Genomic DNA, 55,676 nt, shown 5'->3' with positions numbered 1-55,676 from the left:
CTCCGGCCGGCCCGACTCGATGAGGCCGAGCAGCGTGCGATTGCGGTCGACGAACGGCTCGTGGAACGCCCGCGGGTTCTCCATCACGTGGAAGACCAGCCGCAGCTCGGCCAGCAGCTGGCGCATGGCCTCGTCGATCCTGGGACTTCCGTTCAGCGAGACGAGCGCCTGGTGGAAGCGGATGTTGGCGGTGCCGACGCCCTGCCAGTCGTCCTGCGCGGCGGCCCGCTCGGCGTCCAGCACGGCCTCCTTGATCACGGCCAGCGCCTCCGGGGCGGGGCTGAGGCGCACCGCGGCCCCTTCGAGCACGCGGCGCACGCGGTAGAGATCGGCGACGTCCTCGGCGGACGGGAGCCGGACGAACACGCCCCTGTTGAGCTTGTGGTCGAGCAGCCGCTCGTGGCCGAGCAGCCGGAACGCCTCGCGCAGCGTGTTGCGCGACACGTCGAGCCCCTCCGAGATCGACTCCTCCGACAGCCGCTGCCCCGGGCGGAAGAAGCCCTCGCTGATGCGGTCGCGCAGGATGTCGGCCACCCGCTCGGCGGTGCTGCTGCGGCCCAGCCGGGGGCGGTCCTGGGCGAGGCCGGCAACCACGTTATCCACATTGAGCAGCGAATCATGGAGCGAACCTCTTGTCGAATTGTTCAACGATTCTTATGTTGATAAGAACCCCCTAGACGAAATCGAGGAGCGATCGAATGACAGGCTCCGCGCAACAGACCCGGCGGGTGATCCTCGCCAGCCTGATCGGCACGTCGCTGGAGTGGTACGACTTCTTCCTCTACACCACGGCCGCGACCCTGGTCTTCCCCAAGCTCTTCTTCCCCTCGCTCGACCCGTTCAACGCGACGCTGGCGTCGCTGACCACCAACGCCGTGGCGTTCGTCGCCCGGCCGCTCGGCGGCATCGTGTTCGGCCACTTCGGCGACCGGGCGGGCCGCAAGACCGTGCTGGTCGTGACGCTCCTGGTGATGGGCGTCTCGACGTTCCTCATCGGTGTGCTGCCCGGCTACGCGAGCGTGGGCGTGGCGGCGCCGATCCTGCTGGCGCTGCTCAGGTTCGTGCAGGGCCTGGGGCTCGGCGGCGAGTGGGGCGGCGCGGTGATCATGTCGCTCGAGCACGGGGACGGGCGACGGCGCGGCTTCAACGCCAGCTGGCCGCAGGTCGGCGTGCCCGCGGGTTACGTGCTGGCCACCGGGATGCTCACGGTGCTGTCGTTCACGCTGTCCGACGCGGCGTTCCTGTCGTGGGGCTGGCGGGTGCCGTTCCTGCTGTCGGGCGTGCTGGTGTTCGTGGGCCTGTGGGTGCGGCTCAGGATCACCGAGTCGCCGCTGTTCGCCGAGGTCGAGCAGCACGGGGCCAAGGCCAGGATGCCGCTGCTGGAGGTGCTGCGTACGCACCCGCGGGCCCTGCTGTCGGCCTTCACCGCGCGGATCGGGGTGGACGTGGCCTTCTACACGTTCACGGCGTACATCATCGTCTACCTCACGGGTGTGTTGCACCTGCCGCGCTCGTACGCGCTGAACGCGGTGCTGATCGGGTCGGCGCTGCAGCTCGCGCTGATCCCGCTGGCCGGCGCGCTGTCCGACCGGTTCGGGCGGCGGCCGGTCTACCTCGCGGGCGTGGCGGGCGCGGCGGTGTGGGCGTTCGCCTTCTTCCCGCTGCTCGACAGCAGGTCGTTCCCGCTGATCGCGCTGGCCGCCGTCGTGGCGCTGGTCACCCACGCCGCGATGTACGGGCCGCAGGCGGCGTTCATCGCCGAGCTGTTCAGCACGCGCCTGCGCTACAGCGGCGCCTCCATGGGCTACCAGGTGGCCGGCATCGTCGGCGGCGCGCTGGCCCCGATCATCGCGCTCAGCCTGTTCAGCACGTACAAGACCACGGTCGCGGTGTCGATCTACGTGGTCGTCGCCCTGGCGGTCACGGCCCTCGGCCTGGCCATCGCCCCGGAGACCCGCGACCTCGACCTCGCCGCCGCGCCCGATGCCAAGGCCTCGCTGCCCGGCCAGGTAGGACCGTTCGCCTGAACCCCGTTCGCCTGAACCCCCGCTCGCCTGAACCGCCGCGAAAGCCGCGGGCGGCGGCTGCCGACGCCGCCCGCGCGGAAGGGTCCTGATGAGAATCGCCCTGATCGTCGTCGCCGCGCTCATCGCCGTTCCCCTGCTCATCGGGGGCGTGAGAGGACTGGAGAGCACGGGCGGCGGTGAGGTGGCCGTCATCCGCGACGGCGGCCCCCTCGACGACAACAAGGTACGCCAGGTGATCGACCCCGGCTCCGGCCTGACCTGGACCGGCATGTGGTCGTCCACCCATCTCTACCCGGCGCAGCAGCGCTTCTACACGATCACCGCCGACGCCAAGCGCGCCACGACGCTCGGCGTCGACGTGGTGACGGTGCCGAGCAGCGACGGCGTGAACCTCGGCATCGAAGGCACCCTCTACTTCACGCTCAACCTGGACCACGAGACGTTGAAGACGTTCGACGACAAGTACGGCACCCGTACCTTCCGCGCCCAGGACGACCGTTCGCTCTACCCCTGGGACGGCGACGACGGCTGGTCCGCCTTCTTCGGCCAGGCGGTCCGCCCCGTGATCGACAACGCGCTGCGCGGGCAGATCGGCGCCATGCGCTGCGCGGAGCTGGTGCCGTCCTGCTCGCTGCTGGAGAGCTCCGCGCTCAAGGCGCAGGACAGCAACGCCAGCATCGCCAAGGTCCAGAACGCGGTCAACGCCTCGCTGGCCCGTGACCTGCCGGTGACGCTGGGCGGCGAGTTCCTCACGGGGCTGCGCTTCACGCTGGTCAAGGTGACGTTGCCGGGCGAGGTGCAGCAGGCCGTGGACCGCTCGCTGGCCGCCTCGGCGGCCGTCTCCGAGGCTCAGGCGAAGGTCGCCCAGGCCAAGGCGGAGGCGGACGCGAACCGGGCCAGGCAGGACGGCTACGACAAGTGCCCCGCCTGCGCCGAGATCGAGAAGCTCAAGTCGCTGCCGCAGGGCATCACGGTGTATGCCCCGGGGAACCCGCAGTCGGTCGTGGTGCCGTCGCGTTAGACCATCTGCCCCTGAAGGCGGCCATCGAGATCAGGAACACGACCTGGCCGGCGAGCGCCACGATCAGCCACGTCTGCCAGCCGCCGGCCCCCACCACGATCGGGGAGACCACCAGCAGGACCACGATCATGATGCGGACGACCATGCCCCAGATGCCCAGCGCCGAGCCCTGCAGACGGGAATCCACGTCCTCGGCGTCCTCGGAGAAGTTGGCCATCCAGGGCACGTATGCGATGCCCATGAACAGGTAGAGCAGCGCGAACACGACGGTGACGTGCGCCGCCGGCACGTCGTGGCCGGCGATGGCGATGAAGTACCCCAGCGCCGCGACGGTCAGGACCGTGCCGGCGGCGGTGAACGGCTTGCGCAGCTGGATCCGGTCGGAGATCCTGCCGACGACCACCACGGCCAGGGCGTTGAGCACGATGCCCAGCGCCACGACGCGGTTGGCCGCGGCCGCGTCCATGCCGAACGCGCCGGCCAGGATGGTCTGGCCGAAGATGGCGAACGTCCAGTAGAGCACCTGCCAGCCGGTGTTGCCGAGGACGTGCGCCCACAGATGCGGGTGCCCGAACAGCTCTCCCAGCTTGCCGTGCTGGGCCTGCTCCTCGGCCTGCACGGCCTCCTCGGACTGCAGCACCTGCGCCCGCAGCGCCGCCGACGGCTCGGCGATCTGCCAGATGATGATCGCGCACATCACCAGCGACACGAGGCCCATGATGATCGCCTGAGACTGCCACGCGTTGCCGAACAGCGGCAGCGTGAACCCCGCGATGAACGAGGCCAGGAACGACGCCCCGACCGGCCCCCACGTCCAGAACGCGAACGCCTGGGCCCGGCCCATCCGCGGTGAGAAGTCCCGCACCAGCGACGCGGTGATCGTGATGCCCGCGCCCTCGATGAACAGCATCAGGCAGCGGATCCAGAACAGCCCGGCCACGGTGTCCACGGTGGCGAGCAGGAAGTTGCAGGCGGCGGTGACGGTGAGGGTCGGCACCAGGATCGTGACCCGGCCCCACCGGTCGGACAGGATGCCGCCGAACCCGGCCGAAATCCCTCCGATCAGCACCGAGAGCGCCGCGATCTGCCCGTAGACGGTGAGCGACATCCTCAGGTCGTCCATGAGGAGGGGCAGGATGGTGGCGAGGGTGGTCTCGAAGTTGGCCACCAGGCTCGCCAGCACCGCTATGGCCAGCAGGAAGATTCGGCGGCCGCCGACCGGGTAGACACTGAGCTCACGGACATAGAACGGCTTCATCGCCCATCCTCCGGCGGACGGTCCTGGGTCTGTGTCGTCGGGGCGCGGCCCTTCGACGGGCTGCGACCCCGGTCGGTGGGATGTCGCTCTAGAACGCGTTTCTAGTTGCTCCAAGTTTTCCGTTATGTACGGATAAGTCAACGCATTGAGGTATCACGGTGTGATCTCGTTCACACCGCCTGCGTTGTGACGGAATCGCCATCGAATCGCAGAACAACAGCCCCCGAATGGGCATAAACTGCGCGCCTGTGAGCCTGCCTGTACGTGAACGTTCCCCCCGGCCGGGCGGCGGTCGCCACCGCCGTCCCGTGCCCACGTCCCTGCCGCCGGACGCCCCCGTGCTCGTGCTCGCCACCCCAGGCGACACCGCTGGCGTGGCTGAGGAGATCGCGGCCGTCGTACGCGTCGACAACCCGCAGATCGAGCTGCGGCTGACGAGCGTCACCGACCTGGCGGACTCCCTGCCCACCGGCCGCGACGCCGTCGTCGTACCCCTGCTCACCTGGGACGACCCCGTCGTCATGGCCGAGATCGGCAAGGCCGTGGCGGTCGCGGGCACCGGCGCCGTCGTCACCGAGGCGCTCGGCCCGCACCCGCTGCTGGCCGAGGCCCTGCACATCAAGCTCGCCGAGCGCGGCCTGGCCAGGGCCGACCGCGTACGCCTGCTGAATGTCTCCAGCCCCGTTGACGCCGTCATCCTCGGCACGGTGGGCGGCGAGCGCGCGGTGCACGCCGTGCAGGCCACGGCGGTGCTCCTGGCCTCCAGACTCACGCTGCCCGTCGTCGCCGCCTCCCTCGACAGCGAGCCGGGCGTCGGCGTCGCGGCCCAGCGGCTGCGCGCGGCGGGTGCCGAGCGGCTGGCCATCGCGCCCTGCATGATCGGCCACGAGGCCCCCGCCGGCATCGTCGAGCAGGCCGCCACGGCGATCGACGCCGGGCACGCCGAGCCGCTCGGCCCCCACAGTGCCATCGCCGAACTTGTCGCGCGAGCTTACGGTAGTCAACTAGCCACTTGACAGAGGGTTGTAAAGATCACGGGACTCGCGTTACCGTCGGCGAATGCGGCGGGTGGTGTACAACGGCGAGCGGCTCGGCCTGCGTGAGATCACGGAGGCCGACGTGCCGCCCCTGTACGCCGTCTACGGCGATCACGCGGCCACCCAGCACATGCCGTTCGGGCCGCGCACCCAGGCCGAGGTGGCGCGGCTCGTCGACCAGGCCATGAAGGCGGCCACGGCGGAGCCACGCGCGCTCTACGTACTCGCCGTGGTCGACGCGGCCCACTGCGACGTGATCGGGGTGGCCCGCCTGCAGGTCGAGGCCGACCATCCCCACAGCGCGGAGATCGGCTTCGGCCTCCACCCCCACCAGTGGGGCCGCGGGATCGGCACCGACCTCGTGCGGTTGCTCCTGTCGTTCGGGTTCAAGGAGCTCGGTCTGCACCGCGTCTGGGGCGCCCGCTCCCCGGCCAACCTCCCCGCCCAGCTGGCCATGCTGACCGCCGGGATGGTGGAGGAGGGCCGGATCCGGCACCACGTGCACACGCCGCACGGGTGGCGCGACTCGATCGTGCACTCGGCCCTGGAGGACGAGTGGATCGAACGCTAGACCCGCCACCTCTCGATCGCCTCTTCCGCGACCTGCCTCGGGGCTTTCGTGCCGTCCACCGTGAAGTCCTCGACCCGGGCCTCGTCGAGGATGTCCGCTAATTCCCCGGCTCTTCTGAGGTGCCAGTCAAGTCCCTGAGGGTCGTGCACGTGCCTGGTCCTCAGCCGCCGGTGGGTCTCCGCGAGCGGGACGTGGATCCGGCACACGGTGAGGGGGACGCCGAGCACCTCCTCATGTCGTGCGCGCTCGTCGCGGTGCTCGATGACACCGGCCAGCACCAGCCGCTCGGCTCCCGCTTCGAGGAAGTTCGCCGCCACGGCGCGGAGATTGCGAAGGGTCAGCCCGCCGTGGAAGGGGTCGCCCGATGGCGCGGGCCAGGCGCGGCGCAGCCAGTCGAGGTCGATGACCGCGTTGGGGATGCCCTCGCCGGCCAGCACGTCGCCGGCGGCATCGGCCACGGACGTCTTCCCGACGCCCACGGTGCCGGTGATCAGGAGCGCTGCTGCCATTCCCGCGATCTTACCCACCCCACGACTCCCACGACCCGCCGCCACCAGCGCCACGACCGCCGCCCAGCCACTGACCGCCCGTTCGCCGCACGGAAGAGACGAATGCCCAGTCATGGACGGAATGGCGCGGCCGGGTGGTCGGCTCAGGGCGTAACCCGAGCGGGTCGTGGGAGTGGCGCGGGCCGTGATTGTCGGTCGGGCGTCCTACCATGAGGCACCTCACGGAGGGATAGTCCAATGCTCGACGCGCTGATCGTGCCCCTGTTCGTCACCACGGACCTGCCGCCCCAGGCGGAGCTGGCCGAGTTCGGGGAATTGCTCGCCGAGACCGCGCGCGTGCTGGGCCGCGAGGGCGCCGGCTATGAGGCGTTCCTGGCGGGCAAGGTGTTCTGGCTGGACCGCCCCGTGCTGCCGGAGCAGCGCCCGGCGGCCGAGGTGGAGTCGCGCTTCGCGGGGATGCTGGGCTACCTCGCCGCCTCCGGCCCCGGCCACACCTCGCACGACGTGGTCTGCGACGTGAGGCAGGCGATCGGCGAGGCCGTGGCGGGCCGCTACGGCGACGTGGGGGTCGCGCCGGCCGTGTTCGCGATCCGCGACCAGGACGTACGCGAGCGCACCCCCGAGTCCGCCCTCTACATCGACACCCGCGACGCCGCACCCGAGCTGGTGACCGCGACCAGGTCGTACCTCTAGCCAGGCGGGCCGGCCGCGTGCGTTCCATGCCGCCGGCCGGCACCAGCTCGGGCGTCAGCCCGCCCCGCGCGATGGGCTCAAGCGACACGCTGCCCAGCACGACGACCTGCCCTGACGATCCCCCCGCCTGCGCGCAGTCGCCAAGGAGGGTGAGCGCCTCGCGGTCCGGCAGGTCGTTCAGGACCTTGCGCACGAAGTAGACGTCCTTGCCGGCGGGCAGCGAGTCGTAGAAGCTCCCGGGGATCACGGTGGCCCGCTCGGCCGCCGCGAAGGACGAACGTGGCCGATCTGTGACCAACCGAGCACATCAGGTGGGTGTCTAACGGGTTGAGCGAAAGGATCACAACCATGAGGCACCCCTCAGCGATCGCGGCGCTGCTGGCGTCGGCGGTCATCGGCGGGCTGGGGCTCACACCCGGCACCGCCCACGCCCAGGCGGGCCCTCCGGCGGCCCGCGCGGCGTGGATCACGTCCTGCCACGACAAGAAGGACGACATCGACTACCCCTGCGGCCACTGGAAGCTGATCACGCAAGACGGAGGACAGGTCGTGGTGCGCGACGCGGCCGGCACCAAGAGCGGCAGCAAGGACGAGACGGCCCCGTTCGCGATCAGCGCCGACGGGCGCGTGATGGCCTACCAGCGCGCCCGCGACCACCGCCTGGTCGTCCAGCGGGTCGCCGGCGGCCCGGCCAAGCCGCTGCCGAAGTCGGCGGTGGTCAAGGGCGCCGGTAGCCTCTTCGTCACGCTGTCTCCCACGGGCGACAAGGTCATGATCGACTATGGGGACGAGCCCCTGCGATCGCCCATCAAGGTGATCACCGTCGCGACCGGCAAGACCACGACGCTGCCGCTCGGGGACTCGGCGCTCGGGTTCAGCGGCGACGGCGACGAGGTGCTGACCAGCCGCAACCTGAGCGACAACACCACGCGGCTGGCCGCGTACCGGCTCGGCGGCGGCTCGATCAAGCGGACGCCGCCCCAGGTCATCTGGGGCGCCTACGCCTACGCCCTGGCCCCCGACGGCCGGACGCTGGCCGCGTTCATCTCGGGCGACACCGACAAGAACAAGCCGCCCAGGGTGCGGACCTACAACCTGGAGACCGGCGAGCTGTCCGCGGGCGCCGACCTGCCGCTCGAGCCGGACGCGGAGACGGAGGCCGCGTGGTGGAGCCCCGACGGCCGGCTCCACGTGACCGTGCGGCGCGGCGACGACGGGAAGGCGGCGGTGGTACGGGTGCTCACCGTCGATCCGGAGTCCGGCAAGGCCACGCAGACCGATAAATACACGATCAGCAAGACCAGGTACGAGAGCGTCGAGGCGGGGGAGTGAAAGACATGAGAGCGAAGATCCTCACGGTCCTCGTGGCCGCCGCCCTGGCCGCGGCGCCCGGCGTCGCGCACGCGGAGCCGCACGCGCATCAGGGGCACGACAGCATCAGGTACGCCTCCATCAAGAGTTGCCACGCCAAGGGTGGGGAGGACAAGCCGTGCGGCGACTGGCGGCTCGTCATGCACGACGGCGAGCAGAGCGTCCTGCATGACGCACAGGGGGTCGCGCTCGACGCCAAGGGCAAGTCGGTCCGCTACTCCCCGGCGCCCATCGCGGTCAGCGGGAACGGCCAGCGGGTCGCGTACTTCACCAAGACCGGCAGGCTGGCCGTGCGGACCCTCGGGGGTGGCGTCAAGGTGTTCGCCAAGGACGCGCTGCCCCGCGTGGCCCAGAACGACGTGACCCTGCTCCTGTCCGACGACGGCGGCCGGCTGGCCGCGATCATCAGCGGCGAGAAGGCCGCGAGCACGCGCGTGTTCGACTCGGCCACCGGCGCCCGGCTCGGCACCGTGCCGGGCGACCGGTCGGTGCTGGGCTTCAGCTTCGACGGGGACGAGGTCCTCACCAGCGTCGGAGGCGACGAGTCCGTCACCGACCTGGCGGTCTACAGCGACACGGGCGAGCAGGTCGTACGCGTCACACCACCGCAGGTCGTGGTCTCGAACGGGCCGCAGGCGCTGTCCGCCGACGGCCGCACGATCGCGAGCATCGTGCAGGGAGCCAAGACCCAGCTCGTCCTGTACGACCTGCGGACCGACGAGGTCACCGCCCGCAAGAAGATCAAGCTCCCGGCCGGGGACCTCCACATGGTCGACTGGACGGGGGACACCCAGGTGACCCTCCACCTGGTCCAGGACCTGTCCGGCGGCGACAAGATGACGATCGTCCAGATCGACACCGAGACGGGCGCGGTCAAGGTCAGGGACAAGTACACGATGCTGAAGGACACGTTCGTCTTCGCCGCGTGCGGCGGCTGACGTCCCTCTCGCCGGTACGGCGGGGCCGGGGGAGCCCCGCCGTACCGGCGAGACCGGAGACCTGGACGTCGGCGAGGCGGACGTCGCGCCCGCCACGCCGAGCCGGTGGCGCACTCGATCCCGAGCCGGCGACATGTCCCGTTCAGGCGGGTGGCTTGCTCAGGTCGAGCTGGTGAGGATCGCGAAGCGGGCGCCGTGAGGGTCGGCCAGGAAGGCCATCCTCCCCACCCCCTCCACGGTCATCGCCGGGGCCTGCAGCGTGCCACCGAGTTGCTGCGCCATGGACGCCGTGGCGTCGCAGTCGGGCACCTCGAAGTACGGCAGCCAGTGCGGGCTGTCGCCAGGCTGGAGCTCGACGATCCCGCCCACCTCCGGTGTCTCGCCGCCTTCGGCCGTGGAGATCACCGGGTAGGACATGTCGCCCATCGGCAGGTCCTCGATGCGCCAGCCGAAGACCGACTGGTAGAAGGCCTGGATGGCGTCGGGGTCGGGGGTGTGGAGCTCGACCCAGCCGAGCGAGCCCGGGTCGGTGACCATGCCGAGCCCCTTGGTCTGGCCCGGCTGCCACACGGCGAACGCGGCCCCCGCCGGGTCGGCGAAGACCGCCATCCTGCCCTGCCCCTCGATGTCGCGCGGCGGGGACAGCACCGTGCCGCCCGCCTGCTCGATCGTCTTGGCGATGGTGTCGGCGTCGGCGGTGTGGAAGTACGTCAGCCACGCCGCGGTCGCGTTGTCCTCCGTGGCCTGGCTGATCCCGGCCACCGTCTTCCCGCCGACCTGGCAGAACCGGTAGTCCATGTGCTCGGGGCCCAGCGAGATGGACTGCCAGCCGAACAGCCGGGTGTAGAAGGCGTTCGCCGCCTCCGCGTCGGGGCTGTTGACGTCGATCCAGCTGGGAGCGCCCGGTACGTGGTCTGTGGTGAGCATGGCCTGCTCCTTCGTGTGACGAAGCGATGGGTGGCCTCTTCGCCTCACGGTGCGGTCTGAGGGCGATGCCACTCGTATCCGGCGAGTGCCAGCCTGGCACGACCCACCGGCAAAAGCGACCACTCCCGCAGTCGAATATGTGTTTGAACTATGGCATAGACTCGACACCATGACAGCCTCGTTCCAAGCATCTCTGCTGAGCCTCGACGAGGAGCTCGGGGCCGGGCCGCTCGGTGCCACGGTCCGCAGGACGCACCTCGGCCACGGCGCCTGGATCGACCTGCGGCCGGGCTGGCTCTCGGGCGCGGACACGCTGTTCGAGCGGCTGGCCGAGACGGTGCCGTGGCGGGCGGAGCGGCGGCGCATGTACGACCGGGTGGTGGACGTGCCGCGGCTGCTGAAGTTCTACGACGAGGACGAGACCCTGCCCGACCCGGTGCTCGACGACTGCAGGCGCGCGCTCGACGAGCATTACGAGGAGGAGCTGGGGGAGCCGTTCCGCACGGCCGGGCTCTGCTTCTACCGCGACGGTCGCGACAGCGTGGCCTGGCACGGCGACACCATCGGGAGGGGCAGCACCGAGGACACCATGGTGGCCATCGTCTCGGTCGGCGACCCCCGCCCGCTTCTGCTCCGCCCGCGCGGCGGGGGCCCGTCCATCCGGCGCGATCTGGGGCATGGGGATCTGATCGTGATGGGCGGGAGCTGCCAGCGTACGTGGGAGCACGCGATCCCGAAGACGGCCCGCCCGGCGGGGCCGCGCATCAGCATCCAGTTCCGGCCCCGCGGCGTCCGCTGACGGGGGTCCGCCCTCCGGCTACTTCAGCGTCAGGCGTGCGACGCGGCCCCCTTCGCCCGAGGCCCAGCACGCCAGATCACGGGTGCACGAGACCGTGTCGAACGAGCCGCTGTCGAACGTCTCCCAGCTGCGCCCGCCCGACCACGTGACATCGCTCCCCGAAGGCCCGACCGCGATGGCAGCGGACGGCAGGTGCGGAAGCCAGGCGACCCCCGACCGGTACGCGGGAGGCGGCGTGGTGGCGGGCAGCCAGGTGGCGCCGCCGTCCCCGGTCACCGCGCCCGCGCTGGGGGACGCCTGGTCGGGCCGGTAGTCGCCGCCGACCGCGAGGCCGTGGTGGCGGTCGCGGAAGGCTAGGCCGAAGACGCCGCGCGCCGGGTCGCCCGCGGGGATGGGGGTGCCGGCCACCGTCCAGGTACGCCCGCGGTCGCCCGAGCGGAACACCCGCGACCGCTCCGCCCCGCCGGTGGCCAGCCAGGCGTCCCGGCCGCCCGCCGTGACCAGGCACTGCCCGCTCGCCGCGAAGCCCGCCTCACCCGGCAGCGCCTCCGGCATCCCGCCGGCGGGCAGCACCTGCCAGCTCCGCCCGCCGTCCTCCGTCGCCAGGATCCGGAACCTGCCGTCCACGGGGTCGCTCATGGCCAGCCCGTGATGCCGGTCGAAGAAGGCCAGGCAGTCGTAGAACGCCTTCGGCTCGTCGTTCCTGAACGCCTCCGCCCACGTGCGCCCGCCGTCCTCCGTCCGGTAGACGCGCGAGTCCGTACCCTCGCCGATGGACAGCACGACGGCCCGGCGGGCGTCGAAAGCCTCGATGTCGCGGAACTGGAGCGCGGCGGTATCGGGCGGCGAGACGTTCTGCCAGCTGCGCCCGCCGTCCACGGTCCTCAGCACGGTGCCGCCCGAGCCCGAGGCCCACGCCACGTCCCGGCTGACGGGTGACAGGCCGCGCAGGCGCGCCGTCACCCCGGTCTCCTTGAGCTCCCAGGCGAGCCTGGGCGTCCCGGCGTGGGCGGGGAGCGCGGCGGCGAGTACGACGGCCGCCGCTGACAGCGCACCTAACGCGAATCGAAGCTTCATGTCGGGCAAACTAGCCCAAAGGATCAACACCGTCCATGGATCATCGCCCGAAGCTCACGCACCCCTGGGGTTGTCTGGTGCCGGAAGCCCTCACCCCCAGGTCAGGCGGCCTCGCGGGCCGCGCCCCACGACAGCAGGGCATCAGCCGTGTCGAAGCGGCGGCTGGAGTCGGACTCGCCGAGCAGCACGCCGACCAGCGTGTGGCCGTCGCGCTCGCCCGCGAACGCCAGCGTGTACCCCGCCGCCCGCGTGAACCCGGTCTTCAGCCCGATGACCCCCGGCGACCCGAGCAGCCGGTTGGTGTTGCGCCAGCTGTACGAGCCGTGCTGGCCGGTGGCGTCCAGCGAGTGGTAGCGGGTGCCGGCCACCTGCTTGATCAGCGGCACCTGCAGCGCCTTGGCCGCCAGCAAGCTCTGGTCGTGGGCCGTGGAGTAGCCGTCGCCGTCGGGCGTGGGCAGGCCGTCGGCGTTGACGTACTTGGTGTCCTTCATGCCCAGCTCGCGGGCCGTCGCGTTCATCTTGGCGACGAAGCCCCCGACGCCGGGTCCGTACGTGCGGGCCAGCGCGTGGGCGGCGTCCGCGCCCGAGGGGAGCATCAGGCCGTACAGCAGCTCGCCGACGGTGATGCGGTCGCCGGGCCGCAGGTCGGCGGTGGTGCCGCCGCCGTCCTCCGCGTACTGGACGTCCTCCTGCTTGATCCGCACCACGTCGGTGGGCTTGGCGGACTTCGTCACGACGTACGCGGTCATCGTCTTGGTGACGCTGGCGATCGGCAGGCGATCGTCGGCGTTCTTGCTGAACAGCTCCTTGCCGGACGAGGCGTCCATCAGGTAGGCGGCGCTGCCGTACACGGTGGGGGTGTCCTGCCGGACAGTGGCGCCAGCAGTGGCGCCGACAGTGGCGCCGGCAGGGGCGGAGGCCTGGGCATACGCGGGCGCGGCGAACCCGGCGGCCAGGGCGAGGGCGCCTGCCACAGCGGTCAGGCGAGCTTTCCGAATACGCATCTGCCCAGGTTGCCGCGCCCTTTGGCATGCTTTTGACGAAATGACCGACATTCCGTTACAAGACATGCGGAAGCGCCGATATGGCCGAGGGAATCGAAAGGTAAATCTTTCGCCGGATACGTCAGTGAGCGCTCCAGAAGTTGTCGGCCACGCGTTCACCCGCCAGCAACTCCGAGAACAAATCCTCCCACAATGGCATCACCAATTCGGGCGCGTACGCACGCGACGCTTTGGCCGCCGCCTTCCCCATCCGTACCCGCAGCTCCCGATCGCCGATGACCCGGCTCAGCGCGGCGGCCAGCGCGTCCACGTCCCGTGGCGGCACGAGCACGCCGTCCACCCCGTCCGTCAGCACGTCGCGCGGCCCGGTCGGGCAGTCGTACGCGACCACCGGCAGAGCGTGCGTCATGGCCTCGATCATCACCATCGGCAGGCCCTCGAAACGTGAGCTCAGCGCGTATACCGAGGCGGCCGCCAGCTCCTTGTCCAGCCGATCGGTACGACCGGGCAGCTCCACGTGCCCGCCCAGCCCGTACTGCTCGACGAGCCCCTCCAGCTGGCTCCGGCGCGGCCCGGTGCCGAAGATGCGCAGCCGCCAGCCCGGGTGTTCCCGCACCACCTGGGCGAAGGCCGCGATGAGCAGGTCGAACCCCTTCTGCGGCACCAGCCGGCCGGCTGCGATCACGACGGGACTGGCCTGCTGGGAACGTTCCTGATCGACCCGGTGGACCGCGTTCGGGATCTGCACGATGGCGGTCTGGGGCAGCAGGCGCTGGTACTCGAGCCGGTTGGTGCGCGTCAGCACGGTGATCGCGTCGAACCGCCCGTAGTAGCGGGCGATCTCCCTGCGGATGCTGTCGGGGTAGGCCGACAGGTTCATGTGCTCCTGGGCGACCTTGATGACGTTCTTGGGCGCGCGGCGGGCGGCGATCAGGTTCAGTGCGGGCCTGGTGGTCACCAGGATGCCGTCGCGCTGGCGGGAGACGTACTCCATGGCGGCCCACTCGACCCGCTCGGTGAAGTAGTCGGCCGCGAACTCGCCGCGCGGCACGATCTTGCCGCGCATCCGGCGCCAGGCCCTGCGCCCGACCGAGTCGGGCCGCGCGCCGCCGCGCTGGTCGACCAGCGCGGTGATCCGGATCCGCGGGTCGAGCGTGAACCGGGGGTTGTCGCGCCGCCGTACCAGGCTGACCAGCTCGACGTCGTGGCCGGCGGCGGCCATCGCGTTGGCCTGGTTGACGACGGTGCGGATGGTGCCGCCCATGCCGTAGGCGTGCAGCATGACATAGCGGATCTTCACGCGAGGTACCCCCAGGTCCGGCAGATGGGCTTCAGCACGTCCGGGATCTGGTCCTCGGAAGGCAGCTCGCGCGCGGGCTGGACGGTGCCGGATCGGATCTTGTCGCGCCAGTCCCCTAGACCCTTCTCCAGGATCGGCTGCTCGCCGTACGAGAGCATCCGCGGCTCCCATTCCAGCCCCAGGAACTCGCAGATGTCGCGTGTCACCCGTTCGGGATCGGCGCTCAGCTCCTCGTACCTGACGGTCAGGCCGGGCAGCGCCGATCTGGCCCGCTCGACGGCCTTCATGTAGCGGAGCGCGTCCAGCGCGGCCTCCTCCGGCGTGCGCTTGCTGGGGCTGGCCTCGTGCCACGACGTGGCGATCGACGCGGGGTGGCGCAGCAGGAAGAGGAAGCGCGCGTCGGGCCAGCAGGCGGCGATGCGCTGGTAGGCGAACGCGTTCGCGGGCGTCTTGTCCACGATGAACCGTTTGCCGCTGCGTACCAGCTCCCTGTGCAGGACGCGGTCCCACAGCAGGTGCTCGAGGTCGGCCTGGTTGTGCCCGAGCGCCTCCATCGCCTTCGAGGCCAGCTTCGTGTCGAACTGCACGCGGAGGCGGCGGATGTGGAGCTCGTGAGGGGCGTGCAGGGCGGAGTGGGCGTTCAGTATCGCGCGAAGGAGCGTCGAACCGGACCGCACGGGTGACAGGAGGAATACGGGGGCTTCGAGCAGCCGGTCAGTTAGCGGATCCGCGGGCGTTCTGATCTCGGGAACGGGCGGGGAAAGTGGGGCTTTCCCTACCCGTTCGATCTGGAATCCGGTGAACCTGACCAGCGCTTTGTTCATTTTGCGCTGCCAGTTCATGCCGAGGCAGACTACCGACTGTTCCTGGCAATTCCCTGGCAATGGTAAAGAGTGCGCATTCCGGGAATAGCGCGATAAATCTTGCTACTGGCCGGCGAGGCCCGTGTGCGCGACGCCGCGGATGATCTGCCGCTGGAAGAGCACGAAGATCACCAGCAGTGGCAGCCCGGCCAGCACCACCGAGGCCATGATCTGCGCGTACCGCAGTCCGAACGTCCCCTGCACCACGTTGGCCAGCCCCACCGGCAGCGTCATGGTGTTCGGATCGGTGGAGACCAGGAACGGCCAGAGGAAGTTGTTCCAGGTCGTGATGAACGTGTAGATCGACACCGCGGCCAGCACGGGACGCGACAGCGGCAGCACGATCGTGAAGAACACCCGCCAGCGCCCGGCCCCGTCCACGAAGGCCGCCTGCTCCAGCTCAGGTGGCACGTCCTGGAAGAACTTGTAGAGGATGTACACGATCAGCGGCGCGGCCACCTGCGGCAGGATGATCGACCACCAGGTGTCGACCAGCCCGAGCGCCACCATCTCCGCGAACAGCGGCGCCATGAGCACCTGCGGCGGCACCATGATCCCGGCCAGGATCAGCGCCAGCAGTGCCCGCTGCCCCCTGAACTGCGTGCGCGCGAACCCGTAGGCCGCCATCGCCGAGAACAGCACGGTCATGAACGTGACGACCACCGAGGTCACGGTCGAGTTGATCGCCCACTTGACGATGCCGCCCGTGCCCAGGACCAGCCGGTACGAGTCCAGGGTGATCTCGCTGCCGAACCACTGCAGCGGGATCTTCGTGGTCTCGGACTCGGGCTTGAGCGAGGTGGCCACGGCCCACAGGATCGGGGCGAGCCAGACGACCGCCAGCGCCAGGGCGATCACCAGCAGGACGAGCTGACCGGGGCTGAAGCGCTTGGTCATGGCGAGACCTCCGCCCGCTTGCGGAACAGCCGGAGCTGCGCCAGGGAGACGATGACGATCAGGGCGAACAGGATGTAGGAGACGGCCGAGGCGTAACCGATGCGGTAGCCGGTGAAGCCCATGTCGTAGGCGTACTCGATGATCGGTCTGGTGGAGTCCTCGGGGCCGCCGCCGGTCATCAGGTAGATCTGGTCGAAGACCTTGAGTGAGGCCAGCAGTTGCAGCACCACGATCAGCGCGGTGGTGCGGCCGAGCAGCGGCAGGGTGATGGAGCGCAGCTTGTGCCAGGCCGAGGCTCCGTCGATGGCGGCGGCCTCGTACAGATGCTCAGGGATCGACTGGAGGGCGGCCAGGTAGAGCAGGAAGTTGAAGCCGACCGTCCACCAGACCGTGGTCAGCACCATCGACCACATGGCGGTCGACGGGTCGGTGAGCCAGGTGAAGTCGGTGCCCAGCGTGCCGTTGATCAGTCCGTACTCGGGCGGGTAGATCATCTGCAGCCAGAGGATCGACACCACGGCCGACGGCAGCAGGAACGGCCCGAAGAACGACAGCCGCCACAGCCACTGCACGAACCGCAGGTTGTGCACCAGCAGCGCGAACGCCAGGCCCAGAATCACCAGCGGGATCGTGCTCAGCACGGTGAAGACCACCGTGTTCCACAGCGAGTGCCACATGCGCGGGTCGGCGAACGCCTCGGCGTAGTTGTCGAACCCGACGAGGTGGTTGTTGGTGCCCGCGATGTTGACGCTCGACAGGCTCATCCGCAGCCCCAGCAGCACCGGCCAGACCAGGAAGACCACGTAGATCAGCAGGAAGGGCGCGACGAACAACAATCCGTGCTGCGTCCAGCCGCGATGAACCTTGGCCTCGGTGACGGGGGCGGCGGCCGCGGGGGCGGCGATGCTGGTACTCATCATCGCTCCTGGTCGGGGAAGGGGTTCGGGGCGGTCAGCAGCCGGCTCAGCGCGGCCTTGGCGGTGGCCAGGCCCTCCTCCGGCGTGCGCTGGCCGCCGATGACCGGGGAGAACGCCTGGCCGAACTCGATCCACAGCCGCGATGCGGAGCCGGCGAACCACGCCTGGGGGTCGAGCGCGACCTCCGTGATGACCGAGCGGTACTCCGACTGGGGCTCCAACGCGAGGTACCTGGGCTGTTGCAGGGCGGGCAGGTACGCGGGCACGTGGCCGGCGACCGCCCAGTCGGCGCTGTTCTTGACGAGGTAGGCGATGAACCGGTACGTGGCCCGCTCGACCTCGGGATCCCGGTTGCGCTGGTGCGGCAGCACGAACGAGTGGCAGTCGGCCTGCGCCGCCCCGCTGCCGAAGACGTCGGGGAAGCGGGTCATGTTGAACGGCGTCTTGCGTTCCTTCAGTCCTGTGGTCTCCCAGTCGCCGTTCCACAGGAAGGCGGCCTGGCCGTTCGTGAAGTTGGCCACGGAGGCGCCGTAGTCGGTACGGGTGTCCAGCAGCCCGTCCTTCCCGAGTTGCTGCATGAATCGCAGCGTTTCGAGGGCCTTGGCGTCGTCGATGGCGATCTGCGTGTTGTCGGGGGTCAGCAGGGCGCCGCCGCTCTGCGAGTAGAGCGTCCACCACACCCGCCACGGGCCGACCGTGCCGAGGCCGAGCGCGTCGAAGTTGAGCGGCGGCTTGCCGCCCATGGCGTCCTTGGCCTTGCGCAGCTGGGCCAGCAGCTCGTCGTTGCCCTTGGTGGGCTTCAGCTTGCCGTCGGGACCGAGCAGCCCCGCCTTGCCGCAGATGTCGGTGTTGTAGTACTGCACCATCGGGTGGGCGTCGAACGGGATCGCGTACAGCACCCCGTCGAGGTGGGCGCGTTCCCAGATCGGCGGGCTGAAGTCGGCGGCGCTCAGCCCGCTCTCCTCCAGCAGCTTCACGTTGATCGGGTCGAGGATCTGCCCGGCGCCGATCCCGGCCAGCCGGGCCAGGTGGAAGGTGGCCAGGTCGGGGGAGCGACCGCCGGAGCCGGCCATCGCGATCTTCGTGTAGTACGGCTCGCCCCAGGCGAGCACGTTCTCCTCGACAAAGATTTCGGGATTGTCCTTGGCGAACGCCCGGACCATCTTGTTCATGATGATCCCGTCGCTCGCGCCGAGGAAGTGCCAGTACTTGACGCGGGTCTGGGAGGAGCCCACCCCCATCGGGATGGCACACCCGGCGGCGGAGGCGCCGGCGAGCGCGAGGGTGCCGCCGAGGAGGAGCCGGCGGGAGATGTCTGGAGGATCTTGCACGGTGGCCTCTTCCTACGAGCCATCGCTGGGCCAGGTTCTTGGGGCCGGGAGCTTGCGCGGAGCTCTCGCTGGAGGTCGGGGCGCAATTTGTTGCGTCGGGGTTACCCGAGTGTTAGCGGTAACAACCTCTGTGTCAAGACCCTCATCTGCTGGCCGGACCTGGGTGTTCACCCTTGACCGGCCCGCTTGTTATCGCTAACAATCTGGATCACGTAACGCCCGCGAAACCCAGGAGACCCCTCCGTGCACCAGGCAGAACTCACGCTCGATCCCGCGTTCAAGGTCGCCCCGGTAAGCCGGCGCACCTTCGGCACGTTCGTCGAACATCTGGGGCGCTGTGTCTACACCGGCATCTACGAGCCGGACCACCCGTCGGCCGACGACGACGGTTTCCGCGGCGACGTGCTCGACCTGACGAGGGAACTGGGGGTGTCCACGGTCCGCTACCCGGGCGGCAATTTCGTCTCCGGCTACCGGTGGGAGGACGGCGTCGGCCCTCGCGAGCGCCGCCCCCGCCGCCTGGATCTGGCCTGGCACAGCACCGAGACCAACGAGGTCGGTGTGGACGAGTTCGTACGCTGGTGCCGCAAGGCCGGCGTCGAGCCCATGATGGCCGTCAACCTCGGCACCCGCGGCATCGAGGCGGCGCTCGACTTGCTGGAATATTGCAACCACCCGTCCGGCACCGCGCTGTCGGACCTGCGCGTCGCCAACGGCGCCAAGGAGCCGCACGGGATCAGGATGTGGTGCCTGGGCAACGAGATGGACGGTCCCTGGCAGACCGGGCACAAGACCGCCCGCGAGTACGGCAGGCTCGCCGCCGAGACCGCCCGCGCCATGCGCATGATGGATCCCACGTTGGAGCTGGTCGCCTGCGGCAGCTCGAGCTCGTCGATGCCGACCTTCGGCGCGTGGGAGGCCGAGGTGCTGGAAGAGGCCTACGACGTGGTGGACTACATCTCCTGCCACGCCTACTACGAGGAGAAGAACGGCGATCTGGGCAGCTTCCTGGCCTGCTCGACCGACATGGAGTACTTCATCTCCTCGGTCGTGGCCACCGCCGACCACGTCGGGGCGCGGCTGAAGTCCCGCAAGAAGATCGACATCTCCTTCGACGAGTGGAACATCTGGTACCTGTCGCGCTTCCAGAACGCCGAGCCGCCCGCGGACTGGCCGGTCGCGCCGCGGCTGCTGGAGGACCACTACCACCTGGCCGACGCCGTCGCCTTCGGCGGGCTGCTGATCACGCTGCTGCGCAACAGCGACCGGGTGACCGCCGCGTCCCTGGCCCAGCTGGTGAACGTGATCGCGCCCATCATGACCGAGCCCGGCGGCCGGACCTGGAGGCAGAGCACCTTCCACCCGTTCGCGCAGGCGTCCCGGCTCGCGGCCGGCGACGTGCTGCGGGTGGAGCCGGTGAGCCCCACGTACGAGACGGCGGACTACGGGGATGTGCCGCTGCTGCACGCGGTGGCCACGCACTCGGACGAGGGCACGACGCCGTTCGCCGTCAACCGCTCCACCGACGCGCCCCTCTCCCTGGAGATCGACGCCCGCGCGCTCGGCGGCGCGCGCATCCTCGAGGCCACCACCCTGACGCACACGGACGTGTACGCCCGCAACACCGCCGCCGACCCCGACCGGGTCGCACCCCGACCCAACGCGAACGTCGAGCACGACCCAACGCGGGTCCTGCTGCCCCCGGTCTCGTGGAACGTGATCAGACTGGGCTGACCCGTGGCTCTCGGCTGGCTCGGGCGGTGCTCAACGCCGGCTCGCGGGGGAGAGGGTTAGCCAGGGGCCGGGGCGGTGCTCTCCCTCACCACGAGCTCGGGCTCGACCAGCCGCCGCCGGTCGGGCTCGGTGCCCGCCATCCGGTCGAGCAGCATGTGGAAGGCGTGCCTGCCGACCTCGCCGAAGTCCTGCCGCACGGTCGTCAGCGGCGGCCAGTAGTAGGCGGACTCGGGGATGTCGTCGAACCCCACCACGCTCACGTCCTCGGGCACGCGCCGCCCGGCCTCGCGCAGGGCGCGCAGCACGCCGAGCGCCATCTGGTCGTTGGCCACGAACACGGCGGTGACCTCGGTGTCCTCGGCCAGCTGCAGCCCGAGCCGGTAGCCGGAGCGCGAGCTCCAGTCGCCGCGCAGCACCTCGGGCACCGGCCGGTCCGCGGACTCCAGCACCTCGCGCCATCCGTCGATGCGGCCGTTGGCGTCGAGCCAGTCGGCCGGCCCCGCCACGTGCCACACGGTCCGATGGCCGAGGCTGAGCAGGTGCCTGGTCGCCCGTACGGCCCCGGTGCGCTGGTCTACCTTGGCCACGGGCACGGGGATGTCGTCACCGGCGTCGACCGCGACCACGGGCATCTCGGGCGGCAGGTGCCGCAGCCCGTCGGCGGCCGACTCGTGCGGTGCCACGATGATCACCCCGTCGACGGCCTGGGCGCGCAGCCGCTCCACGCCCTCCTCCATCGACCTGCGGTTGAGCGAGGGCAGGCTGGCGATGCTCACGTTGAACCCGGCGTTCCTGGCGGCCTGCTCGATGCAGTAGAGCGTGGAGGCGGGGCCGTACAGGGTGGTGTCGATGCTGACGACGCCCAGCACCCCGGACCGCCCGGTGACGAGCTGCCGCGCGGCGTGGTTGGGCCTGTAGTCGAGCTCTCGTACGGCGGCCAGCACCCGGGCCCTGGTCTCGGCCCGCACCCGGTCGGGCGCGTTGAGCACGCGCGAGACGGTCATGGCGGAAACGCCGGCGAGTACGGCGACGTCCATGAGCACCGCGGGCCTGCCGTCCCTGGATCTCACCGAGGCTCACCCCCTCACCGATAACGCTAACAGCCAAAGCCCCCGAACGCGCGGACCATTATCGGTCCCCTCACGTTCCCCGGGACCTCCGCGAGACGATCCTCTCAACGGCGCCCCCTCGTGTCATCGGAAGTGTCCGTGGCCGCTGACATAATCCCCGCATGACCATGGAAAGCGTAGTTCTCACCGGTGCGGCCGGTCGCGTGGGGTCTGTGCTGCGCGAGCCGCTGCGGCGTCGGCTGCGCCGGCTGATCTCCGTCGATCGTGTGCCGCTGGCCGCCGGAGGACCGAATGAGGAAGTCCGCCAAACCGAGCTGGCCGGCATAGAGGACGTCGTATCGGTCATCGAAGGCGCCGACGCGGTCGTGCACCTGGCCGGGGTGCCGGATGAGGCGCCGCTCGCCGATCTCCTGGACGCCAACGTCCTGGGCGCCCACCACGTGCTGGAGGCCGCACGGCGCACCGGCGTCAGGCGCGTGGTGCTGGCGAGCAGCAATCGGCTGACCGGCTGCTACCCGTCCGCGCAGACGGTCTCGGCTGAGATGCCGCCCCGCCCCGACGGGCTTTACGGCGTCAGCAAGGTCGCCTTGGAGGCCCTGGGCCGGCTGTATGCCGACAAGTTCGGGCTGCAGGTGGTGTGCCTGCGCATCGGCAGCCTGGAGCCGGTGCCGAGCGAGCCGCGGCACCTGGCCACCTGGTTGAGCCCGTACGACTGCGCCGGGTTCGTCTGGGCCGCGCTGACCCGGCCCGGCCTCACCTTCACCGCCGCATACGCGGTCTCGGCCAATGCCCGCCGGTTCTGGGAGCTGGACGACCGGCTCGGCTACCGCCCCCGCGATGACGCCGAGGCCTACGTGCGGCAGATCCCCGGAGCGGACGGCTACTTCGCCGGTGACCAGCTCCAGGGCGGCGACTACGCCACCGCCGACTACACCCTCCGTCACGCATTCGACCAGACTTCGACCAGCCGGCCATGATCGGCCCGAAACGCCAAGAAGCCCCAGGGTTCCTGGGGCTTCTTGGCGTGGTGGACGATACTGGGATTGAACCAGTGACCTCTTCCGTGTCAGGGAAGCGCTCTCCCGCTGAGCTAATCGTCCTTGGAGGTGGAGACGGGATTTGAACCCGTGTGGACGGCTTTGCAGGCCGCTGCCTCGCCTCTCGGCCACTCCACCGAGTCGAACCTCTCCGAGCGGAAGACGGGATTCGAACCCGCGACCCTCACCTTGGCAAGGTGATGCTCTACCACTGAGCCACTTCCGCGTGCATCGACAACTCTAGCGCGTTTGCCGACCAGATGCTCACCGTGGGCCGCGTTCAGCGGTCCACGGCAGGTTGCGGAGTGTGCCCTACTTGCGCAGTTGCCGGGCCACGCTGCGCTCCGTGGCGGGCAGGCTGAGGAAGATCTCCAGGATGCGGGTGAGGCGGTGGACCTCGATCCGGTGGAAGGCGGGACCCTCTGAGCGGGCCAGGAGGAGCGAGAGGGCCAGGGGCGGCAGCGGGGCGTGGATGAGGTGGAGACCGTCCTCGAGGGTGACGGCGGTCGGGCGGGAGGGCGTCTCCCAGGGGACGACCAGGTCTTTGGGGGCGCGCCAGCTCGCGTAGATGACGCGCTCGCCGGAGGCCGTGGCGGCCCAGTCGGCGCTGAAGAGGACAGGGAGCGAGTCGATGAGCGTGGTGAGAGCCCGGTCGCCCGCCGTGGTGATGTATTTGAGGATCTCCAGCTCAGGGTATGTGCCAGGGGCCTCCCTGGTGGTCCAGATGCCCTCGACCGCGACGCCGTCGACGGTCTCCAGGCTCTTGACCAGCGCCTGCCTGGGCGTGCTCTCCGGACAGAAGATCGTGATGTCGTCGACGGCCGTGCCCGCGCCCCGGTCGAGCACGGTCACCTGCGTGATGTCGGCCCCCGCCGCGCCCAGGACCTTGGTCACCTGTGCCAGGGAACCCGGTCTGTCGGGCAGCGCCACGCGTACGCGAAGAAGCATCCGTCCCCTCCATCGAAGATGCATTAATAGCCTATCCGCGAATACCCGTTACGGCCTGACCTGCGCTACAACTGTTCGAATGAAGATTGGGCCGATTGGGGTGTGGCCGCCGGTGGTGCTCGCGCCGATGGCGGGCATCACGAACGCGCCGTTCCGCGTGTTGTGCAGGGAGCAGGGCGCGGGGCTGTTCGTGTGCGAGATGATCACGACGCGCGCGCTGGTCGAGCGCAATCCCAAGACGCTGCGGATGATCAGGTTCGCGGAGTCCGAGCGGCCCAGGAGCATCCAGCTGTACGGGGTGGATCCCGGCATCGTGGGGCGGGCGGTCAAGATGATCGCCGAGGAGGACCTGGCCGACCACATCGATCTGAACTTCGGCTGTCCCGTGCCCAAGGTGACCAGGCGCGGCGGCGGGTCCGCGCTGCCGTACAAGCGGAATCTGCTGCGGCGGATCCTGCGGGAGGCGGTCGCCAACGCGGGGTCGCTGCCCGTGACGATGAAGATGCGCAAGGGGATCGATGACGATCACCTGACATATCTCGACGCCGGGCGGATCGCGGCCGAGGAGGGGGTCGCGGCGATCGCGCTGCATGCGCGGACGGCCAAGCAGCATTACGGGGGTGTGGCCGACTGGGAGGCCATCGCCCGGCTGAAGGAGGCCGTGCCGGACGTCCCCGTGCTGGGGAACGGTGACATCTGGTGCGCCGACGACGCCTTGCGGATGGTGGCGCGTACGGGGTGCGACGGCGTGGTCGTCGGGCGGGGGTGCCTGGGGCGGCCGTGGCTGTTCAAGGACCTGGAGAACGCGTTCAACGGCAGCCCCGAGCGGGCCCGGCCGGCGCTCGGCGAGGTCGCCGAGGTGATGGCCAGGCACGCCGAGGGGCTGACCGAGTGCTTCGACATCGAGCGGTACGCCATAGCCGACTTCCGCAAGCATGTCGGGTGGTATCTGAAGGGGTTCACGGTCGGCAGCGAGCTGCGGCGGGAGCTGGCCACGGCCGAGTCGCTCGACGGGCTGCGCGAAGGGCTGGCGAAGCTGGAGCACGATCAGCCATGGCCGCCGAACACGGACACGCCCCGGGGCAAGTCGGGGGAGCGGACCAAGGTGCTCCTGCCGGACGGATGGCTGGACGACCCCTGGGACTACGCGATCCCCGACGGTGACGCCGAGTCCGACATCTCAGGCGGTTAGTGAGGGCCGGTGGCCTCGGTGCCGCAGGGGCCGCCGCCCACGGCCGGCTCCAGTCGGACGCGCTCGCCCGACATCGTGAGCGTCGGGTAGTACTCGGCGATCCGCTCGGCCGAGCGCCCGACGTAATGGCAGATGAAGCTGCGCCGGAAGCGGTCGGCCGTGCTGTTCGGCTCCGAGCCGTGCACCAGGCTGCCGTTGAAGAACAGAACGTCGCCCGGGTTCATGTCCACGGGCACCCGCGCCAGGCCGGGCGGCGGCGGGACGTACTCCCTGGTGAACGAGACGTCCTGGTCGGCCTCCTCCGGGCAGAACAGGTCCATCAGATGCGTCCCCGGCACGACCTCGAGGCCGCCGTTCGCCCGGTCCACCCGGTCGAGCGCCACCCACGCGGCCACGCACGTGCCCGGCTCGACCCGGAGGTAGAAGTTGTCCTGGTGCAGCGCCTGGCCCCTGGCGCCCGGCGGCTTGAAGTAGAACATGCTCTGGGCTGCTATCGGCTCCTCGCCGATGATGTCGCGGAGTATCGCGGCGATGCGCGTGTCGAGCAGGTAGCGCAGGGCGACGTCGTTCACCTCGTGGGGATGCATGATCCGCGGGTAGTCACGGAGGATGTCGTACGGCTGGCCGGGTTCCTGCGGCTGCGGGGAGAAATGCCCAGGGATCGGCCCCTTGGCGTGCAGCGCCATGAACTCTTCGCGCAGCTCGGCCACCTCTTCTGGAGCGAGGAGACCGGGCACCAGCAAGAACCCCTGATCGTGGAAGTCGTTGAGCCTCATGTGTCTCACGCTAAAGAGCGGGATCGTGTAACGGTATGCCTGTGACCGCTGAGGACCTGTCTGTTCCTGCTGCCGAGCTGACCATCGTGGGGCACTACGACAAGGCCCCCGGGTATGCCACGCGCCGCCCCACCGGGTCGCCGAGCTGGCTGCTGCTGTGGACCGAGGCGGGGGCGGGGCTCGTGGAGCAGGGCGGGGCGTCGTTCGCGGCCCGGGCGGGGGATCTGGTGGTGCTCGGGTCCGGGGTGTCCCAGCACTACCGGGTGCTGCCGGGGGCGGAGCGGTGGCGCTTCTGGTGGGTGCACTTCCGGCCCCGCCCCTCGTGGGGGGCCTGGCTGGGGCCTTATGCGCGGGGCGACGGGTGCCATCTGGTCGGGGGCGTGCCCGCGGGCGTGCACGAGCGCGTCGGCCTGGCGTTCGAGCGGGCACTCCAGGACGCGCGGTGGGTGCCCGGCGCACGCCTTCCCGCCGCACCCAGGCCGGTCACGTTCCTTCCCGACGTGCCGGGGCAGGTCGCGCCGCTGCCCGACGTACCCGGGCAGGTCACGTCCCTGCCCGCCGTGCCCCCTGCCGACGTGCGGGTGTCCGCCGTCGTCACGGCGGGAGCGGCGCGAGAGCTGGTGCTGGGCGCGGTCGAGGAGGTGCTCGTGCTCGCCACCGCCTCCGCGCGGCCCGAAGTGGCGCGCCGGCCCGACGAGGGCGACGAGCGGGTACGCCGGGTCCTCGCGCTCATCGCCGCCGAGCCGGGTGCCCCGCACTCGGTCGCCTCGCTCGCCCGCGCCGTCGCCCTCTCCCCGTCCCGCCTGGCCCACCTGTTCGCCGCCGAGACCGGGCGCACTCCGATGCAGGCCGTGCGCGAGGCACGTGTACGGCGCGCCGCCAGCCTGCTGGAGGTGACGGACCTGGACGTGGGGCAGGTGGCGGCCGCGTCCGGCTTCGTCAGCCCGTTCCACTTCAGCCGGGCGTTCAAGCGCGAGTACGGCCTGCCGCCCCGCGACTACCGCGCCCGCCTCCGCGGCGGTTAGCGCGTGACGGGGAGGGGACCCTTGTCGGGGGTGAAGAGCTGGTCGTCCAGATGGTCGACCGCATAGTCGATGGCCCCCACCACCACGCACTCGTCACCTAGCGTGGACGCGCGTACCTCCGGCATGCGCATGCAGGTGCGCTCCAGCCGTTCCCGCAGCGGCTCGAGCAGCACGTCCGCCGAGCGCGAGAACCCGCCCCCCAGCACCACCATCTGCGGATCCAGGATGAGCACCATCGCGGCGGTCCCCACCGCGAGGTCGTCCACGTACCGCTCGACGGCGGCGACCGCAGCCGGATCCCCGTTCCGCGCGGCGGCCAGCGTGAACCCGGCCGCGTCCTCGGGCGCGGTGCCCTCGGGGATGGACGGGCAGGTGTTGAGGTGCTCGGGAGCGTCGAACCAGCGGGCCTCGGGCAGCATGGAGATCTCCCCGGCCGCCGCCCCGAAACCTCTGTGCACCTTCCCGCCGATGATCAGGCCGGCTCCCATGCGCCGGCCCACGTGCAGGAACACCACGTCCCGGGCGCCCTTGGCCACCCCGCGCCTGGATTCGGCCATGGCGGCAAGGCGGCTGTCGTTCTCGATGAGCACCTGGCAGGGGAACATCTCCCGCATCTTGCCCGCGAGGTCGAGGTCCCGCCAGGCGGGCACGGCGGCCGAGTAGATGACGCGACCCTCGACGTCGATCACGCCGACGGTGCCCACCGAGATCGTCCACAGGTCGGAGACCGACGTACGGCTGAGCGCCAGGCACCCGGAGACCGCCCGCTCGATCGCCGACAGGCGCTCCTCGATCGGGGCGTCGGGAAGCACCGGCTGCCGGGTCTCCGCGAGGATCTCGCCGTCCAGGTCGGACAGGGCGGCGCGGATGTTGTGACCCCCTATGTCGACCCCGACCAGATAGCCGCTGTCGGCGCGGAAGCGGTAGCGGCGGGCCGGCCGGCCCATCGTGCCGGGGCTCGGCGGCACCTCCTCCACCCAGCCCAGCTCCATGAGCTCGTCGGTGACCTCCTTCATGGACGGCCGGGACAGACCGGTCCGCTCGGCGAGCGCCGAAAGGGTGAGCGGGCCCGCCCTGCGCAGCTCCCGGATGGCCGTCAGCGAGTTGAGCTGCCGCAGCCGGGACAGGTCGCCGCCGCGAACGTCCGCCATCGCCGTCCTTAAGTAGGTCTCCTCTGTAACCACAGATTATGCCAGCGAGTCGGCCCTTGTATGCCCCCACACATCTGCCGTTGTTTTCGGGCAGAACACTGTCATTGACCCCGGAGGAGCGCCGGTGCTACTAATGAAGGGCTCCTTTGAAAGTCGAGAGGAATCAGGATGTCCTTCGCTGACATCGGCGAGATCAGGTGTGACCCTGGCGAGGCGCGGGTGTTCGAGCACGGCTGGCAGTCGTGGAGCCCCACGGGCGCATACCGCCTGACGGACACTCCGCCCAGGCCCGCCGACGAGACCATCCAGATCCTCGCCTACCGCCCGGAGACCCCGATCCCCGGCGGGGTGTTCCAGGGCGAAGGGCTGCTGGCCGTCGAGCCGGGCGACGGGTCCGTCGAGCTCTGGTCGGCGCCGAGCCCCCTCCAGGTGCCGTCGATCAGGGCACGCCAGGAGGGCGGCCGCCTGGTGGTCTCCGCCGACGGCCCGGTACGACACCACCGCTCAGAAGGCGGCCTGGACCAGGCCCTGCGCGACTGGGCGGGCACCATGACCGAACCCCGGACGTTCCCCGCCGTCCCGCCTATGTGGTGCACCTGGTACGGCTACTGGGGCAAGGTCACCGACGCCGACGTCATCGAGAACCTGGAGCTCTCCGAGCGCCTCGGACTGGGCGCCGACATGTTCCTCATCGACGACGGCTACGAGGCCGAGATCGGCGACTGGCTGGAGGGACGGCCCGAGTTCGGCTCGCTGGCGCGGGCCGTGGACGCCGTCACGGGCGCGGGCCGGCGGGCCGGGATCTGGACCGCGCCGTTCCTGGTCGGCCACCGGAGCCGGATCTTCCGCGAGCACCCCGGCTGGCTGGTCCAGGGCGCGTACGCGGGACGTATGTGGGACCAGGACCTGGCGGTGCTCGACGTCACCCACCCCGAGGCGGCCGAGCACCTGGTGAACGTCTTCCGGACGTTCAGCGCGATGGGCATCAGCCACTTCAAGCTCGACTTCGTCTACGCGGGAGCGCTCGCGGGCGGGCGGCACGAGGACCTGGACCCCATCGCCGCGTACCGGCGCGGCCTGGAGCTGATCCGCCAAGGAGCCGGCGCCGACGCGACCCTGCACGGGTGCGGGGCGCCGATGTTACCCAGCATCGGCCTGGTGGACATCATGCGGGTCAGCCCCGACATCGCGCCGGCCGTGCAGCCCAAGTCCGGCGACATCAGCCAGCCGTCCCAGCTGGGCGCCCGCCTCACGGGGGCGGCCCGCGAGTTCCTGCACGCCCGGTGGTGGGTCAACGACCCGGACTGCATCATCCTGCGGCCCGAGGTGGAGGCGCGGGAGGAGTGGGCGGCGCACATCGCCGGCACGGGCGGCCTGCGCGGGGCGAGCGACCCGATCGCGGCCCTGGACGACTGGGGCCTGGAGACGACCAGGCGCCTCATGGTCCCGACGTCGACAGAGCCGTCGTGACCAGCCACACCGCCGAGAGCGGCCTGGTGGCGGACGTCCAGGCGGCCAAAGGACGGCGGAGGCGGGGGAGCGGCTGGCACGCGTACCTGTTCGTGGCGCCCAGCCTCTTCGGCGTGCTGGCCTTCCTGCTGCTTCCCATGGTCATCGTCCTCGTCCTCAGCCTCTTCGACTGGGAACTGCTCTCGGACCCCCGGTTCGTCGGCCTCGACAACTACCGCCGCCTGATCGGCGACGGCCAGACGTGGCACTCGCTCGGCGTGACGATCGGGTACGTCCTGCTCTGCATCCCCCTGCAGACCGTCCTCGCCCTGGGCCTGGCCATGCTGCTCAACCAGCGCATCAAGGGCGTCAGGTTCTACCGGTCCCTGTTCGTGGTCCCGTGGATGGCCACCCCCATCGTCCTGGCCCTGGTCTGGGGCTGGATCTTCGACCCCCGCAACGGCGCCATCAACAGCGCCCTGGCGCTGGCCGGGATCACCGGCCCGGACTGGCTGTCCGACCCCGCGTGGGCGCTGCCCGCCGTCGCCCTCGTCAGCGTCTGGCAGTACACCGGCTACAACATGCTGTTCTTCCTGGCCGGGCTCCAGGGCATCCCGAAGGAGCTGCACGACGCGGCCGAGACCGACGGAGCCACGCCGGCGCAGCGGTTCTGGCGGGTGACGCTGCCGCTGCTCAACCCCACGATGTTCTTCGTCAGCGTGACGAACCTGATCGGCTCCTTCCAGGTGTTCGACACGGTGTTCGCGATGACGGACGGCGGCCCCAGTCACACCACCGAAGTGATCAACTTCAGGATCTTCCAGACCGCGTTCAAGGAGTTCGACTTCGGCTACGCGGCCACGCTGTCGACGCTGCTCTTCCTGATCATCTTCCTGGTGACCATGGCCCAGGTCAGGTTCTTCAGCAAGCGCACCACCTACGACTTGAGCTGAGAGGAGACCCATGGCCAAGCGAATCCTCCTGTACGCCGTGCTCGTGGCCGGTGCGTTCATCTCCGTCTTCCCGTACCTGCTCGTCGTGCTGACGGCGTTCAAGACCCAGGCGCAGCTGAGCACGACGGCACCCTGGCTGCCCGGGCTGCCGCCGACCGCGGACAACCTGGCGAAGATGCTGGAAGGGGACTTCCCGCGCTATCTGCTCAACACGGCCGTGATGACGGTGCTGCTGACGGCGGGCCAGCTCGTGTTCACCACGTTCGCCGCGTACGCGTTCGCCCGTCTCCGGTTCAGGGGCAGGGACGTGCTGTTCTGGCTGTTCGTGGCGACGATGATGGTGCCGAGCGCCGTCACGATGATCCCGCTGTTCCTGATCATGCGGGAGCTGGAGCTGGTCAACACCTGGTACGGCCTGCTCGCCCCCTACGTGCTCGGCACGCCGTACGGGATCTTCCTGATGCGGCAGTTCTTCAAGACCCTGCCCTCCGGGCTCGAGGAGGCGGCGCGGATCGACGGGGCGGGGCCGCTGACGATCCTCCTCCGCGTCCTGCTCCCGCTCTGCCGCCCCGCCCTCGGCACGCTGGCGATCATCACGGTGATCTCCTCGTGGAACAGCTTCCTCTGGCCGCTGATCATCACCAGCGGCGACGACACCAAGGTCATCACGGTGGCCATCGCCACGCTCAAGCAGGGCATCGGCGTCGACTACAACCTCATGATGGCCGGCAGCCTGATCGCGCTGGTGCCCATGGTGGCCATCTTCATCTTCTTCCAGAAGCACATCGTCAGATCCGTCGTCCTCACGGGTCTCAAGTAAGAAGAGGTCAGCGAATGTCGCACAACCCCCCGATTCGCTGGGCGCTGCTCGGTGCCGCCCTGCTCGCCCTCACCTCGTGCGGCTCAGGCTCGGGCGGCGGCGAGGCCGGCAAGGTCACGTTGACGTACCGGCTCTGGGACGACCAGCAGAAGACCGGCTACGAGAAGGTCATGGCCGCCTTCGAGAAGGCCAACCCCGGCATCGACGTCAACATCGAGCTGCTGCCGTACGACCAGTACTGGACGAAGCTCACCGCGGACGTCGTCGCGGGCACGGCGCCCGACGTGTTCTGGATGACCCCCACCCAGTTCCCCGAGTACGTGACCAAGGGCGTCCTCAGCCCGGTCCAGGTCGACACGTCGAAGTACCACCAGACCGTCGTCGGTTCGTTCACCTACCAGGGCAAGCTGTACGGCGTCCCCAAGGACTGGGGAATCGTCGGCCTGCTCTACAACAAGGACCTGTTCAAGAAGGCCGGCGTGGAGATGCCGGAGAAGCTGACCTGGGCGGCCGACGGCACGGGCACCCTGCTCGACACGGCACGCAAGCTCACCGTGGACGAGGCGGGCAAGCACCCCGGCGACGCCGGCTTCGACCCCGCCAAGGTCAAGACGTACGGCTTCGCCTCCTGGAACCACTACCAGACGCAGTGGATGAACTGGGTCGTCTCGAACGGCGGCAAGCTCGTCGACAAGCCCTTCGGCAAGTACGCCTTCAACGACCCGGCCTCGGTGCAGGCCCTGCAGTTCGGCGTGGACCTGGTGAACAAGCACCACGTCTCCCCGCCCGCCACCCAGACCAACCCGCCCACCGGCAAGGTCACCGACATGTTCAAGGCGGGCCAGGTCGCGATGTTCCCCGCCAACAACGCGCTGCTGCCGTTCGTGGCGCCCGAGGCCACGTTCGAGATGGGCGTCGCGCCCATGCCTGAGGGGCCGCAGGGCCGCTCGGTCAACCTGAACGGCCTGTCCGAGGCCGTCTACGCCAAGAGCAAGCACCCCAAGGAGGCCATGAAGCTGGCCGAATTCCTCGGCACGCAGGAGCCGCAGAAGATGATGGCCGACGGCGGCTACGTCTTCCCCGCGCTCAACGGCATCAGCCAGGGCTACGTCGACTACTGGAAGTCGAAGAAGGTCGACGTCACGCCGTTCGTGAAGGAGGCCGAGGGCTCGACCTTCCCGCTGCCGATCACCACCGGATTCACCGGCTTCGAGACCAAGCTCAACCAGATCTTCAACGAGATGTACCTCGGCAAGCTCACCCCGCAGGCCGCCGCCGACCAGGCCGTCACCGAAGGCAACGCCACCGTCAAGTAGCGGGACACCCCCCTCACGTAAGGACCCCCATGATCACCCGGCGTTCACTCTTCGCCGGGGGCGCGAGCCTGGGCATCTCCGCCGCACTGGGCGCTGCCCCCGTGCGGGCGGCGGCCCGTCGCGCCCCTGTATCCGACCCCTTCCAGCTCGGCGTCGCCTCGGGCGAGCCCACGCCTGACGGCGTGGTCCTGTGGACCCGGCTCGCCATGAACCCGATCGCGCTCGACGGCCTCGGCGGCATGCCGGATCGCCCGGTGCCGGTCCAGTGGCAGCTCGCCAAAGACGAAAATTTCCGGCATGTCGTACGGAACGGCACCGAGGTCGCCCGCCCCGACGCGGCCCACAGCGTCCACGTCGAGCTCGAAGGCCTCGACCCGGGCGCCGAGTACTTCTACCGCTTCAGGGCCGAGGGCGAGCTCAGCCCTGTCGGCCGCACCCTCACCGCCCCGGCCCGCGGCTCCCGCAGCCGGGCGCTGAACCTGTCGTTCACCTCCTGCGCGGACTACCAGGTGGGCTGGTTCACGCCGTACCGCAGGATGGCCGAGGACCAGCCCGACCTGATCGCCTTCCTCGGCGACTACATCTACGAGTACGGCGACTACAAGTACCCGGTCCGCGACCAGGCCGGCGGCGAGTGCTTCGACCTGGCCGGCTACCGGCTGCGCCACGCCCAGCACAAGGCCGACCCCGAGTCGCAGCTGGCCCACGCCATCGCCCCCTGGGTCGTGGTGTGGGACGACCACGACATCGAGAACGCCTGGGCCGGCGACGTGCCCGAGCAGCCCGACCCGCCGTTCCTCCCGCGCAGGGCCGCGGCCTTCCAGGCGTATTACGAGAACATGCCGTTGCGCCGCGCCCAGAAGCCGAACGGCCCGGCGCTCAAGCTCTACCGCAGCATCCGCTGGGGCGCGGTCGCCAACCTCCACCTGCTCGACACCCGCCAGTACCGCGACCTGTACGCGTGCACCGGCAAGAGCGGCACCGTCGGCCCGGACTGCCTCGACCGCCTCGAGCCCAACCGGACGATCCTGGGCCGCGACCAGGAGGCCTGGCTGGACGGCGAGCTGAAGGGCTCGCGCGCCACCTGGGACCTGCTCGGGCAGCAGGTCTTCCTCATGGAGATGGACTGGACCAACGGCGAGGGCAAGGGCTACTCGAACGAGGGCTGGGACGGATACGTCGCCTCCCGCAATCGCCTGACGGCCGCCATCGACACCTACAAGCGCAACGCCGTCGTGCTCACCGGCGACGTGCACTCCCACTGGGCCGGCGAGGTCAAGCGCGACCACCAGGACCCCGAGTCGAAGTCCGTCGCCGTGGAGCTGGTCACCACCTCGGTGACGAGCGCGGGCAACGGCCTGGACGAGTACCCCAACACGCAGGTCCTGCTCAAGGAGAACCCGCACGTGAAGTTCTTCAACGGCCGCCGCGGCTACGTGCGCGCCCGGCTGACCCAGCAGGAGATGAAGGTCGACTTCCGCTCGCTGTCACGCGTCACCGAGCCGTACGCACCCGCCTACACCTCCGGCTCCTTCGTCATCGAGCCCGGCGTCCCCAGACTCAACCCCGCCTGACAGGACTCCCATGCGCATCTTCACGGCCGCCGCCGCGGCGGCCCTCCTCGCCATGCCCTTCGTGCCGTTATCGAGCGCAGCCGAAGCCGCATCCGGCCCGCCCATGGGCTGGAGCAGCCGCTCCCTCGGCTGCTCGGTCTCGGAGTCGTCGGTACGCAAGGCCGCCGACGCCCTCGTGCCCCTCGTCCCGCTCGGCTACCGGTACGTCATCATCGACGACTGCTGGCTGGCCGCGCAGCGCACGAACGGCGCCCTGGCCCCGGACGCCGCCCGCTTCCCGGGCGGCGTGAAAGCCCTCGCCGACTACGTGCACGGCAAGGGCATCAAGCTGGGCCTCAGCCTGTCGGCCGGCACCAAGGCCTGCTCGGGCGGCGGCCCCGGCTCGTACAAGAGCGAGGCCGCCGACGCCGAGCAGGTCAAGGGCTGGGGCGTCGACTACGTCAAGTACGACTGGTGCAACATCCCCACGGCCGACTTCCCCGGCCAGAACGTGCAGCAGATCGGCGAGGCCCTCTACCCACGCATGCGCCAGGCCCTCGGCGCTGACGTCGCGTTCGCCATGAACAACGAGGACGGCAGCACCGTGCCGTGGCTCTGGGGCAAGAGCGCGGGCGCCACCACCTGGCGCACGAACGTCTACAACCGCCCCATCGCCGATTCGTACGTCACGATGGTGGACATCTGGGAGTTCAACCAGCTCAGGGCCGAGTACGCGGGCCCGGGCAGCTGGGCCGACCCCGACCTGATCCAGGCGGGGCGCGGCGGGATGACCGAGACCGAGTACCGCGCGCAGTTCACGCTCTGGGCGATCGGCGCGTCGCCGCTGGTCCTGCAGGCCGACCCGGCCGCGGCGCCGCCCGCGATCGTCGCCAACCCGAAGGTCGTCGCGGTCGACCAGGACCCGCTGGGCGCGCAGGGCACGTTCGTGAAGACCGACGGCTGGTACCACGTGCTGTCCAAGCCGCTGGCCGACGGCGACCGGGCCGTCGCGCTGTTCAACGAGAGCGACCGCTCGGCCACCATCTCCACCGAGCTCGGCGGCTCGCGCTACCGGGTCGAGGAGCTGTGGAGCGGCGCGGTCACCTCGTCCAAGGGTGACCTGGCGGCCCACGTTCCCGCGCACGCGGCCCTGCTCTACCGGGTCGGCGAAAGCCGTGAGCAGGCGCCGCCGCTGGTGACGTTCGAGGCCGACCCGCCGAAGTTCCTCGGCGACGACCGGCCCTCGGTGCTGGAACCGGGCAAGACGGGCGAGATCCTGACCAAGGTCACCAACACGGGGGCCACCGCACGCCTGCGCGACGTCGAGGTCACGGCCCGCGTACCGGACGGGTGGCAGGCCGCCGCGCGGACGCCCGCCAAGACCGGCAAGCTGGACGGCGGCGAGACGCTCACCGTGAAATGGGCCGTCACCCCGCCCGCCGGCGCCACGCCGGGGAACTACGAGCTCACCTTCACGCAGGGCACGCAGAGCGCCGTGGCCGTCGTGACCGTCGCCACGGCGCCCGGCTCGGGGCGTACGTACCTCAGCGACGTGGCCTGGACCAGCGCCAAGAACTACTTCGGCCCGGTCGAGAAGGACACCAGCAACGGTGACAAGGCGGCCGGCGACGGGAAGCCGATCACCATCGAGGGCGTCACGTACGCCAAGGGCCTCGGCGCCCACGCGCCCGCCGAGATCGAGTTCTACACCGCCGGGCGCTGCTCGACCGTGGAGTTCCAGGCCGGGATCGACGACGAGGTCGGTTCGGCGGGCTCGGCCGACTTCGAGGTCTGGGCCGACGGGGGCCGGGTCGCCCATTCGGGCGTGCTCACCGGCGCCATGCCCGCCCGCAAGGTCACCGCGTCCGTCGAGGGCGCCAGATATGTCCGGCTGGTCGCCACCAACGGAGGCGACAACGCGACCTCCGACCACGCCGACTTCGCCGACGCTGCCATCACCTGTAAGTAAGGAGTTTGCCGTTGTTGATCGTTCCCAAGCCCGTCAAGCACGAGTCCCGGCCAGGGGCGTTCGTCCTCGACCGCGATACCTCGCTGGCCGCCGACCCGGTGCTGAGCGAGGTGGCCGCCTGGCTGCGCGGTGAGCTCGCCCCCGTCACCGGAGGCGAGCTGCTGCCAGGGGGCCCGGGAACGATCACCTTGGCGCTCGGCGATCTGCCGCCGGGGGCGTACCGGCTGACCGTCGGCTCCACGGTGGAGATCGTCGCTGGCGGGCCGGCCGGGGCGTTCTACGGGGCGCAGACGTTCAGGCAGCTCATGCCGCCCGCCGCTTTCAGGAAGGCCGCGCGCGGGCCCTTCGAGGTGCCCGGCGCGTACGTCGAGGACGCGCCGAGGTTCGGGTGGCGCGGCTGCATCCTCGACGTCGCCCGGCATTTCATGACCAAGCGCGACGTGCTCCGCTTCATCGACCTGATCGCCCTGCACAAGCTGAACGTCCTGCACCTGCACCTCACCGACGACCAGGGCTGGCGGATCGAGATCCGCCGCTACCCGAGGCTCACCGAGGTCGGCTCGTGGCGCAAGGAGAGCCAGATCGGCTGGAACGGCGCCATGGACGGCCGCCCGCACGGCGGCTACTACACCCAGGACGACATCAAGGAGATCGTCGCGTACGCCGCGGCCCGGCACGTCACGGTCGTCCCCGAGATCGACCTGCCGGGGCACACCCAGGCCGCCATCGCCGCGTACCCGGAGCTCGGCAACCTGGACACGCCGCTGGAGGTGCGCACGGGCTGGGGCGTCGGCCAGAACGTGCTCAACGTGGAGGACAGCACGATCAAGTTCTTCCAGGACGTGCTGGACGAGGTGCTCGAGCTGTTCCCCAGCCCGTACATCGTGCTGGGCGGCGACGAGTGCCGCAAGGACCAGTGGAAGGCGAGCCCCGCGGCGCAGCGGCGCATCGCCGAGCTGGGGCTGCGGGACGAGGAGGAGCTGCAGAGCTGGTTCATCCACCAGTTCGACGCCTACCTGACGACGCGCGGGCGCCGGCTCGTCGGCTGGGACGAGATCCTGGAGGGCGGCCTGGCGCCCGGCGCGGTGGTCGCGTCGTGGCGGGGCGAGCTGGGCGCGGTGGCCGCCGCCAGGAGCGGCCACGACGTGATCAACTGCTCCAACACGAGCCTCTACCTGGACTACCGGCAGGGGCCGGGGGAGGAGGAGCCGGTGCCGTTCGGGACGGTGCTCACGCTGGAGGACGTCTACGCCTTCGAGCCCGTGCCCGCCGGCCTGCGCGGCGAACCGGCCGCCGCCCACGTGCTGGGCGCGCAGTGCGGCCTCTGGACGGAGCTGATCGACTCCAGCCGGCACGCCGACTACATGGCCTTCCCCCGGCTGGCGGCATTCTCCGAGACGGTGTGGAGCTCACCCGAACGGGACCTGGACGATTTCCGGGCGCGGCTGGCGGCGCACCTGCCCCGGCTGGACGCACTCGGCGTGGAGTACCGGCACGCGGAGGGACCCCTGCCCTGGCAGACCCGGCCGGGCGTGCCGGGTCGGCCGGAGGACCCGGAGCGCTGGCAGGCCAAGCTCGACGCCTGGACCAGCAACCTCCGCCACCCGCGCTAGATCTGGACGGGCCCGCCGCTGCGCCAGTAGACGTTGCCCTCCCTGGACAGCAGCCCCTCGTCCACCAGGTAGCGGCGCAGCGCCGCGTAGTCGTCGTGGAACGCCCGCAGGGCCACGTTCACGTCCTTCTCCGGGTAGCGCACGCCGGGCTCGAACACCATGGCGATGTAGCGCAGCACCACCAGCCGCTTGTCGCGCCGCATCCCCATGGTCGTCAGCCGCCCGTCCACCAGGAACGTGCGCAGCACCCGCTCCTCGGCGCTCAGCTCCTCGGCCGGCTCGGCCCGCGCCCGCAGCAGCTCACGGAAGCGCTCGGGCGTGGCCTTCCACTTGCCGCTCTCGTCGCACGCCGCCAGGCCGCCGGCGGCCAGCTTCCGCAGCGCCTTGGGCGACTGGCCGTCATCGTCACCGAGCACGAGGGCGGCGAAGGTCCGTAACGTGTCTTCCTGGTAGAGCAGCCCGAGGACGCGCCTGATCTCATCGTCGTTCACCCATACCATTTTGTCCCATGATCTCAGCGCTGTTACTCGCCGTCGCCGTCGCCATCCCGAACAACTTCCTGCTGTACGAGGAGGCCGCCGCCACCAAGGACAAGAACCCCGAGACGAACTGGACAGCCAGCGGCAAGAAGACGGCCACCCTCGTCGTGAACCCGTGCCAGAAGGCCAAGCTCGGCCAGAGCGGCCGCACGCAGGCCAGGACGCTCATCTACACCGCGGTGCCCGACTACTCCAAGTCGGAGCAGGTGATCCTCTACTCTTCGGCCGCGGCCGCGGGCAAGGCCATGCGCGACGTGGAGGCCGCCGCGCGCTCCTGCTCCAGGTCCGGCTACCGTTATGCCGCCCGCGCGGTGAGCCTCGGTGACAAGGCACTGAACGTCACCGGCCAGGCATACCAGGGCAGGAAGCCGGGCGTCGGCGGCGAGCGGGCCGTCGTGACCCGTCGCGGAAACGCCCTGATCCTCTACACCGTGGCCGGCGAGTGGGGTAAGCCCCGAAAGGACGACTTCGGGCAGCAGACGCGGGACACCAAGCGCATGCTCGCAAAGATCTGCACCATCGCCGATTGCTGATTGCGGGAAATGTCTCGATCTTGGGACACGATCATGACACGACCCCGACGTATTCCGGACGACACTGAATCGACAGGCGTGTGCCGGGGCGCCCTTGCCAGTCCGTTCCGGCACACGGCTTGTCGTTTTCTGGGGTTGCATTGGGCTTCGGGGGCAGCCCCAGCGCCCCCGGCGCGGTGCCTCAGAGCCGGTTGAGCCCGATCACGTGGAGCACGGCGCGGCCCTCCTCATCGGACCCGGCCAGGTCGACCTGGGCGTCGATGCCCCAGTCGCCGTCGCCGGCCGGATCCTTGACCGTCTGGCGGACCTTCCAGAGCCCGCTCTCCTCCTCGATCCGCAGCAGCGCGGGCCCGCGCGCGTCGGCGTCGGTGAAGATCTCCTCGTGCTCGGCGTAGTACGCATCCAGCGCCGCGCCCCAGTCGACGTCGGGGGCGAGCTCCTCCAGCTCGTCCTCCTTCTCGATGGCGCAGAGCTCGACCAGCCGGAACATCGCGTTGCGCACCAGCACGCGGAAGGCCCGCGGGTTGGCCGTGACCGGGCGCACCTTGGTCTCGAGCTGGTTCTGCTGCTCCAGCGCCTCGGCCGGGTTGGTCAGCTTCTCCCACTCGTCGATGAGCGAGGAGTCGACCTGGCGGACCAGCTCGCCGAGCCACTCGATCAGATCGACCAGGTCTTCGGTCTTGAGGTGCTCGGGCACCGTACGCGACAGCGTGCGGTAGGCGTCGGCCAGGTAACGCAGCACCGTGCCCTCGGACCTGGCCAGCTCGTAGAACTGGATGTACTCGCCGAACGTCATGGCCCGCTCGTACATGTCACGGATCACGGACTTGGGGCTGACCGTGTAGTCGCCCACCCACGGATGCCCGTGCCGGTAGGTCTCGTAGGCCCCGAGCAGCAGGTCTTCCAGCGGCATGGGGTACATGACCTCGGCCAGCTGCTCCATGCGCTCTTCGTACTCGATGCCGTCGGCCTTCATCTGCGCGACCGCCTCGCCGCGCGCCTTCTTCAGCTGCGCCGACAGAATCTGGCGCGGGTCGTCGAGGATCGACTCCACGATCGAGACGATGTCCAGCGCGTATGACGGCGACTCGCGGTCGAGCAGGTCGAACGCGGCCAGCGCGAACGTGGACAGCGCCTGGTTGAGCGCGAAGTCCTCCTGCAGCTCGATCGTCAGCCTGGCCCGCCTGCCCTGCTCGTCGGGTTCGGCGAACTGCTCGACGATGCCGCCCGCCAGCAGCGACCGGTAGATCGCGATGGCCTGGCTGATGTGGCGCCGCTGCCACTTGCGGTCCTCGTGGTTGTCGGTCAGCAGGTGCTTCATCGCCTGGAAGCAGTCGCCGGGCCGGTTGATCACCGCGAGCAGCATGGCGTTGCTGACCTTGAAGCGGGAGTTGAGCGGCTCCGGCTCCGCTTCCTGGAGCTTCTGGAACGTGTCCTCGCTCCAGCCCACGAACCCCTCCGGCGGCTTCTTGCGCGCGTAGCCGCGCCGCCGCTTGGGGTCGTCGCCGATCTTGGCGAGGGCCTTGGCGTTCTCGATGTCGTGCTCGGGGGCCTGGCAGGCGACGTAGCCGATGGTGTCGAACCCGGCCCGGCCGGCCCGGCCCGCGATCTGGTGGAACTCGCGGGCGCGCAGCCGCCGAACCTTGTTGCCGTCGTACTTCGACAGCGCGGTGAACAGCACCGTCCTGATCGGCACGTTGACGCCGACGCCGAGGGTGTCGGTGCCGCAGATGACCTTCAGCAGGCCCGCCTGGGCCAGCCGCTCCACCAGGCGCCGGTATTTCGGCAGCATGCCGGCGTGGTGGACGCCGATGCCGTGGCGCACGAGCCGGGACAGCGCCCGCCCGAACCGGGTGGTGAAGCGGAACCCCCCGATCATCGTGGCGATGGCCTCCTTCTCGGCCTTCGTCGCCATGTTGATGGACATCAGGGCCTGGGCCCGCTCCATCGCCGCCGCCTGCGTGAAGTGCACGACGTAGACCGGCGCCTGCCCGGTCTTGAGCATCTCCTCCAGCGTCTCGTGCAGCGGCGTCATCCTGTACGAGTAGACCAGCGGCACCGGCCGCTCGGCGTGCTTGACCACGGACGTCGGCCGCCCGGTGCGCCTGGTCAGGTCGCGCTCGAACATCGACACGTCGCCGAGCGTGGCCGACATCAGGATGAACTGCACGTTGGGCAGCTCCAGGATCGGCACCTGCCACGCCCATCCGCGGTCGGGCTCGGCGTAGAAGTGGAACTCGTCCATGACGACCTGGCCGATGTCGGCCGCCGCGCCGTCGCGCAGGGCCACGTTGGCCAGGATCTCGGCCGTGCAGCAGATGATGGGCGCGCCAGGGTTGACGCTGGCGTCGCCGGTCATCATGCCGACGTTCTCGGTGCCGAAGATGGCGCACAGGTCGAAGAACTTCTCCGACACCAGCGCCTTGATCGGTGCGGTGTAGAAGGTGCGCTGGTCGCGCGTCAGCGCGGTGAAGTGGGCGCCCGCGGCCACCAGCGACTTGCCCGAGCCCGTCGGCGTGGCCAGGATCAGGTTGCTGCCGGAGACGACCTCGATGAGGGCCTCCTCCTGGGCGGGATAGAGGGTGAGCCCCCGCTCGGAGTTCCACTGCACGAACGCGTCGAAGATGGCGTCCGGTTCGGCGTCGATGTCTTCGGGCAGGCGGTCAAGGAGAAGGCTCACGCTCTCTATCCTGCCGAAGTTTGCCGTGTGGTCGAACCGCTCTAGCCAAGAGGGAGCTGGAACAGCACCGTGTCGATCCAGCGTTCGTGCTTGAATCCCACCGCCCGAAGCCGCCCGGCCTCCTCGAACCCGAACGCCTTGTGCAGCCGCGCCGAGGCCGGATCGCCCGAGTCCGCGATCACCGCGATCATCTGACGGGCGGGGGTCTCGCCGGTCTTCTTGATCAGCTCGCCGAGCAGCAGCTTGCCGAGCCCCCGCCCCGTGAAGCCGGGAGCCAGGTAGATCGTGTCCTCGACCGTGTGCCGGTAGGCGGGCTTGGGGCGGTACTGGGAGACGTAGGCGTATCCGGCGACCGCGCCGTCCACCTCGGCCACCAGGAACGGCAGCCCCGCGCCCGTGATGCCGTCCGCCTTCGCCCGCCACGCGTCCAGCCCGAGCGGCGTCTCGTCGAACGTGGCCACGCTGCCGGTCACGTAGTGGGCGTAGATGTCGGTGACGGCAGGCAGGTCGGCCTCGACAAGGCCCCGAATGTTCGTCATGGCCGACATTCTGCTAAACGCAATGTGACAGGGGTGTTTCCGGATCCTCACGTCCGTGATCGAGGTGCCGTCATCAGCAGGCCGCCCAGCAGGGCGAGCACCGCGAGGAACGGCCCGCCGCCGGGCGCGAACCCGCCGACCGTGAGCGTCAGCACCCCGCCGCCGGCCAGCGCGACCGCCGCGAGCGTGCCGCCCCACCCGGCCTGCCCGTACGGCAGCGCGGGCGGCGCCTCGAACCTGGCGAAGCCCTTCAGCAGCGGCCACATGACCAGGCACAGCAGCCCGAGCCAGACCGGCCACCCCGCGAGCCAGAACGCGCTGCCCGGCCTCGGCGTGTCGATGCCCAGCAGGACCACCACCACGCCGGTGACCGCGAACAGGGCCGGCATGTGCCACAGGTACACGGTCATGATCCGCGGGCTCGCCCAGGCCAGCAGGCGCTCCGTGGGCAGCCGCACCAGCCACGGCCGCAGCAGCGCGGCCAGCCCGACCTGCCCGATCCCGACGGCCAGCATGGCCAGGGTGGGCGGCGCCATGTTCGACACCTCGGCGCCCGGCAGGCCGATCATGCTGCCCGGGTACGGGCCGTACGCCACCAGCAGCGCCGCAACGCCGAACCCGCCGAGAGCGAGTGCCCACGGGCGACGCAGGCGCCCTTCGGCGTAGAAGAAGCCGAGCTGGTGGACCGCCAGCCAGACGAACACGACGTTCAGGTAGCCGATGGCGTCGAACCCGGTCGAGAAGCGCATCACGTCCGTCAGCACCGCCCCGGCCGCCAGCGACGCGGGGACCAGCAGGCCGTACCTCTCGTGCAGGCGCAGCGCGAGCGGGGTGGCCGTGACGGCGATCAGGTAGACGGCCAGGAACCACAGGAGCTGGCCGGTCAGCCGCGCGCCCACCTCCAGCGGCTGTTCGGGCACGCCCAGCGTGAGCAGCACGTGGGGAAGCGGGATCCACACCGCCGCCAGGGGCAGCAGCGGCCAGGCCAGCCGGCGCAGCCGGGCCGCCAGCCACCGTTGCGGGTTCCCGCCCGAGCGGCCGAAGCTGATCGCGTTCGCCGCGCCGCCCGCGAAGAACACCAGCGGCATGACCTGGCTGAGCCACGTCACGACCCACACGCCGGGCGTCGACAGCGCGTTGCCCGTGGCCAGCCGGCCCCCCTGGTAGGTCAGCACGGGGATCGTCCAGTGCTGGAACACGATCAGCGCCATGCCGAAGACACGAAGCAGGTCGATGAACGGGTCCCGCACCGCCGCACGCGTGCCTGCCGTCCGGCCCGGCTGTGTGCTCGGCTGTCTCACTGGGGCGATGGGGCGGTCCAGCAGGACGGTCATGGGGGAGCCTCGATTCGGCGGGGAAGCGGATGGTTCAAGGCTCCCGTCGCGGGCCTTCACGCACAGTGCCGCTCGCCGCCCTCTTGCGGTCGAGATCACATCACCCTGCGTGGTAGGGCTGGCCCTACCTCCGCACACCTGTGCACCCGCTCGTCTCGGACGATCAGAGGCCATACCGTGAATGCCATGCGCTCCCGGATGAGGCGTGTCCTACTCGACACCCGTTACACGCTGCTCGGCTTCCCCACAGCCGTCATCGGCTTCGTGATCATGATCGCCGGCTTCGCGGCCGGCGTGGGCACCGCGGTCGTATGGGTGGGCGTGCCGCTGCTGGCCGGCACGCTGATGACGGCGCGGGGCTTCGCCGACGCGGAGCGCGGCTGGCTGTCCGACGTGCTCGAGCGGCCGCCCGTACGGCCCCGCTACAGGCCCGCCCCGCCCGGCGCGGGCCGCTTCCGCCGGATCGTCAACCCGCTGACCAGCGGGCAGTCCTGGCTCGACATGCTGCACGGCATCCTGAACCTGCCGTTCGCCATCGCGTCGTTCGTGGTCACGGTGGTGTTCTGGGCGATCCCGCTGGCCGGCCTGACCTACCCGCTGTACGGCATCGTCACCTCGCGCATCCAGGGCAACGAGGAGCTGCCCGAGCTGCTCGGCCTGGGCGACGGCTACACCGTCAACTCGATCTTCTACGTCTCCCTCGGCCTGGTCTTCGCGCTGATCCTGCCGTTCGCGGTGCGCGGCGCCGCGCTGCTGCGGGCCGGGCTGGGCCGGGCGCTGCTGACCGGCGTGGCCGAGCTGCAGGAGCGCATCGACGACCTGGCCGAGGGCCGGGCCGCCGCCGTCTCCGCCGAGGCCAACGCGCTGCGCAAGCTGGAGCGTGACATCCACGACGGGCCGCAGCAGCGGCTGGTCTCGCTGGCCATGGAGCTGTCCAGGGCCCAGCGGCAGATGGCCAAGGATCCGGAGGCGGCGCAGGCCACGATCAAGTCGGCCATCACCGCCACCCGCGAGACGCTCGACGAGCTCCGTGCGCTCTCGCGCGGCATCGCGCCGCCCATCCTGTCCGACCGCGGCCTCGCGCCCGCGCTGGCCGCCCTGGCAGGGCGCTGCACGATCCCCGTCGATCTGGACGTGCAGACCGTCGAGCGCTATCAGGCCGCGGTGGAGAACGCCGTCTACTTCGTCTGCGCCGAGACCCTCACCAACGTGGCCAAGCACAGCCGCGCCACGATCTGCACGGTCCAGCTGACCCGCATCGGCGACGTGCTCATGCTCACGATCGGGGATGATGGGGTCGGCGGCGCACACGTCGCCAAGGGACACGGTCTCGCCGGCCTGGCCGACCGGCTCCGCGCCGTTGACGGGGAGCTGAGCGTGCAGTCGCCGGACGGCGGGCCGACGTTGATCGTGGCGGAGGTGCCGTGCGGGTAGTCGTGGCCGATGACGCGGTCCTGATCAGGGAGGGCCTGGTCAGGCTGCTGGAGGAGTTCGGCTGCGAGGTGGTCGCGACCGTCGGTGACGGCGACGCCCTCGTGGCGGCGATCGCCGAGCACAAGCCGGACGTGTCGGTGGTCGACGTGCGCATGCCGCCGTCGTTCACCGACGAGGGGCTCAAGGCGGCCGTGGAGGCGCGGCGCAGGGTCCCCGGGGCGCCCGTGCTGATCCTGTCGCAGTACGTCGAGGTCTCCTACGCCGACGACCTGCTCGCCGACGCCCGGGGCGCGGTGGGCTACCTGCTGAAGGACCGGGTCGTCGATGTGGACGAGTTCCTGGAGGGCCTACGGCGGGTGGCCGCCGGCGGCACGGTGTTCGATCCGCAGGTGGTGTCCCAGTTGATGGTGCGCAGGCGCAAGGACGACCCGTTGGCGCAGCTGACGCCGCGGGAGCGGGAGGTGCTCGGGCTGATGGCCGAGGGGAAGTCCAATCCGGCCATCGGGCGGCAGCTCGTGATCAGTGACGGCGCCGTGGAGAAGCACATCAGGAGCATCTTCAACAAGCTCGGCCTCTACGCGGAGGACAGCGACCAGCATCGGCGGGTGCTCGCCGTACTGACGTACTTGCGTTCCTGATCCTTTCGCGGCCGTCGGTCCCCCCTCCGGCCGCGACGGTTGGCTGGCCGGTCCGCGCGGCGCCGCGCGCGGACCTGGCCGCTCGGGGGATTTAGCCGAGCGCGTCGACCAGCTTCTTGCGCTGCTGGGCGCCCAGGCCGCCAAGGCGGCGCTTCTCGTCGACGCCCGCCTCCTCCATCAGCGCGGTGGCCTTGGCCGGACCGACGCCCTTGACGGCGCGGAGCGCCTGGGAGACCTTGATCTTCTTCGCGATGTCGTCGTCGCGCTCCAGCAGCTGAGCGAACGTCAGCTCGCCGGCCTTGACCTTGGCGAGCAGAGCGGTGCGGGCGGCACGCGCCTCGGCCGCCTTGGCCAGAGCCGCCTGACGCTGCTCGGGGGTGAGAGTGGGAAGTGCCATCTCAGTTCTCTCCTCGGGGAGTTTACGTTCGGGATTCTGTTACCCGTGGTGCAGTGGCTAATCATGGCGGATACCAGCGGTTCGTGTTGCGGAAAGCGACCGCTCAACGTGTCCGCCACACCTCGGCGGCCGCTTCCGCGCACGCCACGTCCTGCGTGACCGTGCCTCCGCTGACCCCTATGCCGCCGACCACGCGCCATCCCTCACCGTAGTCCGCCCAGAGCGGGATGCCGCCTCCGATGCACACGAACCCCTCCCGCGGCAGGCCGTGCAGGTCCCCTCCGGGAGCCGTTCGCGCGGCCAGCTCCGTGGTGGACCCCCGCAGGGCCACCGAGGTGTACGCCTTGCCCTGCGCGAGCATCGGTCCCGCGATCTCCGCACCCTCCATACGCTGGAAGGACACCAGATGGCCGCCCTCGTCCACGACCGCCGCGGAGATCGCCACGCCTTCGCGCAGCGCCTGCCTGACGGCCGCCTCGGTCATGCGGAGCGCGAGTTCCAGATTCACGCGTGCTTCCCTCGGATCGCTGAGGTCGTGATGGTTTTCCCCTCCATGCGTACAGCCCCTTGGCCCTGCACGGCAAGATCGCTAGCATGGGGCGGAACGGGCACCGCCTATAGCGGCTTCGCCCCCTTCAGGGTGGAATGCGTCACATTGCTCCGCTCGGGCGTGTCGCGACCCTGGTCAGGGTGGTTTTCGCGCCACCTTTCGAGGCCTTCCGGAGTGAGGAAGGCGTCGAACACCGACTCCATCGCGCCCAGCAGCGCGCCCCGCCAGCCCAGTGCCGAGCCCTCGATCCTGGGCGGGTGGTCGCGGCGGATCGCCATGAGGCCGGGCACGCAGCTCTCCATCAGGGCCTGCCCGGCCCGCCCGTACAGCTCGACGCCGTGGCCCGAGAGGGTCACCGCTTCGGGGTCGTGGGCGTTCACGAGGGCCGCGATGCCGCGTCCGAGCGCTCTCGCGTTGGCCGCGACCGCCTCCTCGCTGCCGGCCAGCACCTCCTCCGCCTGGGCCCGCCCCCTGCCGCCGCCGTAGGCGAGTCCGACGTGGCGGAGCAGGGCGTTCGCGCCGACGTCCATGCTCCAGCAGCCGGTCGCGCCGCACGGGCAGGGCCGGTCGCCGCCGGTGAGCGGCATGTGGCCGAACTCGGCTCCCGTGCCGCTCGCCCCGCCCAGCGGCCGTCCCTCCACCACGAGGACGCCGCCGAGGTCGAAGTCCACGTGCAGGTGCAGCCCCACTCGCACCCCCTGCAGCCGCCCACGCCGCGCCTCGGCCAGCGCCGCGAACGCCGTGTCGTTCCCGACGATCGGCGCCTTCGTCCCGAGCAGCCGTGGCACGTCGACCGAGCGCCATCCCAGGTGGGCGATGTCCACCAGGCCGCCGTGCCGTACCGGGCCCGCCAGGGCCACCCCGACGCCGACGACTCGGTGGCCGAGGCGGCGCCTGTGGGCCGCGATGGCGTCGCCCAGGGGCCCCAGAGTGCCCTCGGGGGTGCCGTCGTGCGGCTGGAGACCGAGCACCGTCGTCCGCCCGCCCAGCTCGCAGGCCGCCAGCTCCCAGGCGTCCTCCCGTACGTCCACGGCGAGCGCGAGCGGTCCGCGCGGATGCGGCCCCGGCACCTGCGTCGGACGCCCTCGCCCATGCTCCCGCGCGGGCTCCTCGTGCAGCAGTTCGTGCTCGGCCAGGCCGGCGACCAGCACTGACGCCGTCCCCCTCGCCAGGTGCAGGTCGCGGGTCAGCTGCGACCTGGTGCGGGTGGCCCCGCAGTCATGCACGGCGCGCAGCAGCCGTACCCGGTTGTGCGCGCGAAGCTCGCCACTCGTCGTAGCACCAATCACGGTCCACAGTTTATGCTCTAGCCGTGAACAAAAGCCTCATTGATGCCAGACGTGCTCGTGCCGGAGTGTTCGGGTTCTTCTTCCTCGCCGGGTTCGTGATGGGTTTGTGGGCCGCCGGGCTCCCGTCCCTGAACGACCGGCTCGATCTCGGCCCCGCCCGGCTGGGCAGTGTCCTGTTGCTGATCTCGGGCGGCGCGCTGGTGTCGATGCTGCTGGCCGGGCCGCTGGTGGACAGGTGGTCGAGCCGCCGGGTGTGCTGGTTTGCCGGTCCCTTCTCGGGGGTGGTCCTGCTCGGCCCCGCCCTCGCGCCCTCGTACTGGGCTCTGGTGGTGCTCGCGGTGCTGTTCGGGATCGGGCTGGGGGTGACCGAGGTCGCCATGAACACCCACTCCGTCGAGGTCGAGCGCCGCTACGGCCGCCCGATCATCTCCGCCTTCCACGGCACGTGGAGTCTGGGCGGGGCGGCCGGGGGCGGGCTCACCTCGCTGATGCTCAATGCCGGGGTGGACCCGCAGTGGCTGCTGATCGCGGCGGCGCTGGTGGTGCCCTTCCTGTACGTCCCCGCGGCACGCCTGCTGCTGCCCGACCCGCCCGCGCACGCCTCCTCGTCGGAGCCGGGCGCTTCGGGGGGCTCGTCGCTGGGCTGGGGCCTGATCGCGCTCCTCGGCCTGGCCGCGTTCGCCGGCCACCTGAGTGAGGGCGCGGCCATCGACTGGGCCGCGCTGCACGCCCGCTGGATCCTGCGGACGGATCCGGCGATGGCGCCGCTCGCGTACACGATCTTCTCGGTGGCCATGACCACCATCCGCCTGCTCGGAGACCCGATCAGGGCCCGCCTCGGCTCGGTGCGCACCATCCAGCTCGCCGGCCTCTTCGCGACGGCCGGCTACGTCCTGGTCCTGGCGTCGCCGGTGGCGACCGGCCCCCTGCGGGTCGTCTGCGCCTGGGCCGGCTGGGCCCTCGCGGGCGTGGGCCTGGCCACCGTGGTCCCGGTCCTGTTCAGCGCGGTCGGCGCCGCCGGCGGCCGGGTGGGGCGCGCACTGGCGATGGTGACCGCCTTCGGCTACAGCGGCCTCCTCCTGGGGCCGGCGGTGCTGGGTTACGTGGCGGAGGCGTCCTCGCTCCCGATCGCCTTGATCATCCCCGCGGTCCTGGCCGCCGTGGTGGCCCTCGCCGGCACCCCGGCCATCCGCTCCCTGAACCGCCTCTCACCTGCTCCCGCCGGCGCACAGCCCGTCATCAACGCGCCCGCCCCCGCCCGCGACTGACTCGCGCGGCCACCCGAGGCGCGTGGAGGCAGGATCGTGAGGACTGTCCCATTGGGTAACAGCACTCGGCCCTTTCGCTTCCTCCGCCACCGGTCAGGCCGCGGTGTCCGAGGCGACCAGCCAGTCGACGAACCGCACGCCATGCAGGGCGACGGATCCACCGTGGCCCTGGACGGAACTTGGGAAATCGGCTTTGACCTGGTGTTACGCGATCGTGACTTGACCTGGGATGTTACCTCCATGTTTCATGTGCCAAGCACGGTAAACGTTTACAGAGTCTTTGTCGTAAACGTTTACAACACCATGGAAGGACAACCTTGGCCGACGGACCCACGATCAACACGATCGCCGAGCGCGCCGGTGTCTCGATCGCCTCCGTCTCGCGGGTGTTGAACGGCCTGCCGACCAGGCAGGAGACCGTGCGCAAGGTGATGGCCGCCGCCGACGAGCTCGGCTACGTGCGCAACGCCGTGGCCAGGTCGCTCAAGTCGCGCCGCACCCACCAGGTCGCCTTCGCCATGGCCGACGTCGGCAACCCCGCCTACCTGGCCATGCTCCGCGAGATCCAGCCCGTGCTGAAGGCCGCCGGATACCGGCTCGTGCTGCACTCCACCGACGCCGTCGTGGCCGACGAGATCGACGTGCTGCACAGCCTGGGCGAGCGGTACGTGGACGGGCTGATCATGAGCCCGCTGCGGGTCACCGAGGCGCACCTCGAGATGCTGGCCGCCGCCAGGGCGCCCGTCGTGATCATCGGGTCCGTGCCCGACGGCACCCGCGTGGACAACGTACGGGCCGACTCGCGGACCGGCGTCCGGTTGGCGGTCGATCACCTGTACTCGCTCGGCCGCCGCAGGATCGCCATGGTCAACGGCCCGCTGGACACCGTGCCCGGCGCCGCTCGCGGGGACGCCTACCGGGAGGCGCTGCGGGACCTGGGCGTGCCCTACGACGAGGACCTCGTGCAGATCGGCGACTTCTACCGCGCGGAGGGGGGCCGCGCGGTGGCGGAGCTGCTCGCCAGGGTCCCGGACGTGGACGCGCTGCTGTGCGCGAACGACCTGATCGCGCTGGGCGCGCTCGACGTGCTGCGGGCCGCGGGGCGCCGGGTGCCGGACGACGTGGCGGTGGTCGGCATGGACGACACCGACCTGGCCGCCGCCTCCTGGCCCTCGCTGACCAGCGTCTCGCTGGGGTCGGCCGAGCGCGGCAAGGCCGCCGCCGAGCTGCTGCTCGAGCGGCTGCAGGGCGGCGACCGCGGGCCCAGGCTGGTCACCGTGCCGCCCCGCCTCGTGGTCCGCGCCTCCACGATGGGCGCCGAATACGAGAACGCGCACCGTCCGGCCGGGGACGAGAGCGCGAGCCGTACCCGTACAGACCTGACCAAGGAGGACGCGTGACGGCGACCGTGACGAGGGCGGCGCCGCCGCGCGGGCCGCGCGTGCGACGCGGCGGGATCTCGCGCAGGACGCGCGAGATGTGGCTGCTCATGCTGCCCGCCCTGGTGCCGGTGCTGCTGTTCAGCGTCGGCCCGCTGCTGTACGGCATCGGCCTGGCCTTCACCGACGCCCGCAACGTACGCAACCACGACACGAGCTTCGTCGGCCTGGAGAACCTCACCGACCTGCTCGCGGACGGCGACTTCTGGTCCTCGTTCAAGATCGGGGCGATCTGGTCGGTCTCCGTGACCGTGCTGCAGTTCCTGGCCGCGCTCGGCCTGGCGCTGCTGCTCAACCAGAACCTGAGGTTCAGGAGCGTGGCCCGGGTGCTGGCGGTGGTGCCGTGGGCGATGCCGCCCGTGGTCATCGGACTGATGTGGAAGCTGGTCTACCACCCCGACGCCGGCATCCTGAACGGCCTGCTGGGCACGGACATCGACTGGCTGGCCGACTTCTCGCTCGCGCTGCCCGCGATCATCGTGGTCGGCGTCTGGACCGGCATGCCGCAGACCACTGTGGTGCTGCTGGCGGGCCTGCAGGGCATCCCGAAGGAGCTGTACGAGGCGGTCGAGGTGGACGGCGCGGGCGCCTGGCGGCGCTTCTGGAACATCACGCTGCCGCAGCTCAGGCCCGTCATCGTGGCGATCACCTCGCTCGACTTCGTGTGGAACATCAACCAGTTCGGCCTGGTGTACGTGCTTACGCAAGGCGGTCCCGGCGGCCATACGCGGCTGCCGATGCTCTTCGCCTACGAGGAGGCGTTCAGGTACCGGTTCGCCGGATACGCCTCGATGCTCGGCGTCGCCATGGCGATCGTCGTGCTCGCGGTGCTCGGCGTGTACCTGTGGCGGCAGATGAGGGAGGCCAAATGAGGATCGCCGGACGCGTCCTGCAGTACGCCGCGCTGGCCGCGTTCATCGTGTTCCTGGCGTTCCCGCTGGTGTGGCTGCTGTCCACGTCGCTGAAGACGCCGCGGGAGATGGCGCTGGCCGACCCCACGTGGATCCCGCGAGACCCGACGCTGGCCAACTTCGCCGACGCGTTCGGGGAGCAGGACCTGGTCGGGGCGGCGGTGCGCAGCCTGATCGTGGCGCTGTTCAGCAGCGCGATCACGGTGCTGATCTCGTTGCCCGCCGCCTACGCCATGGCCCGCTACCGCGGTCTGATCAACCGGATCGCGACCGGGTGGGTGCTGGTCAGCCAGGTGTTCCCGTTCATCCTGATCATCATCCCGCTCTTCATGATCCTGCGGGACCTGTCGCTGGTGAACACGCTGCCCGGGCTCGTGGTGGTGCACGTGACGTTCACGCTGCCGTTCGCGCTGTGGATGCTTCAGGGGTACGTGCGCGCCGTGCCGCCCGAGCTGGAGGAGGCCGCGGCGGTGGACGGCGCGTCCCGGCTGCGCTCGATCGCCAGCGTGGTCGCGCCGCTGCTGGCGCCGGGCGTGGTGGCCACGTTGCTGTTCTCGTTCATCTCGTCGTGGAACGAGTTCCTGTTCGCGCTCGTGATCCTGCAGGACCCCGACGTCATGACGCTCCCGCTCACGCTGGTGAGGTTCACCGGCCCGGAGGGGGTGGCCAGGCTCGGCCCGCTGGCCGCGGCGTCGCTCATGGCGACGATCCCGAGCCTGATCTTCTTCGCAATCATTCAGCGGCGACTGAAGTCCGGCCTGATGGCCGGCGCCGTCAAGGGCTAGGAGGCTCATATGCGAATCAAATCCGCTCTGGCGGCGGCTGCGATCGTCGCGCTCGCCGCCGCGTGCGGCAGTGGCGGAGGCGGCGGCGAATCCTCGTCCTCCTCCAAGAACGAGCCGGTGAAGCTCGACTTCCTCAGCCTGGCCTGGCAGAAGGAGTCCATCGCCGCGAACAAGCAGATCGTGGACGAGTGGAACAAGGCCAACCCGAACATCCAGGTCAACTACGTCCAGGGCAGCTGGGACAACGTCAACGACCAGCTCGTCACCCAGTTCGCCGGCGGCACTGCGCCCGACGTGATCCACAACGACTCGCCCGCGCTGTCCGGATTCGCCTCCGACGGCTACCTGCTCGACATCAAGGACAAGCTGCCGGCCGAGCTCAAGAGCGACATCCCGCAGGCCGCCTGGGACACCGTCACCTTCGACGGCGGCAAGGGCGAGCAGGGCGTGTACGGCGTGCCGTTCCTGCAGGAGTCGCAGGTCATCATCGCCAACAAGAAGCTGCTCGACGCGTCCGGCGTACGCGTCCCGACGTCCGACAACCCCTGGACGTGGGACGAGTTCTCCGCCGCGGCCAAGAAGATGACCAAGGGCGGCGCGTACGGCGTGGCCTGGGCGATGAAGTCGCCGGTCAACAAGACGCTCAACCTGGCGCTCAACTTCGGCGGCACGTTCTTCCAGACGGCCGACGGCAAGACCACGGTCAAGGTCGGGCCCGAGGAGCGTGAGGTGCTCCAGCGCATCCACGACCAGCTCTACAAGGACAAGTCCGCCGACCCGACCGCTCTCGGCCAAGGTACCGCGGACCCGCTGCCCGCCTTCTTTCAGGGCAAGTTCGCGCTGCTGCCCGCGGGCGTGTACCTGCGCCAGCAGGTCGCCGAGCAGGCTCCGGAGAAGTTCGAGTGGGTCACGCTCCCCGCGCCGAAGGGCACGAGCGCCCAGCAGGGAGCGGTCTCGCAGACGCTGTCGATCTCCCAGGACAGCAAGCACGCGGACGAGGCCATGAAGTTCATCGCGTTCTTCCTGAACGGCGCGAACCAGGCCAAGCTCGCCAAGGGCGACTGGCTCCTGCCGACCTCCCAGACGGCCGCCGCCGACCCGGCGATGACCACCGAGGAGAACGGCTGGGACGTGGCCACCGCCTCCGCCAAGAACCTCGTCGTGGCGCCGTTCCTCAAGGTGAACGGGTTCGACGAGTGGAAGAGCAAGGTGGCGACGCCCGCGCTGCAGGAGTACTTCGGCAACAAGATCACCATTGACCAGGCGGCCTCGAAGCTGGTCGAGGACGGCAACAAGGTGTTGGAGCGGTACCAGCGGTGAATTTTCGGGATAAAGCCCGCGGGTGTCTGCTCGGCCTCGCCGCCGGGGACGCCCTCGGAGCCCCGGCCGAGAACCTGCCGCCGTCGGAGATCCGGCGGCGGTGGGGCCGGCTCACCGAGATCGAGGGCGGGGGGACCGATGACACGGAGTACGCCATCTTCGCCGCGTCCCTGCTGGTCCGGCACGGGCACACGCTGACTTACGCCGACGTGGCCGCCGCGTACCGGCAGGAGGTCATCCCGCGGGTCTCCGGGCCCATGCGGGGGGCCGGGTTCTCCGAGCTGGGCACCGTCGAAGCGCTTCGCCGCGGCCTGGAGCCGCCTTTGACCGGGCTGGTGCACTCGCACGGGTGGTCGGACGGGCTCGCCATGCGCGCGGCGCCGTACGGGATCTTCTGCCCGGGGGACCCCTGGGAAGCGGCCCGGCTGGTGGAGCAGGACGGGCTGGTCAGCGGGTCCGGCGAGGGCATCCTGGGCGGCCGCGCGGTCGCCGGGGCGGTCGCGGCCGCGATGGGCGGTGCCTCCCCGGAGGATGCGGTGACGGCCGCCCTGTCGGTGATCCCCGCCGACTCCTGGACGGCCCGCAACATCGCGCGTGCCCGTGCGGTGGGCAGGCCGGGCGCGGACGATGAGGCCGGGCTCGTCGAGGCGTTGCACGAGGCCGTGGTCGTCGAGCACTACCCCTGGACCGACGTGGCGCCCGAGGCCGTGGCGCTGGCGCTGGCGGCGGTGCTGGCGGGCGGTGGCGACGTCGAGGCGTCCGTGACGTTCGGGGTGAGCCTGGGCAGGGACGCCGACACGATCGGCGCCATCGCCGGGGCCATCACAGGAGCCATGCGGGGAGAGCACGGCGTGCCCGGGCGCTGGGCGGCCAGGATCGGACCCGTGACAGGCAAGTGCCTGCCCGTCGTGGCCGGAAAGCACGTGCTGGACGTCGCAGACGAACTGGCGGGAGGACTGTAGATCACGATGTCGGGGGAGAGAATCAGGGGGGCCTTCGCCGGGCTCGCCGTCGGTGACGCCGTGGGCTGGCCCGCGGCCAGGCACAGGGCGGCCTTGCACGCCCCCTGGAGCAGGCGCCTGCACAGAGAGCTGGACGCGTTCGCCGAGGAGCACAGGGTCACCACGCTGCCGGTCCCGTTCGCGCTCAACCAGCCGACGGCCCCGCTGGCCATCGGACCGTCCGACGACGCCGAGTGGCTCGCCTGGACGGCGCTCACGATCGACCGCCCGAGGGCCGAGGCGTTCAGAGAGCTCCTTACCGGCGAGACATCTGGTGTGCCGGGGATCCGGGAAGGGGTCAGGGCGCGCATTTCGGTGGCCACCGCGCTCGGCAACCTCGCCAAGGGGGTCGAGCCGCCCGCGTCCGGGCACGACAACCCGCACCACTTCGACGACGCCGCCGCCGTCAGGGCCGTGGCGTTCGGAGCCCTGGGGAGGGACCCCACACAGGACGCCCAGGTGACGAACGCCTACGACGGCGTCCTGGGCGCCCAGGCCATGGCCGCCGCCGTGGCCGAGGCGGTGGCGTCGGGATCGGCGGCCGCGGCGGTCGAGGCGGCGCTGGCCGTACTGCCGGAAGACACCGCCATCGGACACAACGCCCGCCTGGCGCTGGCCGTCACGCGCAAGGCGGGTGACCCGTTCGCGGCCGTGCCCGCGCTCGACGCCGCGCTCCTCGACCACGTCTACAGCTACGGCGTGGGCGCCGCGCAGACCGTCCCGGTGGCGCTGGCGCTGGCCGAGGCGGCGGGCGGCGAACTCGCCCGCGCCGTGCCCGCGGCGGCCTGCCTGGCCGCGCTGGCCGACTCGGTGCCCGCGCTGACCGGGGCGCTGGCGGGGGCCTGCGGCGGGTATGAGGCGATCCCGGAGGGGTGGATCGCGTCGGCCCGCACGCTGGCCGGTTGTTGCCTGCCTGACCTGGCGGGCCGGGATCTGATCGAACTAGCGAGCAATTTCACGGAGGGAATCGCATGACGCCGCTTGAAGACAGGGCCACTGGCTGCGTGGCGGGGGCGGCGGTCGGTGACGCGCTGGGCGGCGCCACCGAGGGCTGGACCCCCGAGCAGATCGTCAAGAGGTACGGGGGCCGCGTCGAGGGCGTCGTGCCGCCGTTCAACGAGGACTGGCGCAACGCCCGCCCCATCGCCCCGTACCACAAGGGCGACGGGCACATCACCGACGACACGTTGATGACGCACGCCCTGATCCGCGTGTACGAGAAGGCCGGCGGGCACCTGGACGCGTACGCGATGGCCGATCACCTGGTGCCGGAGCTCATGGGCGAGCGGCGGTGGATCCCCGAGCTGGAGGCGGAGGCACTGCCGCTGCAGCGGATCTTCCTGGCCGAGAAGTGGATCGTGGCCAGGCTGCACTACGGGCACGTGGACCCGCGCGAGGCCGGTGTCGGAAACATCGTGAACTGCGGCGCGGCCATGTACGTCGCCCCCGTCGGCATCGTGAACGCCGCCGACCCCGACGCCGCCTACGCCGAGGCCGTCGACCTGGCCGGGGCGCACCAGTCCAGCTACGGTCGTGAGGCCGCCGGGGTCATGGCCGCCGCCGTGGCCGAGGCCATGCGGCCGGGGGCCAGCGCCGACTCGGTGGTCGCGGCCTGCCTGCGCCTGGCCAAGGACGGCACCAAGGCCGCCATCGAGTCGGTCTGCGAGGCCGCCGCCGGGCTGGGGCACTGGGACGGGTCCTTCGAGACGCTGCGTGCCGCCATGCGGCCTTACGACACGGTCGCCGACACCTACCGCGACCAGGGGCTGGGGGCGCGGCGGCCGAGCCGGGTGCACAGCATCGAGGAGTTGCCGCTGGCGCTGGGCTTCCTCGTGATCGCGAAGGGCGACTACCGCGACACCGTGCTGGGCGG

Annotated in this window: 52 protein-coding genes, 3 tRNA genes and 1 pseudogene (2 of these 56 only partly in view); 30 read left to right on the top strand and 26 right to left on the bottom strand. The window is 70.5% G+C overall.

Annotated elements, in window-relative coordinates:
* A protein-coding gene (locus ACQPWU_RS37330; protein ID WP_433430133.1) for a GntR family transcriptional regulator crosses the window boundary here: on the bottom strand, positions 1 to 603 show its 5' portion. Its footprint begins 72 nt before the window's first position; only the first 603 of its 675 coding nucleotides appear in the window; the start codon lies at positions 601 to 603; its stop codon lies off the left edge, out of view.
* Between the two features lie 95 nt (positions 604 to 698).
* On the opposite strand from ACQPWU_RS37330, the gene ACQPWU_RS37325 reads away from it, so the two are divergent.
* Positions 699 to 2,027 (top strand): MFS transporter, encoded by a 1,329-nt coding sequence (locus ACQPWU_RS37325; protein ID WP_433430131.1) that lies wholly within the window; start codon positions 699 to 701, stop codon positions 2,025 to 2,027.
* Between the two features lie 88 nt (positions 2,028 to 2,115).
* Entirely contained in the window at positions 2,116 to 3,048 is a 933-nt protein-coding gene (locus tag ACQPWU_RS37320) for an SPFH domain-containing protein (protein WP_433430130.1), read from the top strand.
* Here ACQPWU_RS37320 and ACQPWU_RS37315 read toward each other — a convergent pair.
* Positions 2,996 to 4,306: an MFS transporter gene (locus ACQPWU_RS37315; protein ID WP_433430129.1), complete on the bottom strand. Its 1,311-nt coding sequence runs from the start codon at positions 4,304 to 4,306 to the stop codon at positions 2,996 to 2,998. The two genes, ACQPWU_RS37320 and ACQPWU_RS37315, sit on opposite strands and share 53 nt — an antisense overlap.
* Before the next feature lie 308 nt (positions 4,307 to 4,614).
* Between ACQPWU_RS37315 and ACQPWU_RS37310 the strand changes: the two genes are divergently transcribed.
* Together ACQPWU_RS37310 and ACQPWU_RS37305 are read left to right on the top strand one after the other, a co-directional pair.
* A complete protein-coding gene (locus ACQPWU_RS37310; protein WP_433430128.1) occupies positions 4,615 to 5,322 on the top strand; it encodes a sirohydrochlorin chelatase in 708 nt (235 codons plus the stop codon).
* A 43-nt stretch (positions 5,323 to 5,365) separates the two neighbouring features.
* Positions 5,366 to 5,914 carry a GNAT family N-acetyltransferase gene (locus ACQPWU_RS37305; protein ID WP_433430127.1) on the top strand — a complete coding sequence of 183 codons (549 nt, stop codon included), beginning with the start codon at positions 5,366 to 5,368 and terminating at the stop codon, positions 5,912 to 5,914.
* Here ACQPWU_RS37305 and ACQPWU_RS37300 read toward each other — a convergent pair.
* Positions 5,911 to 6,423 (bottom strand): adenylyl-sulfate kinase, encoded by a 513-nt coding sequence (locus tag ACQPWU_RS37300; RefSeq protein WP_433430126.1) that lies wholly within the window; start codon positions 6,421 to 6,423, stop codon positions 5,911 to 5,913. The two genes, ACQPWU_RS37305 and ACQPWU_RS37300, sit on opposite strands and share 4 nt — an antisense overlap.
* A 237-nt stretch (positions 6,424 to 6,660) precedes the next feature.
* Between ACQPWU_RS37300 and ACQPWU_RS37295 the strand changes: the two genes are divergently transcribed.
* Positions 6,661 to 7,116, top strand: a complete 456-nt coding sequence (locus ACQPWU_RS37295) for a hypothetical protein (protein WP_433430125.1) — start codon at positions 6,661 to 6,663, stop codon at positions 7,114 to 7,116.
* A gap of 97 nt (positions 7,117 to 7,213) precedes the next feature.
* On the opposite strand, the pseudogene ACQPWU_RS37290 reads toward ACQPWU_RS37295, so the two are convergent.
* Positions 7,214 to 7,414, bottom strand: a pseudogene (locus ACQPWU_RS37290) (methyltransferase); the annotation flags it as partial.
* 50 nt (positions 7,415 to 7,464) lie between these two features.
* On the opposite strand from ACQPWU_RS37290, the gene ACQPWU_RS37285 reads away from it, so the two are divergent.
* Positions 7,465 to 8,448 (top strand): hypothetical protein, encoded by a 984-nt coding sequence (locus ACQPWU_RS37285; RefSeq protein ID WP_433430123.1) that lies wholly within the window; start codon positions 7,465 to 7,467, stop codon positions 8,446 to 8,448.
* 5 nt (positions 8,449 to 8,453) lie between these two features.
* Complete coding sequence (locus ACQPWU_RS37280) at positions 8,454 to 9,425, top strand: hypothetical protein (protein ID WP_433430122.1); 972 nt, start codon at positions 8,454 to 8,456, stop codon at positions 9,423 to 9,425.
* A gap of 159 nt (positions 9,426 to 9,584) precedes the next feature.
* Here the strand turns inward: ACQPWU_RS37280 and ACQPWU_RS37275 are convergent, their stop codons facing one another.
* Positions 9,585 to 10,352, bottom strand: a complete 768-nt coding sequence (locus ACQPWU_RS37275) for a VOC family protein (protein ID WP_433430121.1) — start codon at positions 10,350 to 10,352, stop codon at positions 9,585 to 9,587.
* Between the two features lie 169 nt (positions 10,353 to 10,521).
* Between ACQPWU_RS37275 and ACQPWU_RS37270 the strand changes: the two genes are divergently transcribed.
* Positions 10,522 to 11,151, top strand: a complete 630-nt coding sequence (locus tag ACQPWU_RS37270) for an alpha-ketoglutarate-dependent dioxygenase AlkB (protein ID WP_433430120.1) — start codon at positions 10,522 to 10,524, stop codon at positions 11,149 to 11,151.
* Positions 11,152 to 11,169: 18 nt separating this feature from the next.
* Here the strand turns inward: ACQPWU_RS37270 and ACQPWU_RS37265 are convergent, their stop codons facing one another.
* From ACQPWU_RS37265 to ACQPWU_RS37235, 7 genes are all read right to left on the bottom strand, one after another.
* Positions 11,170 to 12,228 carry an oxidoreductase gene (locus ACQPWU_RS37265; protein WP_433430119.1) on the bottom strand — a complete coding sequence of 353 codons (1,059 nt, stop codon included), beginning with the start codon at positions 12,226 to 12,228 and terminating at the stop codon, positions 11,170 to 11,172.
* A gap of 101 nt (positions 12,229 to 12,329) precedes the next feature.
* Positions 12,330 to 13,232 (bottom strand): D-alanyl-D-alanine carboxypeptidase family protein, encoded by a 903-nt coding sequence (locus tag ACQPWU_RS37260; protein ID WP_433430118.1) that lies wholly within the window; start codon positions 13,230 to 13,232, stop codon positions 12,330 to 12,332.
* A gap of 121 nt (positions 13,233 to 13,353) precedes the next feature.
* Positions 13,354 to 14,532: a glycosyltransferase family 4 protein gene (locus tag ACQPWU_RS37255; RefSeq protein WP_433430117.1), complete on the bottom strand. Its 1,179-nt coding sequence runs from the start codon at positions 14,530 to 14,532 to the stop codon at positions 13,354 to 13,356.
* A complete protein-coding gene (locus ACQPWU_RS37250; protein ID WP_433430116.1) occupies positions 14,529 to 15,374 on the bottom strand; it encodes a sulfotransferase family protein in 846 nt (281 codons plus the stop codon). The genes ACQPWU_RS37255 and ACQPWU_RS37250 overlap by 4 nt, the downstream gene beginning before the upstream one ends.
* Positions 15,375 to 15,458: 84 nt before the next feature.
* The gene (locus ACQPWU_RS37245) at positions 15,459 to 16,292 is read right to left on the bottom strand and encodes a carbohydrate ABC transporter permease (protein WP_433430114.1); all 834 of its coding nucleotides are present in this window, start codon (positions 16,290 to 16,292) and stop codon (positions 15,459 to 15,461) included.
* Positions 16,289 to 17,212, bottom strand: coding sequence for a carbohydrate ABC transporter permease (locus tag ACQPWU_RS37240; protein ID WP_433430112.1), 924 nt, complete (start codon positions 17,210 to 17,212; stop codon positions 16,289 to 16,291). Before ACQPWU_RS37240 ends, ACQPWU_RS37245 begins: the two co-directional genes overlap by 4 nt.
* Positions 17,209 to 18,540, bottom strand: a complete 1,332-nt coding sequence (locus ACQPWU_RS37235) for an extracellular solute-binding protein (protein WP_433430111.1) — start codon at positions 18,538 to 18,540, stop codon at positions 17,209 to 17,211. The genes ACQPWU_RS37240 and ACQPWU_RS37235 overlap by 4 nt, the downstream gene beginning before the upstream one ends.
* Before the next feature lie 243 nt (positions 18,541 to 18,783).
* Between ACQPWU_RS37235 and ACQPWU_RS37230 the strand changes: the two genes are divergently transcribed.
* Positions 18,784 to 20,274, top strand: a complete 1,491-nt coding sequence (locus ACQPWU_RS37230) for an alpha-N-arabinofuranosidase (protein WP_433430110.1) — start codon at positions 18,784 to 18,786, stop codon at positions 20,272 to 20,274.
* A gap of 56 nt (positions 20,275 to 20,330) precedes the next feature.
* Here ACQPWU_RS37230 and ACQPWU_RS37225 read toward each other — a convergent pair whose 3' ends face one another.
* Positions 20,331 to 21,344, bottom strand: a complete 1,014-nt coding sequence (locus ACQPWU_RS37225; RefSeq protein WP_433430108.1) for a LacI family DNA-binding transcriptional regulator — start codon at positions 21,342 to 21,344, stop codon at positions 20,331 to 20,333.
* Between the two features lie 161 nt (positions 21,345 to 21,505).
* Between ACQPWU_RS37225 and ACQPWU_RS37220 the strand changes: the two genes are divergently transcribed.
* On the top strand, positions 21,506 to 22,321 hold the full coding sequence (locus ACQPWU_RS37220) for an NAD-dependent epimerase/dehydratase family protein (RefSeq protein ID WP_433430106.1): 816 nt from the start codon (positions 21,506 to 21,508) through the stop codon (positions 22,319 to 22,321).
* 48 nt (positions 22,322 to 22,369) lie between these two features.
* On the opposite strand, the gene ACQPWU_RS37215 is transcribed toward ACQPWU_RS37220, so the two are convergent.
* From ACQPWU_RS37215 to ACQPWU_RS37200, 4 genes are all read right to left on the bottom strand, one after another.
* Positions 22,370 to 22,444: transfer RNA gene (locus tag ACQPWU_RS37215), tRNA-Val, on the bottom strand.
* A gap of 1 nt (position 22,445) precedes the next feature.
* A tRNA-Cys gene (locus tag ACQPWU_RS37210) sits at positions 22,446 to 22,519 on the bottom strand.
* 16 nt (positions 22,520 to 22,535) lie between these two features.
* Positions 22,536 to 22,607 (bottom strand) — tRNA-Gly (locus ACQPWU_RS37205).
* 86 nt (positions 22,608 to 22,693) lie between these two features.
* A complete protein-coding gene (locus ACQPWU_RS37200) occupies positions 22,694 to 23,329 on the bottom strand; it encodes an ACT domain-containing protein (RefSeq protein ID WP_433430104.1) in 636 nt (211 codons plus the stop codon).
* 79 nt (positions 23,330 to 23,408) lie between these two features.
* On the opposite strand from ACQPWU_RS37200, the gene dusB reads away from it, so the two are divergent.
* Positions 23,409 to 24,521 (top strand): tRNA dihydrouridine synthase DusB, encoded by a 1,113-nt coding sequence (gene dusB, locus ACQPWU_RS37195; protein WP_433430102.1) that lies wholly within the window; start codon positions 23,409 to 23,411, stop codon positions 24,519 to 24,521.
* Here dusB and ACQPWU_RS37190 read toward each other — a convergent pair.
* Entirely contained in the window at positions 24,518 to 25,297 is a 780-nt protein-coding gene (locus ACQPWU_RS37190; RefSeq protein WP_433430100.1) for a phytanoyl-CoA dioxygenase family protein, read from the bottom strand. The genes dusB and ACQPWU_RS37190 overlap by 4 nt on opposite strands.
* Positions 25,298 to 25,332: 35 nt before the next feature.
* On the opposite strand from ACQPWU_RS37190, the gene ACQPWU_RS37185 reads away from it, so the two are divergent.
* The gene (locus tag ACQPWU_RS37185) at positions 25,333 to 26,322 is read left to right on the top strand and encodes a helix-turn-helix domain-containing protein (protein WP_433430099.1); all 990 of its coding nucleotides are present in this window, start codon (positions 25,333 to 25,335) and stop codon (positions 26,320 to 26,322) included.
* Here the strand turns inward: ACQPWU_RS37185 and ACQPWU_RS37180 are convergent.
* Positions 26,319 to 27,473: an ROK family protein gene (locus tag ACQPWU_RS37180; protein WP_433430098.1), complete on the bottom strand. Its 1,155-nt coding sequence runs from the start codon at positions 27,471 to 27,473 to the stop codon at positions 26,319 to 26,321. The two genes, ACQPWU_RS37185 and ACQPWU_RS37180, sit on opposite strands and share 4 nt — an antisense overlap.
* 168 nt (positions 27,474 to 27,641) lie before the next feature.
* On the opposite strand from ACQPWU_RS37180, the gene ACQPWU_RS37175 reads away from it, so the two are divergent.
* Genes ACQPWU_RS37175 through ACQPWU_RS37145 form a run of 7 tightly spaced genes read left to right on the top strand, consistent with a single transcriptional unit; the run spans position 27,642 to position 37,146 of the window.
* Positions 27,642 to 28,943, top strand: coding sequence for a glycoside hydrolase family 36 protein (locus ACQPWU_RS37175; protein WP_433430096.1), 1,302 nt, complete (start codon positions 27,642 to 27,644; stop codon positions 28,941 to 28,943).
* A complete protein-coding gene (locus tag ACQPWU_RS37170) occupies positions 28,940 to 29,875 on the top strand; it encodes a carbohydrate ABC transporter permease (protein ID WP_433430094.1) in 936 nt (311 codons plus the stop codon). The genes ACQPWU_RS37175 and ACQPWU_RS37170 overlap by 4 nt, the downstream gene beginning before the upstream one ends.
* A 10-nt stretch (positions 29,876 to 29,885) precedes the next feature.
* On the top strand, positions 29,886 to 30,695 hold the full coding sequence (locus ACQPWU_RS37165; RefSeq protein WP_433430093.1) for a carbohydrate ABC transporter permease: 810 nt from the start codon (positions 29,886 to 29,888) through the stop codon (positions 30,693 to 30,695).
* Positions 30,696 to 30,709: 14 nt separating this feature from the next.
* The gene (locus ACQPWU_RS37160) at positions 30,710 to 32,011 is read left to right on the top strand and encodes an ABC transporter substrate-binding protein (protein ID WP_433430091.1); all 1,302 of its coding nucleotides are present in this window, start codon (positions 30,710 to 30,712) and stop codon (positions 32,009 to 32,011) included.
* A 29-nt stretch (positions 32,012 to 32,040) separates the two neighbouring features.
* On the top strand, positions 32,041 to 33,585 hold the full coding sequence (locus ACQPWU_RS37155) for an alkaline phosphatase D family protein (RefSeq protein ID WP_433430090.1): 1,545 nt from the start codon (positions 32,041 to 32,043) through the stop codon (positions 33,583 to 33,585).
* Positions 33,586 to 33,595: 10 nt separating this feature from the next.
* A complete protein-coding gene (locus ACQPWU_RS37150; RefSeq protein WP_433430088.1) occupies positions 33,596 to 35,533 on the top strand; it encodes an NPCBM/NEW2 domain-containing protein in 1,938 nt (645 codons plus the stop codon).
* Positions 35,534 to 35,544: 11 nt separating this feature from the next.
* Positions 35,545 to 37,146: a beta-N-acetylhexosaminidase gene (locus tag ACQPWU_RS37145; protein WP_433430087.1), complete on the top strand. Its 1,602-nt coding sequence runs from the start codon at positions 35,545 to 35,547 to the stop codon at positions 37,144 to 37,146.
* Here ACQPWU_RS37145 and ACQPWU_RS37140 read toward each other — a convergent pair.
* Positions 37,143 to 37,646, bottom strand: a complete 504-nt coding sequence (locus ACQPWU_RS37140) for a DUF2087 domain-containing protein (RefSeq protein WP_433430086.1) — start codon at positions 37,644 to 37,646, stop codon at positions 37,143 to 37,145. The two genes, ACQPWU_RS37145 and ACQPWU_RS37140, sit on opposite strands and share 4 nt — an antisense overlap.
* Positions 37,647 to 37,654: 8 nt before the next feature.
* Here ACQPWU_RS37140 and ACQPWU_RS37135 point away from each other — a divergent pair, with 8 nt between their 5' ends.
* Positions 37,655 to 38,218 carry a hypothetical protein gene (locus ACQPWU_RS37135; protein WP_433430085.1) on the top strand — a complete coding sequence of 188 codons (564 nt, stop codon included), beginning with the start codon at positions 37,655 to 37,657 and terminating at the stop codon, positions 38,216 to 38,218.
* A gap of 181 nt (positions 38,219 to 38,399) precedes the next feature.
* Here ACQPWU_RS37135 and ACQPWU_RS37130 read toward each other — a convergent pair whose 3' ends face one another.
* The 3 genes from ACQPWU_RS37130 to ACQPWU_RS37120 are packed head-to-tail and all read right to left on the bottom strand — an operon-like array spanning position 38,400 to position 42,771.
* Entirely contained in the window at positions 38,400 to 40,907 is a 2,508-nt protein-coding gene (locus tag ACQPWU_RS37130) for a DEAD/DEAH box helicase (RefSeq protein ID WP_433445383.1), read from the bottom strand.
* Positions 40,908 to 40,939: 32 nt separating this feature from the next.
* The gene (locus ACQPWU_RS37125; RefSeq protein WP_433430084.1) at positions 40,940 to 41,437 is read right to left on the bottom strand and encodes an N-acetyltransferase family protein; all 498 of its coding nucleotides are present in this window, start codon (positions 41,435 to 41,437) and stop codon (positions 40,940 to 40,942) included.
* Between the two features lie 47 nt (positions 41,438 to 41,484).
* Positions 41,485 to 42,771 carry an acyltransferase family protein gene (locus ACQPWU_RS37120; RefSeq protein WP_433430083.1) on the bottom strand — a complete coding sequence of 429 codons (1,287 nt, stop codon included), beginning with the start codon at positions 42,769 to 42,771 and terminating at the stop codon, positions 41,485 to 41,487.
* 198 nt (positions 42,772 to 42,969) lie between these two features.
* Here ACQPWU_RS37120 and ACQPWU_RS37115 point away from each other — a divergent pair, with 198 nt between their 5' ends.
* Together ACQPWU_RS37115 and ACQPWU_RS37110 are read left to right on the top strand one after the other, a co-directional pair.
* On the top strand, positions 42,970 to 44,205 hold the full coding sequence (locus ACQPWU_RS37115; protein WP_433430081.1) for a sensor histidine kinase: 1,236 nt from the start codon (positions 42,970 to 42,972) through the stop codon (positions 44,203 to 44,205).
* The gene (locus tag ACQPWU_RS37110; RefSeq protein ID WP_433430080.1) at positions 44,196 to 44,843 is read left to right on the top strand and encodes a response regulator transcription factor; all 648 of its coding nucleotides are present in this window, start codon (positions 44,196 to 44,198) and stop codon (positions 44,841 to 44,843) included. Before ACQPWU_RS37115 ends, ACQPWU_RS37110 begins: the two co-directional genes overlap by 10 nt.
* Before the next feature lie 91 nt (positions 44,844 to 44,934).
* Here the strand turns inward: ACQPWU_RS37110 and mihF are convergent, their stop codons facing one another.
* From mihF to ACQPWU_RS37095, 3 genes are all read right to left on the bottom strand, one after another.
* Positions 44,935 to 45,240 carry an integration host factor, actinobacterial type gene (gene mihF, locus ACQPWU_RS37105; RefSeq protein WP_043641121.1) on the bottom strand — a complete coding sequence of 102 codons (306 nt, stop codon included), beginning with the start codon at positions 45,238 to 45,240 and terminating at the stop codon, positions 44,935 to 44,937.
* A gap of 103 nt (positions 45,241 to 45,343) precedes the next feature.
* Entirely contained in the window at positions 45,344 to 45,748 is a 405-nt protein-coding gene (locus ACQPWU_RS37100) for a GlcG/HbpS family heme-binding protein (protein WP_360695481.1), read from the bottom strand.
* Positions 45,749 to 45,855: 107 nt separating this feature from the next.
* The gene (locus tag ACQPWU_RS37095) at positions 45,856 to 47,079 is read right to left on the bottom strand and encodes an ROK family protein (protein ID WP_433430078.1); all 1,224 of its coding nucleotides are present in this window, start codon (positions 47,077 to 47,079) and stop codon (positions 45,856 to 45,858) included.
* 23 nt (positions 47,080 to 47,102) lie between these two features.
* Here ACQPWU_RS37095 and ACQPWU_RS37090 point away from each other — a divergent pair, with 23 nt between their 5' ends.
* From ACQPWU_RS37090 to ACQPWU_RS37055, 8 genes are all read left to right on the top strand, one after another.
* Positions 47,103 to 48,347, top strand: a complete 1,245-nt coding sequence (locus ACQPWU_RS37090; protein ID WP_433430076.1) for an MFS transporter — start codon at positions 47,103 to 47,105, stop codon at positions 48,345 to 48,347.
* A gap of 317 nt (positions 48,348 to 48,664) precedes the next feature.
* Positions 48,665 to 49,747, top strand: a complete 1,083-nt coding sequence (locus ACQPWU_RS37085) for a LacI family DNA-binding transcriptional regulator (RefSeq protein WP_433430074.1) — start codon at positions 48,665 to 48,667, stop codon at positions 49,745 to 49,747.
* A complete protein-coding gene (locus tag ACQPWU_RS37080) occupies positions 49,744 to 50,658 on the top strand; it encodes a carbohydrate ABC transporter permease (protein ID WP_433430072.1) in 915 nt (304 codons plus the stop codon). Before ACQPWU_RS37085 ends, ACQPWU_RS37080 begins: the two co-directional genes overlap by 4 nt.
* Entirely contained in the window at positions 50,655 to 51,482 is an 828-nt protein-coding gene (locus ACQPWU_RS37075; RefSeq protein WP_433430071.1) for a carbohydrate ABC transporter permease, read from the top strand. The genes ACQPWU_RS37080 and ACQPWU_RS37075 overlap by 4 nt, the downstream gene beginning before the upstream one ends.
* 9 nt (positions 51,483 to 51,491) lie before the next feature.
* Positions 51,492 to 52,802, top strand: a complete 1,311-nt coding sequence (locus ACQPWU_RS37070) for an ABC transporter substrate-binding protein (protein ID WP_433430069.1) — start codon at positions 51,492 to 51,494, stop codon at positions 52,800 to 52,802.
* Positions 52,799 to 53,764 (top strand): ADP-ribosylglycohydrolase family protein, encoded by a 966-nt coding sequence (locus ACQPWU_RS37065; protein WP_433430068.1) that lies wholly within the window; start codon positions 52,799 to 52,801, stop codon positions 53,762 to 53,764. Before ACQPWU_RS37070 ends, ACQPWU_RS37065 begins: the two co-directional genes overlap by 4 nt.
* Positions 53,765 to 53,770: 6 nt before the next feature.
* Entirely contained in the window at positions 53,771 to 54,778 is a 1,008-nt protein-coding gene (locus ACQPWU_RS37060) for an ADP-ribosylglycohydrolase family protein (RefSeq protein ID WP_433430066.1), read from the top strand.
* Positions 54,775 to 55,676: the 5' portion of an ADP-ribosylglycohydrolase family protein gene (locus ACQPWU_RS37055; protein ID WP_433430065.1), read on the top strand. 238 nt of this gene lie beyond the right edge of the window; 902 of the gene's 1,140 nt are visible here — the first part of the coding sequence; its start codon is at positions 54,775 to 54,777; the stop codon falls past the right edge of the window. The genes ACQPWU_RS37060 and ACQPWU_RS37055 overlap by 4 nt, the downstream gene beginning before the upstream one ends.

It is taken from the genome of Nonomuraea sp. CA-141351 (assembly GCF_050944675.1).
Taxonomy (GTDB): domain Bacteria; phylum Actinomycetota; class Actinomycetes; order Streptosporangiales; family Streptosporangiaceae; genus Nonomuraea.
Note: the sequence above shows the minus strand (reverse complement) of the source record. Positions and strands in the feature narration are given on the sequence as shown.

Coding starts and splice junctions, on each gene's coding strand:
- ACQPWU_RS37325 (WP_433430131.1), top strand. CDS start 699: ATGACAGGCTCCGCGCAACAGACCCGGCGGGTGATCCTCGCCAGCCTG.
- ACQPWU_RS37320 (WP_433430130.1), top strand. CDS start 2,116: ATGAGAATCGCCCTGATCGTCGTCGCCGCGCTCATCGCCGTTCCCCTG.
- ACQPWU_RS37315 (WP_433430129.1), bottom strand. CDS start 4,306: ATGAAGCCGTTCTATGTCCGTGAGCTCAGTGTCTACCCGGTCGGCGGC.
- ACQPWU_RS37305 (WP_433430127.1), top strand. CDS start 5,366: ATGCGGCGGGTGGTGTACAACGGCGAGCGGCTCGGCCTGCGTGAGATC.
- ACQPWU_RS37300 (WP_433430126.1), bottom strand. CDS start 6,423: ATGGCAGCAGCGCTCCTGATCACCGGCACCGTGGGCGTCGGGAAGACG.
- ACQPWU_RS37295 (WP_433430125.1), top strand. CDS start 6,661: ATGCTCGACGCGCTGATCGTGCCCCTGTTCGTCACCACGGACCTGCCG.
- ACQPWU_RS37285 (WP_433430123.1), top strand. CDS start 7,465: ATGAGGCACCCCTCAGCGATCGCGGCGCTGCTGGCGTCGGCGGTCATC.
- ACQPWU_RS37280 (WP_433430122.1), top strand. CDS start 8,454: ATGAGAGCGAAGATCCTCACGGTCCTCGTGGCCGCCGCCCTGGCCGCG.
- ACQPWU_RS37275 (WP_433430121.1), bottom strand. CDS start 10,352: ATGCTCACCACAGACCACGTACCGGGCGCTCCCAGCTGGATCGACGTC.
- ACQPWU_RS37270 (WP_433430120.1), top strand. CDS start 10,522: ATGACAGCCTCGTTCCAAGCATCTCTGCTGAGCCTCGACGAGGAGCTC.
- ACQPWU_RS37265 (WP_433430119.1), bottom strand. CDS start 12,228: ATGAAGCTTCGATTCGCGTTAGGTGCGCTGTCAGCGGCGGCCGTCGTA.
- ACQPWU_RS37260 (WP_433430118.1), bottom strand. CDS start 13,232: ATGCGTATTCGGAAAGCTCGCCTGACCGCTGTGGCAGGCGCCCTCGCC.
- ACQPWU_RS37250 (WP_433430116.1), bottom strand. CDS start 15,374: ATGAACTGGCAGCGCAAAATGAACAAAGCGCTGGTCAGGTTCACCGGA.
- ACQPWU_RS37245 (WP_433430114.1), bottom strand. CDS start 16,292: ATGACCAAGCGCTTCAGCCCCGGTCAGCTCGTCCTGCTGGTGATCGCC.
- ACQPWU_RS37240 (WP_433430112.1), bottom strand. CDS start 17,212: ATGATGAGTACCAGCATCGCCGCCCCCGCGGCCGCCGCCCCCGTCACC.
- ACQPWU_RS37220 (WP_433430106.1), top strand. CDS start 21,506: ATGACCATGGAAAGCGTAGTTCTCACCGGTGCGGCCGGTCGCGTGGGG.
- ACQPWU_RS37200 (WP_433430104.1), bottom strand. CDS start 23,329: ATGCTTCTTCGCGTACGCGTGGCGCTGCCCGACAGACCGGGTTCCCTG.
- dusB (WP_433430102.1), top strand. CDS start 23,409: ATGAAGATTGGGCCGATTGGGGTGTGGCCGCCGGTGGTGCTCGCGCCG.
- ACQPWU_RS37190 (WP_433430100.1), bottom strand. CDS start 25,297: ATGAGGCTCAACGACTTCCACGATCAGGGGTTCTTGCTGGTGCCCGGT.
- ACQPWU_RS37185 (WP_433430099.1), top strand. CDS start 25,333: ATGCCTGTGACCGCTGAGGACCTGTCTGTTCCTGCTGCCGAGCTGACC.
- ACQPWU_RS37180 (WP_433430098.1), bottom strand. CDS start 27,473: ATGGCGGACGTTCGCGGCGGCGACCTGTCCCGGCTGCGGCAGCTCAAC.
- ACQPWU_RS37175 (WP_433430096.1), top strand. CDS start 27,642: ATGTCCTTCGCTGACATCGGCGAGATCAGGTGTGACCCTGGCGAGGCG.
- ACQPWU_RS37165 (WP_433430093.1), top strand. CDS start 29,886: ATGGCCAAGCGAATCCTCCTGTACGCCGTGCTCGTGGCCGGTGCGTTC.
- ACQPWU_RS37160 (WP_433430091.1), top strand. CDS start 30,710: ATGTCGCACAACCCCCCGATTCGCTGGGCGCTGCTCGGTGCCGCCCTG.
- ACQPWU_RS37155 (WP_433430090.1), top strand. CDS start 32,041: ATGATCACCCGGCGTTCACTCTTCGCCGGGGGCGCGAGCCTGGGCATC.
- ACQPWU_RS37150 (WP_433430088.1), top strand. CDS start 33,596: ATGCGCATCTTCACGGCCGCCGCCGCGGCGGCCCTCCTCGCCATGCCC.
- ACQPWU_RS37140 (WP_433430086.1), bottom strand. CDS start 37,646: ATGGTATGGGTGAACGACGATGAGATCAGGCGCGTCCTCGGGCTGCTC.
- ACQPWU_RS37135 (WP_433430085.1), top strand. CDS start 37,655: ATGATCTCAGCGCTGTTACTCGCCGTCGCCGTCGCCATCCCGAACAAC.
- ACQPWU_RS37125 (WP_433430084.1), bottom strand. CDS start 41,437: ATGACGAACATTCGGGGCCTTGTCGAGGCCGACCTGCCTGCCGTCACC.
- ACQPWU_RS37120 (WP_433430083.1), bottom strand. CDS start 42,771: ATGACCGTCCTGCTGGACCGCCCCATCGCCCCAGTGAGACAGCCGAGC.
- ACQPWU_RS37115 (WP_433430081.1), top strand. CDS start 42,970: ATGAGGCGTGTCCTACTCGACACCCGTTACACGCTGCTCGGCTTCCCC.
- mihF (WP_043641121.1), bottom strand. CDS start 45,240: ATGGCACTTCCCACTCTCACCCCCGAGCAGCGTCAGGCGGCTCTGGCC.
- ACQPWU_RS37075 (WP_433430071.1), top strand. CDS start 50,655: ATGAGGATCGCCGGACGCGTCCTGCAGTACGCCGCGCTGGCCGCGTTC.
- ACQPWU_RS37070 (WP_433430069.1), top strand. CDS start 51,492: ATGCGAATCAAATCCGCTCTGGCGGCGGCTGCGATCGTCGCGCTCGCC.
- ACQPWU_RS37060 (WP_433430066.1), top strand. CDS start 53,771: ATGTCGGGGGAGAGAATCAGGGGGGCCTTCGCCGGGCTCGCCGTCGGT.